The sequence below is a fragment of the Belnapia sp. AC561 genome (assembly GCF_979252845.1).
Genome location: NZ_CEEDBP010000016.1, coordinates 53,777 through 109,883, shown reverse-complemented (window position 1 = coordinate 109,883; position 56,107 = coordinate 53,777). Strand labels below are relative to the sequence as shown.

Sequence of the window (56,107 nt, the reverse complement as noted above, 5' to 3'; positions counted from 1 at the left end):
CGGTGCCACCCAGGTAGTCGCCGCGGCGCTCGGCCGCGATGACATCCGAGTAGATCCGACCCGTCGTCCAGTTGTCCGCCTTCGAGGCATGGACTCCCGTAAAACGTTCGTAATGCCCAAGATCGAGGTCGGTCTCGGCACCATCGTCGGTGACGAAAACTTCCCCATGCTGATAGGGCGACATGGTCCCCGGATCCACGTTCAGATAGGGATCGAGCTTGCGCAGACGGATTTTATATCCGCGCGCCTGCAACAGGGCACCCAGGGATGCCGCTGCGATGCCCTTGCCGAGGGAGGAGACCACGCCGCCGGTGATGAATACGAACCGCGCCATGGGCGCCCTTCTTAGCGACGGATCGGCGTCCCGGCTACCCGTGGCGTCACACAGCGGCCATGCAACAGTGTGACTTGCATGCTCATCAGGCGCGCTTGCGGCGGAGGAAGCCGATCAACCCCTGTGGGTGGCTGCGGCGCGTCGCCGGCACGCTGGGGGGCATGGCGGCGACTCGGATGGCCTCGGCCATCGACTCGGCATCGGCGAAGCGGTCCCCGGGGCGTTTCGCCAGGGCGCGGGCGATGACCGCATCGAAGCCGGGGAGCAGGCCGGGGCTGCGCAGCGAGGGCAGCGGCACCTTGTCCTCCAGGATGGCCTGCATGACGCTGACCGGCGCGCCCTCGAAAGGCTGGGTGCCGGTGAGGAGCTGATAGAGCACGATGCCGGCGCCCCAGAGGTCCACCCGGTGGTCCACGGGGGCGCCCCGCAATTGCTCCGGCGCCAGGCTGCCCGGGGTGGGCGGGGCCTGGCCATGGATGGCGAGGCCGGCTTCGGCGAGGCGGGCGGTGCCGAAATCGGTCAACCGGACGCGGCCGAGCCCGGGGCCGGGCCGCTCCAGCAGCAGGATGGTCTGGGTCTTCACGTCGCGGTGGACGATCCCACGGGCATGGGCGGCGGCCAGGGCCGTCAGCAGCTCGCCCATGATCCGCACGGCCTCCGGCAGGGCGGGTGCCCCGTCGCGCTCGATCGCGGCCTTCAGCGTCTCGCCGATGACGAGCTCATGCACGATCCAGGCGTAATCGGTGCATCGGCCGGCATCATGCACGGCCAGGATATTCGGATGGGAAAGCCGGCCGGCGAGCTGCGCCTCATGCAGGGCCCGCTGGAGCGCCTCGAGCGCTTCCGGCTGGTCGAGCCCGGGCCGCCGGATCAGCTTGAGGGCGACCAACCGGCGGAGCTGGCGGTCCATGGCGACGAGAACCGTACCACCGGCACCGCGACCGAGCAGTTCGCGGATTTCATAGCGACCGGCGATCAGGGTTTCGTCCATGCGAGGCATCCGGCGACTGTGCCGGGCCAGACTGGGGCGGAATAGTTAAGCCATCGCGACCAATGGCCGCGCCGGGTCACAAGCGCCGGAAGGGCTCAGTTCGTCGGGACGCTCGGCGCCACGGGGGCGGCCGGGGCGGTGGCGGCGGGGGGCGGCGGCGTGTCGAGGATCGAGCCGCGCAGGCCGGTGCCGCGGCCGAGCAGCGCCAGGGTCAGCGACAGCACGAAGAAGAGCGTGCCGAGGATGCCCGTGGTGCGGGTCAGCAGGTTGGCGGTGCCGCGCCCGCCCATGAAGGAGCCCATGCCCTGGGAGGAGCCGATGCCAAGCCCACCACCCTCACTGCGCTGGAGCAGGACCACGCCGATCAGGGCGAGGGTGACGAAGAGATGGATGATGAGGAGGACAGTGGCCATTGCGGTTCACTACCGGCAATCGGGGCGGGATTCCAGCCCCCCTCGCCCGCCTCAGGCCTCGACCACCACGTAGGAATCCTCGACCCGGACGGTGAAGGTCTCGGCCAGGTAGGGCCCCTCGACCAGGGCGGCGCCGGCTTCGACATGGGCGGGGAATTGGCGGAGCTGGACCCGCTTGGGGTCGAACCAGGATTTGCCAGTGCGGATGTCGAATTCCCAATAGTGCCAGGGGCAGCGGATCATCTCGCCGCGGCGGGCATAATGGTAGACCCCAGGCTCCGGGCTTTCGACATGGCCGGAGACCAGTCCGGCGCAAAGGCTGCCACCCTGGTGCGGGCAGCGGTCCGAAAGGGCGAAAAACTCGCCGCCAAGGTTGAAGACGGCGATGCGCTTGCCCTCGGCCTCGACCAGCTTGCGGCCGCCGGGGGGGATGTCGGCCACCGGGGCGACGATGATCTTGGCCAAGCCATACTCCCGAGAAAGAAAGGGCTGGCGAGGAAGAAAGGGCTGGGGCAGTGCCCCAGGCCCTGGACCACGCCGTTGGATCAGAAATTGTAGAGCTTCTTCGCATTGCCGCCGAAAATGGCGGCGCGCTTCTCGACCGGGATCAGGCCGGGCAAGGCCTCCCGCGGGTCGTCGAAATCCCAGTGCGGATAGTCGGAGGCGAAGAGGATGTGGTCCCAGCCGACCCATTCGCAGATATCGAGCAGGTGCTTGCCCCGCTCCGGATCCTCCATCGGCTGGGTCGAGACGTAGATGTGGTCCTTGATGGTGTCGGAGGGCAGCCGGGTCAGGTGCGGGACCTCCGACTTCAGATGCTTCCAGTGCTTGTCCAGCCGCCAGCCGACTGAGGGCAGCCAGGCGAAGCCGCACTCGATCAGCACGACCTTGAGGCCCGGGTATTGCTCGAAGACGCCCTCCGTCACCAGGGAGATGACCTGGTTCTGGCAGGAGGTGGCGTGCTCGCTGACCTCCTCGATGTAGAAGCTCGGCCAGCCGCCATTGGTCATGGCCCAGCCGGAATAGCCGAAGGCATGGAAAGCGACCGGCAGCCCGGCCTCCACCGCCGCCTCGTAGATCGGCCAGTAGCGCGGGTTGCCGGCCGGCTCCGCGGTGCGGGACATCATCAGCACCTGGGAGAAATTCGGGTCGCCGGCACGCTTGCGGATCTCGGCGGCGGAGGCGATCGGGTCCTCGTAGGGCACCACGATGCTGCCGCGAAGGCGCGGCTCCTTGCGCAGCCAGTGGTCCAGCTGCCACTCGTTGTTGGCATGGGCCATGGCGGCGGAGAAGCCGTTGTTCCGGTCCCCCTGCCCGCTGGGCTGCAGCGGATTCAGGATGCCGTAGTCAATCCCGTAATTGTCCAGCAGCTGGAAGCGCAGGAAGTCGAGGTCTGAGGCCGGGGTGCCGCCGGTCGGCGGCCAGGCGTCACGCCGGGCGGCCAGCGGCTGGGCCTTGGGAAATGGCGGCTGGCCACCGGTGAAGCCGTGCCGCGCGCGCATGCCCCAGGTCTGCAGATGCTCCCACCAGCGCTGGCTGAGATAGGGCTTGAAGACCTCGAGGCTGGTGGTGCGGGGATGGATGTCGACATCCACCAGGCCAAGCGTCGCGGCCTTCGGCTTTCCAGGCAATGCAATGGGTTGAACGACGTTCATGCCACGGCTCCTTGTCGCAGGCGCTGATAGGTCGCCAGCGCATTCTCCCGCATCAGCTTCGGCAGCAGGCTTTCGGGGATGCCGGGCGGGATGGCCGCGTCCCCGTCGAATTGCCAGTGGGGCCAGTCGGAGGCCCAGAGCAGCATGTCATCCGAACGGAAATGGTCGATGATCCGTTCCACGGTATTGCCCTCCTCCGGTGCATCCAGCGGCTGGACGGTGAGGCGGATTTGGTCGCGGATGATCTCGGTCGGCAGGCGATCGACCCAGGGGATCTCGAAGCGGACACCCTTCCAGGTCTTCTGCAGCCGCCAGAGGAAGCTCGGCAGCCAAGTGACGCCGGACTCGAGCAGGACCACCTTGAGCGTTGGAAACTTGGCGAAGACGCCCTCGGTCAGCAGGCTGGCGAGGGTGCTCTGGAAGCCCTGCTGGTTGGCGGCATATTCCTCGAGATACCAGGAGGTCCAGCCGACCGAGGTCTGCGGATGCCGGTAGGCACTGCCGGCATGGATGCCGAGCGGCAGGCCATGCTTCACGCAAGCCTCGTAGATCGGCCAATACTGCCTTCGTCCTAAAGGATTCTCGCCCATGACCAGGGCCAGGACCTGCACGAAGCGCGGGTCGCCGGCCAGACGTTCGATCTCGGCGACCGATTCCTCGACACTCTGCAGCGGCAGCACGATCGAGGCACGCAGGCGGTCGTCCTTGTCCAGCCATTCCGCCCGGGTCCAGTCGTTCAGGGCGCGGGTGAAGGCGACGGCCATGTCCTCGTTGAAGACGAGTTGCACGCCATAGAGCGGATTGAGGATGGCGCCGGCGGTGCCGAGGCGGTCGAGCGACTGGCTCTGCAACAGGGCAACGCTTTCGGCGCCGCGGCCATTCGCGCCGCGCCAGTCCTGGCGGATGGTCTTGGGTGAGCGGATCGGCCAGGACTGGCTGTCGAGGGTGGTGATGCCGCGCTCGGTCACCTGGTCGCGCCAGAACTCGTCCATATAAGGGGTGAGCGCGCGCATCCCCGGCACCATGGGATGGACGTCGCAGTCGATCGGGCGATAGGCGCTGAACATCGGCTTTTCGTTATCCTCCCCAGCCGGCGACCCCGAGGTAGGCGGCCGCCAGCCGCGCCTGGCCTTCGAACATGGCCCGGCCGGTGACCACATCACACCCCTTCGCGCGCGCCGCGTCCAGCAGCGGGGTGATCTCCGGGTTCGGAATCACGTCGGCGACGATCTGGAGCGGGCTCAACCGGCCGGGGTCGAAGGGCAGCGGATCACCCGGATGGAGGCCCATGGGCGTGGCATTCACCACGATCTCGTAGCCGGCCGGGTCGGTCAGGCCGGTGGCGGCGCGGCAGGCGGGAAAGGCAGCCGTGACCTCGGCCGCCAGGGCGCCGGCGCGGCCCGGGGCAGCATCGGCCAGGTCCAGCACCGCGGCGCCGGCCCGGGCGAGCGCAAAGGCGATGGCCCTTCCCGCCCCGCCGCAACCGACCTGGAGGATGCGCCGCCCGGCCGGGTCGTGCCCGGCGCCGAGCAGCCCGGCGACGAAGCCCTCGCCGTCGAACATGTCCCCTTCCCAGCCGCCTGCGGCCCGGCGACGGACGGTATTCACCACGCCCGTCAGCCGCGCCATGGGGCCGAGCGCATCGAGCAGCGGCACCACCACCTGCTTGTGCGGCATGGTCAGCACCAGCCCGTCGAGGTTGCGGATGCGGGTCAGGCCCGCCCAGGCTGCGGCGAAATCCTCGGCCGGGACCTCCAGCGGCACGAAGGCGGCATCGAGCCCGAGCCGGGCCAGCTCGGCATTCCACATCGCCGGCGAACGGACGACATGGATGGGGTCGCCGAGGATGGCGAAGACCCGCGCGGCGCCGGTGATCGGCATGGATGTCTCCCTATCCCTCTGGCCCCGCCCGCGGCCAATGGACGGCATGCGGCGCGGGCCGCATCCTGGCGCGGAACGGGTGGGGGAGGAAGCCATGGCAAGGAAGCGGCCGGTGGCGCTGGTGACGGGTGCGCGGCGCGGCATGGGGGCGACCATCTGCCTCGCCCTGGCCCGCCAGGGCTATGACATCCTCGGCGTGGACCGCGAGCTGGAGGGCGCGCGTGAGGTCGGCAAGGCGGTGGTGGCCGAAGGCCGCGACTTCGATTTCCGGCTCTGCGACCTGGCCGACCCCGCCAAGCTGGAGCCCCTGGCAGAGGCCGCCTGGGCCATCGGCGAGGGCATCGAGGCGGTGGTGAACAATGCCGGCGTCGGCTCCCTGGTGCGGGGCGACCTGCTGGAATTGTCGCCCGAGAGCTGGGAACGGGCCCTGGCGGTGAATACCCGGGCGCCCTTCTTCCTGACCCAGGCCCTGGCACGGCGCATGGTGGCCAAGGGCGCGCCGCAGCGGGGGCCGCGTGGCGTGGTCTTCATCTCCTCGGTCAATGCGGTGCTGGCGAGCGCCGACCGGGCGGATTACGCGACCAGCAAGGCGGCGGTCTCGATGGTGGCGCGTTGCTTCGCCCTGCGGCTGGCCGAGGAAGGCATCCCGGTCTTCGAGGTGCGGCCGGGGGTGATCCGCACCGACATGACCGCCCCGGTCGCCGAGCGCTATACCCAGCGGATCGCCGAGGGGTTGTCACCGATCCGCCGCTGGGGCGAGGCGGAGGATGTGGCGAAGGCGGTCTCCGGCCTGCTGAGCGGGGCCATCCCCTTCTCGACCGGCGATGCCTTCCATGTCGATGGCGGGTTGCATATCGGCCGGCTGTAGCGCCGGCTTCGGGCGGCGACAGGCGAGCGGCGCAGCAGTACGCCGGCATTGTCTCCGCCGCGCTCCGGACGATCTTCGCGGTCCGGAATGATCGGCGCCGCCGAGGTCGCGCGCGAGGGAGTGTGGTCACGAATGCGGGACGAGACTGCGCGCCAAGCGTGATGATCGACGCACGAGGCTGCCACCCCGTGGATCGTCTGGTTAAGATCCACAAATCAAGACGCCGGGCATCCTGCTGATATTGCATTATTTTCAGCTTTTCCTGGCGACCAGCCAATATCGCCTCGCCAGGCCGGACGAAATCACGCGCCGGGCAGGCGAGCCGGATGATGGTCGCGCGGCTTTCGGTGGACGCGACCGGAGCCCGGCGGCAAGCAGGCGCCCGGGCGGATTCGCGCAATGCCGCAGGCGCGCCGCCATGACCGCAGCGCCAAGGGCGCGACGATAGGGACCCGATTTCCACGATGCAGCGCTCCGAGCCGACCGCGTCCCCCGCCGCCGCATGGCCGGCGCTTGCCCTCCACCTCGCCATGCTGGCAGCGGCGCTGACCATGATCGGCCTCGCCGCGCTCTGGCTGCAGCGCAACCCGATGCTGAACACCTGGGACGAGGTGATGCACATGAACTTCTCCCTGTCGGATTCCGCATTGCTGCGGGCCGGCAGCCTCTCCGCCCTGCGGGATGCGCTGGTGCTGGAGAATCGCTGGCTGCCGCCAGGGCTGCGGCTGCTCGGCCTGCCGGTGGCGGCGATGGCGGAGGGCGAGCAGGCGGCGGTGGCGCTGCGGCTGGCAGCGGGGGCGCTGACCCTGGCGACGGGGGTGGTGATCTACCTCGGCCTGCTGCCGATCGCCGGGCTGGCCGGGGCGGCGGGCGGGGCGCTGCTGTTCCTGCTGTCGCCGCTGAACCTGGTCGGCGCCCAGGCCTTCATGACGGAGCTGGTACTGCACCTGACCTTCGCCCTGGCGCTGGTGCTGCTGCTGTGGGAGGCGCTGGGGAAGCGCTGGTCCTTCGGCCGCATGCTGCTGCTGGGGCCGGTGATGGGCCTCGGGGCCCTAGCCAAGCTGACCTTCCTGCCGATCATCGGCCTCGTCTGGGTGGTCTGCGCCGGCTGGCGCTGGTGGGTGGAGCGCGACGTGAAGCTGCTCGGCCTGCGGCTGGCGCTGCCGGCGGTCGGGCTCGCCCTGGTCGCCTGGCCGCATTACCTGATCAACGGGCCGCGCTATGCCGCCTATGCCAAGGCGACGGCGCTCGGCTATGCCTATGCCCCGGCCGAGGAGCGCGGGCTCGACTTCATCCTGCGGGCGCTGGGCTCCTTCACCTGGGACATGCTGGGACCGGGCGGCGCGGTGCTGCTGCTGGCGGCGCTGGGCCTCGCCGTGCTCGGCTGGCGGCGGCTCGGAACGAATGAGCGGGTGGCGGTGGGGCTGGCGGTGCTGGCCGCGGTGCCGCCGGTGCTGGCCTATCTACTCTCGCGCAACCAGACCGAGCGGTACCTCGGCCTCAGCGTGGTGGCGCTGGCCTTCCCGCTCGGCATCGCCATCGGCGCCGGGCTGCGGGGCGGCCACGCTGCGGCGCGGATGCTGGTGGCCGGGGCCGCGGCGATGACGCTGGTGCAGGTCGGCCTTTGCTGGTTCGTCGCGCTCAACGGGCCCGTCGGCGCAAGGGCCATGCGGCCGATCGACGATGCGGCCTGGAGGACCAATCCGATGTGCGACTTCCGGCCGGTGACGCAGATCCTGCCGCTGGGCGATCGGCCGCTGCGGATCGGTGTCTTCGGGCTGACGCTCGGCGTCCATGCCTTCGTGGTGGAGCAGGCCTTCCTGCTGCATCGCGGCGGGCCCTCGAAGCTGATCGAGCTGGTCGACAGCTCGACCCGCGACATCGACTGGCCGAAGGTGATGGCGGAAGTTGCGGCGCTCGACCTGGTGCTGGTGCCGGAGGAGCTCTGGGACGGGACCGGGGATACCGGTGGGCATGGGGTGAATGTGGCGGTGACCGAGTTGCGGCAGCGGCTGGCGGCGACCGGCACCGTTGAGGACCTGGGCGCGGTGGCGGGCGGGGCCAATCCCGTCTGCGCCATCCGGGCGCTGGCGGTGCGGCCGCATGCCGATCCCTCCCCGCCCCGTCCCCTGCTGCGGCCGGAAATCCGGTTGCCGGTCGGGGTGGCGGGCTGATGGCAAGCTTCTATCCGAGCCAGACCCGCGCCCAGGTCGAGGCCCAGGCGGACCGCCTGGAAGCCTCCCGCCAGGCGTTGCGCGGCGGCGACCTGGCCTGGGTGCCGGTGCTCGTCGTCTGGCTGCTGAGCACCGGCTATGTCCTGGCGCGGCTGCCGCGGCTGCCGGTGCTGACCCAGGATTCCGCCAGCTACCTCGCGCTGGGACCGACCAGGGCGCCGGGCTATGGCTGGTTCCTGCATGCGGTGCAGGCGATGAGCGGGCCGGAGCTGGCCTATCTGCCGCTGGTGCAGAGCCTGCTGATCGCGCTCGGGCTGCTGGCCTTCGGGCTGGCACTGGCGCGGCTGCTGCGCAGCGGGGTCGCCGCCGCCGTGGTGGTGCTGGCCTGGGCGCATACCGGGACCTTCGAGGCCTCCCGCTACGCGATGAGCGAGGGGCTGTTCTTCCCGGCACTGCTGCTGGGGCTGGCCTGCTCGCTGGCCTATGCGCGGCGGGGCGGCTGGGGTGCGCTGTTCGGGGCGACGCTCGCCTTCGGCTTGGCCCTGCTGACGCGCACCGCGGGCGCGGTGCTGCTGCTGGTGCCGCTGCTGCTGGTGGCGATGGACGGACGGCTCGGCCTCGGCGCCGTGCTGCGGCGCTGGGCCCTGGTGCTGGGCGTCACGGCGGCACTGGTGCTGGGCGGGATGGCGGCGAACAAGGCCCGCAACGGGGTCTTCGAGATCGGCTCGAATACCGGGACCTCCCTGCTCGGCAAGGCGATGCTGCTGCTGCATCCGGAGCCGAACCAGGACGAGCTGCTGCGGCGGATGCTGCCGCTGGCGGCGGAGGCCCGGGCCGCGGTCGCCGCGGCGCCGGGCTACGCAGCCTCGCTCCGCGCCCAGGACCAGGCCTATGAGGAATTGCGCTGGACGACCTTCTTCCCGGCAGCCGGGGCGGCGATGGCCACGGCGGATACCCGCGATTCGGCACAGCTCGCCGGCCGCGTGGCCAAGGCGGTGATCGCCACCGATCCCTCGGGCTATCTCCGGTTGGTGCTGCGGGACTGGTCCGGGCTGGTGCTCTACCCGCATTTCTGGCCGGTGGCGGCGAGCCCGGCGGGGTCGCCGCATCCCTTCTTCGCCCATTGCCCGGCCGATCCGCAGCGCTGCTGGACCTTCTTCCGGCTGGAGGTGCCGCGCTACTACGGCGCGGCGATGCTGGGGACGAGCCTGCTCGGCATGGCCACCGGCCTCGTGCTGGTGGTGGGCTGGGGCGGCCGGGCACTGCGGCGCCGCCTGGGCCCGGCCGAGCGGGCGATGCTGGCGATGGCCCTGGTGACCCAGGCCTCGCTGGCGGCGACCGCTTTGTTCGAGGCCGGGCTGTGGCGCTACACCATCGCCGCCCATGCGATGAACGCGGCGCTGATCTGCTGGGCCGCGGCGCGGCTGATCTATGGCCGGGAAATATGGGCGGCGGCTAGTCCGCGGTGATCCCGGCGCCCTCGATCAGCTCGCGGAACTGACGGCGATTGGTCTCCATCCGTGCCGCCAGCACCTCCGGCGGCTCGAAATTCGGCGTCAGGCCGTTGTCCAGCAGGCGCTTGCGCCATTCCGGGCGGTCCAGCCCGGCGCGGATCGCCTCGGCCCAGGCGGCGATCGCCTCCCGCGGCATGGTCCGCGGGGCGCAGGCCGCGAACCAGCCGGCGATGCTGAAGCCCGGGATGCTGGCGGAGATGCGGGGCGCCGGGAAATTCGGATGGCCGGTATCGTCGGCGACCGCCAGCAGCCGCAGCGAGCCGTCGCGCAGCTGGCCGGCCACGTCGCCGAGGTTGGTGATGAAGAAATCCACCCGGCCACCGATCATGTCGATGATCGCCGGCGCCCCGCCGCGATACGGCACGTGGACAATATCCACCTTGGCCATGCGCTTCAGCAATTCGGCGGCGAGATGCTGCGCGCTGCCGATGCCGGCGGAGGCAACGGTCAGCGAACCCGGCTTGGCGCGGGCCTCGGCCAGCAAGTCCGCCACCGACCGGAAGCGATGGCCGGCGGCGACCACCAGCCCATAGGTCGAGAGCGCGAGGTTGGCGACCGGCACCAGCTCCGTCACCACATCCACCGGCAGCCGCTGGCCCGGCAGGTTCGGCGCGATGGTCATGGTGCCCATCGGGCATTGCAGCACCGTCAGCCCATCGCTGCCGGACCGCGCGACGGCCTCCGCGGCGATGGCGCCATTGGCGCCGGTGCGATTCTCCACCACCGCATTCTGGCCGAAACGGGCGCCCGCCATCTCGGCGATGAGCCGGGCGGTGAGGTCGCCGGTGCCGCCGGCGGGGAAGCCGACCAGGACGCGCACCGGGCGGTGCGGTGACCAGGGCTCGGCCCCGGCGGGCGCCGCGAGCGGCAGGCTGAGCAAAGCGGCGAGCAGCAGCTTGCGCATGGCGGTCTCCTATTCGGCCCTGACGCCGACGCTGGCGATGACGCCGCGCCACAGGGCACGGTCGGCGGCGATCCGGCGGCCGAGGCTCGCCGCATCCTCGAACAGCGGAGTGAGCCCGCTATCGGTGAGCCGCTTCAGCAGCGCCGGCTCGCCCAGTGCCTGGCGCAGCGCGGCCTCCCAGCGGGACAGCACCTCGGGCGACATGCCGCGCGGGCCGCAGATCCCGAACCAGCCGGTCACGTCAAAGCCCGGCACCAGCGTCGCCAGCGCCGGCGCATCCGGAAACAGCGGCGACTTGCCGGCATCGCCGATGGCGAGCAGCCGCAGCGCCCCGTCCTGCACCTGGCGGGAAATATCGGCGAGGTTGGTGATCATGAAGTCGGTCCGGCCGCCGAGGATATCGACCACCGCCGGCGTTGCCCCGCGATAGGGCACATGGGTCATGGCAACGCCGGCCTTCTGCGCCAGCAGCTCGCCCGAGAGATGCTGGGCGGAGCCGACGCCGGCGCTGCCGAAGACCACGGTGCGCGTGCGGGCGGCGGCCAGCACATCCGGCACGCTCCGGTACGGGCCATTGCCGGCGACGACGAAGCCGTAGGAGGACAGCGCGACATTGCCGATCGGCGCCAGCGCCTCGCCGGGATCGAGCGGCAGGTTGGCGCCCTGGAGCTGCGGCGTGATCGCCATGGTGCTCATCGGGCATTGGTAGACGGTATTGCCGTCGGGCGCGCTGCGGGCGACCTCGGCGGCGCCGATGACGCCATTCACCCCGGTACGGTTCTCGACCACGGCGCGGGCACCGAGGATCGGCCCCACGGCCTCGGCGACCAGCCGGGTGACGAGGTCCGAGGCGCCGCCGGCGGCGAAGCCGCTGATGACCCGGATGGTGCGCTCCTGCGCCGCGGCTGGTTGGGCCAGGCAGAGCGCGGCCAGCAGCAGCGGCCAGCGTGTTCGGCGCATCGTCGTTGTCCTCCCGGTTGCGGGCAGCATCCGGCCCCCTGTGGCGCCACGTCAAGCACCAGCGGCGGGATGGACCCCGGACGGCTTCGGGTGGAGGATGCGTCCCGCCAGCAACGACAGATCCAAGGGGTGCGCCGCAAGGGGATGCGGCGGCCGGTTCGGGGAATGCGCGCCCATGCGTCGTCGCCACATGATCGCCGCCGGGCTCGGACTGGCCTCGCCCGCCCGGGCTCAATGGGTCCCGCGCCAGCCGATCCGCCTGCTGGTCGGCTTCGCTGCCGGCGGCACCGCCGATCAGGTGGCGCGCATCGCGGCAGAGGCGATGCAGCGCCGCGGCGGCCCACCCGTGGTGGTCGAGATCCGCACCGGGGCGCTGGGCTTCATCGCCCTGCAGGCGGTGGCGCGCGCCGCGCCCGATGGGCTGACGCTCGGCATCGGCATCATGGGGCAGCTGGCGGTGGCGCCGGTGGTACCGGGCTCGGTCATCCCGATCGACCTCGACCGGGAGCTGGCCCTGCTGTGCAACCTGGCGGGGACGCCGATGGCGATGGTGGTGCCGCCGGGCTCGCCCGCGGGGACCGTCGCGGAATTCGTCGCCCTGGCCCGCGCCCGGCCGGGCCAGATGACCTATGCCAGCACCGGCAATGGCTCGACCAACCAGCTCGGCGCCGAGGCCTTCGCCGCCGCGGCCGGCATCCGCATGACGCATGTGGCCTATCGCGGCGGGGTGCCGGCGGCGCTCGACGTGGCGGCGGGGCGGGTCGACATGCTCTTCGCCAATGTCGCCGAGGTGGCGGAGCAGGTGCGCGGCGGGCTGCTGAAGGCGCTCGCGCTGGCGGCCGATGCGCCGAGCCCGCTGCTGCCGGAGCTGCCGCTGCTGACCGCGGACTACCCGGCCCTGGCCATGGGCAACTGGTTCGGGCTGGTGGCACCGGCGGGGCTGCCAGCCGACGTGGCCAGCGAGCTCAGCCGGATGTTCCTGGCCGCGATGGCGGACTCGGCAACGGTGGCGCTGTTGGCCTCGCGCGGGATGGCGCCGATCGCCCAGGATGCGGCAGGCTTCGCCCAGCAGATCCACAAGGACCGGGAGCGGTGGGCGAAGGTGGTCGCGGCGGGGAATATCCGGGCCGACTGAGAAGCCAGAACCAAAGCGACGGTCGTCGCCCAGGGTCCCTCATCTATTTCTCACGGAAAGACAATTCATGAGTGCTTCGCTGTCACTGGGGATCGATATCGGCGGGACTTTCACCGACTTGGTGATCCTCGACCCAAGCGACGGGCGGGCGGTGATCTGGAAGGAGAGCACCACGCCGGACGACCCGGCCCGCGGCACGCTGGAGGGCAGCCGCCGCGTGCTGGAGAAGGCGGGCGTGGCACCGGGGCGGATCGGCCGCGTGGTGCATGCGACCACGCTCTTCACCAATGCGCTGATCGAGCGGAAGGGTGCGAAGACCGGGCTGCTGACGACGGCCGGCTTCGGCGACGTGCTGGAGATCGCACGGGAGCGGAAATACGAACTCTACGACCTCTTCATCGAGATGCCGAAGCCGCTGGTGCCGCGGCCCTGGCGGCGGGAGGCGCGGGAACGCCTGGGCCCCGACGGCCAGGTGGAAATTCCACTCGACCTCGAGGGCGCCATGGCGGAGGTGGCGGCGCTGGTCGCGGACGGCATCGAGAGCCTCGCCGTGGTCTTCCTGCATGCCTATGCCAACCCGGCGCATGAACGGGCGGTGGCGGCGGCGGTGGCGGAGCGGTTCCCGCGGCTCTCGGTCTCCCTCTCCTCGGAGATCGCGCCCGAGATCCGCGAATACCCGCGCGCCAGCACCACAGTCGCCAATGCCTATGTGCGGCCGCTGGCCGAGATCTACCTGGAACGGCTGGAGACGGCGCTGCGCGAGGCGGGCATCCCCGGCGGGCTGTTCCTGATGCTTTCGAACGGCGGGCTGACCCATGTGGCGGAGGCCAAGCGGGCACCCGTGCAGCTGCTGGAAAGCGGCCCGGCCGCGGGCGCCCTGGCCGGTGCCTGGTTCGGCCGCAATGCCGGGCTCGACCGGGTGCTGGCCTTCGACATGGGCGGCACCACCGCGAAGCTGGCGCTGGTCGATGGCGGCGAGCCGCTGGTCGGATGGGGCTTCGAGGCGGCGCGGGAGAAGCGCTTCCTGCGCGGCTCCGGCCTGCCGATCCAGATCGCCACGGTGGAGCTGATCGAGATCGGCGCCGGCGGTGGCAGCATCGCCCGGCGCAGCGACCTCGGCACCCTGAACGTCGGGCCGGAGAGCAGCGGGGCGCAGCCGGGGCCGGCCTGCTACGGCCGCGGCGGCACGGCGGCGACGGTGACGGATGCCGACCTCGCGCTGGGCTACCTCGATGCCGGTTTCTTCCTCGGCGGGGCGATGCGGATCGATGCCGGCGCGGCCGGGGCGGCGCTGGGGCATCTGGCGCAGCAGCTGGGCGTCGCCGCCGACCGCGCCGCCTATGGCGTGCACGACGTGGTCGCCGAGAACATGGCCGGCGCCGCCCGCGTCGCCATCGCCGAACGCGGCCGCATCCCGGCCGAATATGCGCTGCTCGCCACCGGGGGCGCCGGGCCGGTGCATGCCTGGCAGGTGGCGCGCAAGCTTGGCGTCTCCCGCGTGGTCTGCCCGCCGGGCGCCGGCGCGGGCAGCACCATCGGCATGCTGATGGCCCCGGCCCGCGTCGACCGGGTGGCGAGCTTCAACGCGGCGCTGGCCGGCGCCGATTACGCCGCGGCCGAGGCGATCTTCGCCGGCCTCGAGGCGGAGGCGCTGGTGGTGCTGTGCCAGACCGGCGCCGCGGAGGCCGGGCGCGTGGTCCGTCGGCTGGCCGACATGCGCTACATCGGCCAGGGCAGCGAGATCACCGTCGAGCTGCCCGAGGTGCTGGATGCCGCCGGCGTCGCCACCCGCTTCGAGGCGGCCTACCGGGCGCTCTTCGCCCGGACGCCGCCTGGCGCCGCCGCGCAATTCGTGGCCCTTCGGCTTTCCGTCACCGCGCCCATGCCGGGTGCCGGCAACCGGCTGGAGCTGCCGCGCCCGGCCGGCGGCGGCGCCGCGCTGAAGGGCGAACGCGCGGTCTTCTTCTCCGAGGCCGGCGCCATGCTGCCGACCCGGGTCTACGACCGTTACGCGCTGCGGCCCGGCGAGGACATTCCCGGCCCCGCGGTCTTCGAGGAAGACGAGAGCACCTTCATCATCGGCCCGGGCGCCGCGGCGCGCGTGCTGCCGGACGGCTCCATCCTGGCGGAGATTCTGTAATGGCCCGCAGCTTCGATGCGATCGAGCTGGAATTGCTCTGGCGCCGGCTGATCTCCCTGGTGGATGAGGCGGCGGCGGCGCTGGTCCGCACCAGCTTCTCGACCCTGGTGCGGGAGAGCTACGACTTCTCCTGCATCGTCACCGATGCCACCGGGCAGTCGCTCGTGCAGGCGACCGAGAGCATCCCGAGCTTCATCGGCACCCTGCCGGCGACGGTGAAGCATTTCCTCGCCGCCTTTCCGCCCGAGACGCTGGAACCCGGCGACGTGCTGATCACCAACGACCTCTGGCTCGGCACCGGGCATCTGCCGGATATCACCGTGGCCAAGCCGGTCTTCCGCGGCGGGCGGCTGGTCGCCTTCGCCGCCAGCACTGCGCATGCGCCCGATATCGGCGGCAAGATCCGCAGCCCGGAGCCGCGCGAGGTCTTCGAGGAGGGGCTGCAGATCCCGCCGCTGAAGCTGATGCGCCGCGGCGTGGCGGATGAGACGCTGGTGGCGATGATCCGCAAGAATGTCCGCACCCCGGACCAGACCATGGGCGACCTCTGGGCGCAGGTGGTGGCGCTGGACCTGATGGAGGATAGGCTCGGCGTGCTGATGGAAAGCTACGCGCTGCCGGATCTGTCCGATCTGGCGCGGGAGATCCAGGGGCGCTGCGAGGCGGCGATGCGCAGCGCCATCGCGCAGTTGCCGGATGGCGTCTACCACAGCGAATTGCAGACGGACGGGCTGCTGGATCAGCCCATCACCATCCGCATGGCGCTGACCATCGCCGGTGATGCCGTCACCATGGATTTCACCGGTACCGATGCCCAGGTGGACCGGGCGATCAACTGCGCCATGTGCTACACCTATGCCATGTGCATGTACGGGGTAAAGGTCTGCACCAACCCCAACCTGCCGAACAACGAGGGCGCCTGGCGGCCGATTTCGGTCAGCGCGCCGGAAGGCAGCATCGTCAATCCGCAGTTCCCGGCCTCGGGTGGCTCCCGCATGCTGATCGGGCATTACCTGCCGATGCTGGTCTTCGGCTGCCTCGGCCAGGTGGTGCCGGAGCGGGTGATGGCGGCCTGCGGCTCGCCGATGTGGGGCATGAACCAGTCCGGCATCCGCAACGGCAAGCCCTACGCCAACATGTTCTTCTACAACGGCGGGATGGGCGGCAATGTGCAGGGCGATGGCGTCACCTGCCTCTCCTGGCCGTCCAACGTCTCCTCGACCTCCATCGAGATCAGCGAGCACATCGCGCCGCTGCGCTTCCACCACAAGCGCCTGCGCCCGGACAGCGGCGGCGCCGGGCGGCATCGCGGCGGGCTGGGGCAGGAGATATTGATCGAGACCCGCAGCGAGACGCCGATCGCCGTCAGCTTCCTCGCCGAGCGCACCATCTTCCCGGCCTTCGGCATCGAGGGTGGCCAGGCGGGCGCAGCGGGCGAGTTGCGGATCAACGGTGAGAAGACCGACCCGAAGCGGCAATACGTTCTGAGGACCGGCGATACCGTGCTGCTGCGGACGCCGGGTGGTGGTGGGCATGGCGATCCGGCGGCGCGGGACGCGGGGGCGCAGCGGCATGACCGCGAGTTCGGCTATGTGACGGGGAGTTGTAAACCGGCCTCATGACTGCCCTTGTTGATGGCGCAGAGGTTGGTATCGGAGGCACGGCAGGGACATGATCCTCACAGCGGCATCTCGACGGCATCTCGCTGTAGTGGCTGCCATGCTGGGGATGTTCGGTGCCCCATGCGCAGGATTCGCGACACCTCCCGAGCGGTCCTTTTTGTTCTTCTTCGAACGGGATAGCGCAGCCATGGGCGCAAGAGCGGCTCAGACAGTGCAAGAAGCTGGCGCCCGGTATGCGTCCCCACGTTACAACGATGCCCATGCCTGCATCGAGGGCCATGCGGATGTAGCGGAGGCCCAGGCGAGTGAACTCAGCCTGGCCCGCGCCAAGGCCGTGGCTGATGGGCTGATTGCGCTTGGGCTGCATGCCGAGGACATGACCATTCGGGCTTTTGCCGCGACGCGCCCGGTCGACCCGAACGCCAGGGGCCTGGTGGCAGGCGTGAACCAGCGGGTCGAGGTATTGCTATGCCAGGAGCCCGATGACAGTCCGCGTAACGGTCATAAAGATGCTGCGGTGATCGCGCCGCTCAGGATGATGATGGCACCTCGGGTCGCCGCGGCGATGGGCTGCCAGGTGATGCCACCCAGCACGCCTCGGCAGATCGACTTCGATTGCGCGCAGCATCGCTTCGACGGACCGCAGCCAAGGTTGCGGTTGGGCCGCAATCAGATGGTGCCGACGGCGACGTTCCATTGGCTGGATACGCCTTTGGCCAGCATCGCAGACCGGGGACGCGTCGCCGCTGCCGGCTGGGCTGTGCTGGACGCGTTAGGCCAATCCGATCCCGATCGAACACTTGAGCAATTCATGGGTGCGGACCCGCATTCTCCCGGTACAAATTCGACAGGAACGCCCGCAACTCGGCTGCTCATGCCCTTCGACAGCCGGACCGGCCGTGGAAGCATGAACATTACCGTGGAGCCTAAAGGCGTTGTCAGGCAATTCACCGCGTTTCGGCAGGCCATCGCGGACGGATTGGGTGAAGGTCAGTCAGGTAATGCCTCCGACGGAGGGGCTGGATTACGATGAGTCTATCACACCCGGGAGCCCCATCCATGCCGCGCACGCTGATCCGCAATGCCGCCTGGGCCGTGGTCTGGAACGGCCGCCACGAATACCGCCGCGACGTCGACATCCTGCTCGATGGCGGCAAGGTCGCCGCCATCACCCCGCATGACCCCGATGTGCCACCACCCGCCGCGGAGGAGGTGATCGACGGCCGCGCCCTGCTGGTGCTGCCCGGCTTGGTCAATGTCCATACCCACCCCACCACCGAGCCCGGCCTCCGCGGCATCCGCGAGGACCACGGCGTGCCGGAACAGCAGATGACCGGCCTCTTCGAGCGGGCGCAGTCGCTGCGCCTCGACGAGGCCGGGCGGGAGGCGGCGCAGCGCCTCGCCTACGCCGAGTTGCTCTCGGCCGGCGTCACCAGCGTGGTCGATCTCTCGGCGCCGCATCCGGGCTGGCTCGGGGTGATGCGGCAATCGGGGCTGCGGGTCTGGGCCGGGCCGGGCTATGCCAGCGCGCATTGGGGCATGACGGCGCCGCAGACCGTCACCTGGCACTGGAACGAGCGGACCGGGCGCGATGGCTTCCGTCGCGCCCAGGCGATCATGGACGAAGCCGAGGCCGATGCCTCCGGCCTGCTCTCGGCCATCGTCTTCCCGGCCCAGATCGACACGGTGGAGGAGGAGCTTTTCCGCGACAGCATCGCGCTGGCCGAGGCGACAGGCCGGCCCTTCACCACCCATATCGCCCAGGCGGTGGTCGAGGTGCGGGAGATGATCGCCCGGCATGGCAAGACGCCGATCCAATGGGCGGCCGAGATCGGCCTGCTGACGCCGCGCAGCATCCTCGGCCATGCGATCTTCCTCGACGAGCACCCGAGCATCGGCTGGCCCTCCTTCGGGGGAGCGGGCGCCCGCGACCTCGGGATCATGGTCGAACGTGGCGTGGCAGTCGCCCATTGCCCCTCCCCCTTCGCCCGCTACGGCGAGCATCTCTGCGACTTCGGCCGCTACGCGCGGCGCGGCGTGCGGATGGCGATGGGGACGGATTGCGCGCCGCACAACCTCATTGAGGAAATGCGCCTCGCCATCCTGCTGGCGCGCAATGCCGGGCGGGACCTGGCCGGCGGCGATACCGCCCTGGTTTTCCATGCAGCGACGGCGGGCGGTGCCGATGCGCTGGGCCGGCAGGACCTCGGGCGGCTGATGGTGGGCGGCGCGGCCGATGTGGCGCTGATCGACCTGACGCATCCGCTGATGACCCCGCCGCGCGACCCGTTGCGCGCCCTGGTCTTCCATGCCGCCGACCGGGCGGTGCAGCGGGTGATCGTCGCCGGGGAGACGGTGCTGGCCAAGGGCCGGCCGACCAGGCTCGACGTGACCGATGCCGCCGGCATCCTGGCGGAAAGCCAGGCGAAGATGCTGCGCGATGCCGGAATGCTGGACTACCTTGGCCGCGATGGCGACAGCATCGCGCCGCTCAGCCTGGCATTCGCCCGGTGACCTTCTCCCTGATCGCCCGCTGCCCGCGCACCGGCCAGTTCGGCGCCGCGGTGACCACCTCCTCCATCGCCGTCGGCAGCCGGGTGCCCTTCGCCGCCGCCGGCGTGGGGGCGGTGCTGACCCAGCACCGGACCGACCCGGGGCTGGGGCCGAAGGGGCTGGCATTGCTGCGGACCGGGCTGACCGCGGCCGCGGTGGTCGAGGCGCTGGTCGCCGGCACGCCGCATCATGCCTGGCGCCAGCTCGCGGTGGTGGATGCCGCCGGGCGCACCGCGCATTTCCACGGCACGGCGGTGAAGCCGGAACGGGCCGCGGCGCATGGCCCGGCGGTGGTGGCGGTGGGGAATATCCTGGCCGCGGACCGTGTGCCGGCGGCGATGGTGGCGGGGTTCATGGCCTCGCCCGACGAGCCCCTGGCCGAACGCCTGCTGCGCGGCCTCGAGGCCGGCGAGGCGGCCGGCGGCGAGCATGGCGCGGTGACCTCGGCCAGCCTGCTGGTGGTCTGGCGGGAGGCTTTTCCCTACGTGGACCTGCGGGTAGACCTCTCGACGGCGCCGCTGCCGGCCTTGCGACGGCTGTGGGAGGCCTATGCGCCGCAGGCCGAGGGATTCGTCCAGCGGGCGACCGATCCGGGGGAGGCACCCATCTTCTGACCCGTGGGTGAACTTGCATGCCCCCGAACCGTTGGGCTGCGGTCCCGATGGAGAATCATGATGAGTATTTTCAGCCGCATCCTTGAGAAGCTTACCGGCCATGCCCAGGCCGCCCCGCCGACCGTGCCCTCCGCAGTGCCCTCCGCCTCCCCGGCCCCGGCCGATGCGCAGCCCGGCACCGGGACCGCCACCGCCGCCGCCGCGACCACCACGCCGGTCGATGTGACCGCCGTCATGAATGGGCTCGCCTCGCAGTCCAAGCAGCGCCTGGACTGGCAGCATTCCATCGTCGACATGATGAAGCTGCTGGAGATGGATAGCAGCCTCGATGCGCGGAAGTCGCTGGCGAAGGAGCTGAACTACACCGGCGATACCAACGACAGCGCCGCCATGAACATCTGGCTGCACAAGCAGGTCATGCAGAAGCTGGCCGAGAACGGCGGCAAGGTTCCGGCCGAACTGATGAACTGAGCGAAACCCGGCCCGGGGCGGCGACGTTCGCCGCCTTTCGGGAAGGGACAGCGACATGCCGCGCAATGCCAGCGAGATCGTCGTCGATACGTTGCATGCCTGGGGCGTGACCACGATTTTCGGTTATGCCGGTGATGGCATCAACGGCGTGGTCGAGGCACTGCGTCACCGGCAGGACAAGATCCGCTTCGTCACCGTCCGGCATGAGGAAAGCGCCGCCTTCATGGCCGCGGCCTATGCCAAATGGACCGGGCGGATCGGCTGCTGCTTCGCCACCACGGGGCCGGGCGGGCTGCATCTGCTGAACGGGCTGTACGACGCGAAGCTGGACATGGCGCCGGTGGTGGCGCTGACCGGCCTGCCCTATCACGATATCGCCGATACCTTCACCCAGCAGGACGTGCCGCTCGACCGCGTCTTCGCCGATGTCGCCGTCTACAACGCCCGCATCATGGGCGCGGCCCAGGCCGAGACGGTGACGAGCCTGGCCTGCCGCACCGCGCTGGCACGCCGGGGCGTGGCGCATCTGGCGCTTGCCGTGGACGTGCAGGAAGAAGCGGAGGACGAGCCCTCCCCGCGCGGCAAGGCACAGACCAGCGCGGCGAACTGGGTCGAAGGGCTGCGGCTGCCGGACCCCGCGGAGCTGGCCGCGGCGGCGGAGATCCTCAATGGCGCGCAACGGGTGGCGATCCTCGCCGGCCGCGGGGCGCTCGGCGCGAAGGCCGAGCTGGAGCAGGTGGCCGAGACCCTGGGCGCCCCGGTGATCAAGGCGCTGCTCGGCAAGGCGGTGCTGCCGGACGAGCATCCGCTGACCACTGGCGGCATCGGGCTCTACGGTACCTTCGGCACCCATGCGGTGGTGAAGGACTGCGACGCGCTGCTGATCGTCGGCTCCACCTTTCCTTATGTCGAATACTACCCGAAGCCGGGCCAGGCGCGGGTGGTGCAGATCGACCGCGACCCGCAGCGGATCGGGCTGCGCCAGGCGACCGAGGCCGGGCTGGTCGGCGACGCCAAGGCGGTGCTGGACCAGTTGCTGCCGCTGCTGCAGCGCAAGCAGGAGCGCGGCTTCCTCGAGATGGCGCAGGCGGAGACGCGGCGCTGGCATGAGACCCTGCGGGCCGCCGAGACCAGCCCCCGCCTGCCGATGAACCCGGCGGCGCCGGTCGCGGCGCTTGGCGCGCGGATGCCGGCCGATGCGGTGGTGGTGGCCGATAGCGGGCACCATACCGGGTTGGTGGCGCGGCACATGCGGCTGGGGCCGGAGCATGACTTCGGGGTTTCGGGCCTGTTGGCCTCCATGGGCTGCGCCATTCCCTATGCGGTGGCGGCCGGCTGCGCCTGGCCGGGGCGGCCGATCATCGGCATCATCGGCGATGGCGGGCTGGCGATGCAGCTCGGCGAATTCGCCACCGCGGTCGCCATGAAGCTGCCGTTGAAGCTGCTGGTCCTGCGCAACGGCACGCTCGGGCAGATCAAGTGGGAGCAGATCCTCTTCCTCGGCAATCCGGAGCATGGGTGCGAGGTGCCGGTGATCGACTTCGCCAAGGCAGCCGAAGCCATGGGCGGCCACGGCTTCACGGTCGAGGATCCGGCCAAGCTTGGCGCGGTGCTGGACGCGGCGCTGGCGGTCGAGGGGCCGGTGATCATCCAGGCGATCGTCGACCCGAACGAGCCGCTGCTGCCGGCGGTGGTGTCCGAGGCCTATGCCAAGCACCTGAAGCAGGCGCTCGGCGAAGGCACCAAGGATGCCACGGCGATCGAGGCGGCGCTGGAGCGGGAGCCGTCGCGCTCGATGATGGGCTAGGCATGGGTGCGGCTCGGCGCTGGACCGCCGGGCCACATCCCGCTTATCTGGCGCCCTGGATGACGGGGACGAAGCCATGAAGACGCGCGCGGCGGTGGCCTGGGCGGCGGGAAAGCCGCTGACGATCGAGACGATCGAGATCGGCGGCCCGAAGGCCGGCGAGGTGCTGGTCGAGGTGATGGCGACCGGTCTCTGCCACACCGACCAGTACACGCTCAGCGGGCGCGATCCGGAGGGGATGTTCCCGGCCATTCTCGGCCATGAGGGCGCCGGGGTGGTGCGGGAGGTCGGCGCCGGCGTCACCAGCCTGAAGCCGGGCGACCATGTCATCCCGCTCTACACGCCAGAATGCCGGCAGTGCAAAACCTGCCTCAGCCGGCGGTCCAACCTCTGCACCGCCATCCGTGCGACCCAGGGCAAGGGGGTGATGCCCGATGGCACGTCCCGCTTCTCCTGCGAGGGAACGCAGGTGATGCACTACATGGGCTGCAGCACCTTCGCGAACTTCACCGTGCTGCCGGAGATTGCCCTGGCGAAGATCCGGGAGGACGCGCCCTTCGACAAGATCTGCTACATCGGCTGCGGCGTGACGACCGGCGTCGGCGCCGTGATCAATACCGCCAAGGTCTGGCCGGGTGCGAATGTCGCGGTCTTCGGGCTCGGCGGCATCGGGCTGAACGTGCTGCAGGGCGCGCGGATGGTGGGTGCCGACAAGATCATCGGCGTCGACCTCAACCCCGAGCGGGAGACGATGGCGCGGCAGTTCGGCATGACGCATTTCATCAACCCGAATGTCGTCGGCCAGGACAAGGTGGTGGAAGCCATCGTCGATCTCACCGGCGGTGGCGCCGATTTCTCCTTCGAGTGCATCGGCAATACCAAGGTGATGCGCCAGGCGCTGGAATGCACCCACCGCGGCTGGGGCGAGAGCATCATCATCGGCGTCGCCGGCGCCGGCGAGGAGATCAGCACCCGCCCCTTCCAGCTCGTCACCGGCCGCAACTGGCGCGGCACCGCCTTCGGCGGCGCGCGCGGGCGGACCGACGTGCCGAAGATCGTCGACTGGTACATGGAGGGGAAGATCGACATCGACAGCCTGATCACCCACACCATGCCGCTCGAGCAGATCAACCATGGCTTTGAGCTGATGGAGAAGGGCGAGAGCATCCGCTCGGTGGTGATCTACTGATGCGCCGGCGCGCGCTGCTGGCGGGTGTCCTGGCCGCGCCGGCAGTGCATGCGCAAGGGACCTATCCGGACCGGCCGATCCGCCTGGTCATTCCCTGGCCGCCGGGCGGGACCAACGACATCATCGGCCGGCTGGTGACCGAGGGCATGGCGGCCAGGCTCGGCCAGCCCATGGTGATCGAGAACCGCGGCGGTGCCGGCGGCATGCTGGGCGCCGATATCGTCGCCAAGGCGCCGGCCGATGGCTATACGCTGGTGCTCGGCGGCAGCGGCAGCCTGACCATCACCAGCCTGGTGCAGGCTCGCGTGCCCTATGACGTGGCAACCGCCTTCGCGCCGATCGGCATGATGGGCCTCGGGCCGAACGTCATCGTGGTGCATCCCTCGGTCCCGGCGACGACCTTGAAGGAGCTGCAGGCGGTGGCGAAGGCGGCGCGGCCGGCGCTCTCCTATGCCTCGCCCGGGGTCGGCAGCACCGGCCATGCGGCGGGGGCGATGATCGCCCAGGCGTTGGAAGTGGAGATGGACCACATCCCTTATCGCGGCACCGGGCCGGCGCTGAACGACGTGCTGGCCGGGCGGGTGCCGGTCTTCACCAATGCCTTGGCGCCGATGCTGCCGCATGTGCAGGCCGGAAGCCTGCGGGCCCTGGCCATCGCCGGGGCGAAGCGCAGCGACGCTTTGCCCACGCTGCCGACAACCGGGGAAGCGGGCTTTCCGCAGATCGAGGCCAGTACCTGGTTCGCGCTGCTGGCAACCGGCGGAACGCCGCCGGAGCGGATTGCCCGGCTGCATGCCGCATTGAACGAGGTATTGGCCGAGCCGGAGCTGCGGCGGAAGCTGGCCGAAGGCGGCGTGGATGTCGAGCCGAGCGAGAGCCCGGCGGCCTTCGGCAATTATTTCGCTGCCGACCGCGCCCGCTGGGCGCCGGTGGTGCGGCGGGCCGGGATGCGGGTGGAGTAGCGCCCCTCCCCGGCTTGCGGCAGGATACCCGGAACAAAATCCCGGGGAGGTCAGGAATGATCGGACGTCGGGCGCTCGCGCCCTTGTTGCTGGCTGCTGCAGCCACGACGCAAGCCAGCGCCCAGGCGGCACCCTGGCCCTCCCGCACCTTGCGCATGGTCATTCCCTGGCCGCCCGGCCAGGCGACCGACATCATCGGCCGCATCATCGCCCAGCACCTGACGACCAGGCTCGGCCAGACCGTGGTGCCGGACAACCGGCCGGGCGCCGGCGGGATGATCGGCACCGATGCCGTCGCCAAGGCGGCGCCCGATGGCTATACCCTGCTCTCGGCCTCGATCGGGCCGATCACCTTCGGGCCGCTGGTGCAGCGCACGCCCTATGACGTGGCCCGCGAACTGGCGCCCGTCTGCAGCTTCGGCATCGCCCCCTACATGCTGCTGGTGAAGCCGGACTTTCCCGCTGCCGATGCGCGGGCCTTTGTCGCGCTGCTGAAGAAGAACCCGGGAAAGTACACCTTCGCGTCCTCCGGCATCGGCGGGGCGCAGCATTTGCTGACGGCACTGTTCAATGCCCGGGCCGGGGTGGATGCGCTGCACATCCCCTTCCAGGGCAGCGGCCCGGCGATGGCCGCCTTCCTCAGCGGCTCGGTGGATTATGCCATCGAGACCCCGGCGGCGGCGGGCGCGCTGGTGCGCCAGGGCAGCCTGCGGCCGCTCGGCATCAGCACCGCCAAGCCGAGCGCCCTGCTGCCCGGACTGGAGCCGCTTGCCAGCGCGGCCGACCTGCCGGGCTACGACATCGGTGGCTGGAACGGGCTGATGACCACCGCCGGCACGCCGCAGCCGATCATCGACCGGGTGCTGGCCGAGGTGAAGGAGGGGCTGGCGACGACCGAACTGAAGGACCGCTTCGGCAGCCTCGGGATGGAAGTCGGGGTGCTGGGGCCGGAGGCCTTCAACACCATGCTGCGGGCCCAATGGGAGTTGTTCGGCGGGCTCATCAAGCAGCTTGGCATCCGGGCGGAATGACGCCACATGGGCCGCACCATAATACGTCCGGGAACAGAACCAATGAAACGTCGCTCGCTGCTGCTCGCCACGCCTGCCCTGCTGCTGGCGCGGCCCGTCCTGGCCCAGGGCGCCTATCCGGCGCGGCCGGTGCGGATGGTGGTGCCCTGGCCGCCGGGACAGGCGACGGACCTCATGGCGCGGGTCGCGGGCCAGCAGGTCGCGGCGCAGTGGGGCCAGGCGGTCATCCCGGAGAACAAGGCCGGCGCCGGCGGGATGATCGGGACCGATGCCGTCGCCAAGGCACCGCCGGATGGCTATACCATCCTCGCCGCCTCGACCGGGCCCATCACCACCGCGCCGCTGGTGCAGCGCACGCCCTACGACCCGGAGAAGGATTTCGCCCCGGTCGCGATGATCGGCATCTCGCCCTATGTGCTGACGGTGACGAACAACTTCCCGGCCAGGACCGCGGAGGAGTTCATCAAGGTGGTGAAGGCCAGCCCCGGCAAGTTCACCTATGCCTCCTCCGGCACCGGGGCCGCGGCGCATCTGATCACCCTGATGTGGCTCAATCGGGCCGGGCTGATGGATACGGTGCACGTGCCCTTCCAGGGCAGCGGGCCGGCGCTGACGGCGGTGATGGCTGGGCAGGTGGATTTCGCCATCGATACCCTGGCGGCGACCGGGCCGCTGGTGCGCCAGGGCGGATTGCGGGCCATGGGCATCTCGCTCGCCGCCGGCAGCGAGCTGGCCCCCGACATCGCCCCGCTGGCGCGGCTGCCGGAGACCGCGGGCTTCGACGCCGGCGCCTTCGGCGGCTACATGATGCCGGCCGGGACCCCGGCGGCGATCGTCGAGCGGCTGGCGGCGGAGACCGAGAAGGCCATGGGCACCGCCGAGGTGAAGCAGCGCATGGCCGCCATCGGCTTCCAGGCGCAGCCGCGCGGCACGGCGGACTTCACCGCCTTCCTGAAGACCCACCGGGAGCAGTTTCGGCAGGTGATCGAAGAGAACAAGCTGCGGGTGGAATAGGGTAAGCCTGGGCAGGGCGGGGGAAACGCTCTCCCCGCCCTGTCAGCTCAGATAATGCCGAAGGAAAAGGCATTGCCGGTGACGCTGGCAGCCGAGAGATCGACGAGGCCGGTCAGCTCGACGATCATGTCGACGCCGTTGATGAACTCAGCGTTGTTGCCGCTGCCGTCGTGTCGGCTCTCGACCAGATAGGTGTCGCCGCCGAACTGGAACCAGCCGAAGGCGCCATTGACGCTGGCATTGCCGCCGGCGGTGACGACGGCATTGGCATAATCCTGGAAGACCGCGTGCCGGCCCAGCACCATCTTCGTGCTGTTGAAGGTCTCGGTTCCCAGGTCGGCGAAGACGATGGTGTCGCCTGCGTCGAGATCGGCGATGGTGGTGTATACGTTGAGGTTGGCGCCCGATGCAGTCAGAGAGACGACATCGCTGCCGGCACCGAGGGTGACGTGGTTCATGCCGCCGCCCAGGGTCACGATATCGCTGCCCGCGCCGCCGACATAGGTGTTGTTGCCGGACGTGGCAGTGAAGGCATTGGTGCCGTTGCCGAGCGAGACGGTATTGTTGCCGCTGGTGAGCACCACGGTGTCGGCGCCATCGCCCGCGGTGACGCTGACATGGCCGCTCCCGCCGACGAAGCTGTTGTTACCGCCGCCGAGGTCGATGACATGGGCCTGGCCGTTGGTGGCGGTAATCACGTCGTTGCCGCTGCCGCCGACATAGGTGACGGCCTGGTTCGCGGCGGTGACATTCACCGTATTGGTCCCGCTGGCGCTGCCATGCACGCTGGAGGCATTGGCCAGAGCGCCGGATGTCCAGGTGAAGCCGCCGAAGATGATGCCGCTGGCATCGACCGAGGTGAGCGCCGTGCTGGTCGCCGTCAGCGTCAGGCCGGCATTGCCGCCGATGGTGATGGAATGGGAGCTGTTGCCCAGCAGCGAGAGCGAGTCGTTGAAGGTGCCGGTCGGCGTCGCCTGCGTATCCAGGACCGTGACGTCGATATGCTCGACCCGGCTGGCGGTGATGCCGGTGGAAGCGAAGGCGACGCCGGCGCCGCTGCCATCCTGGAGGATGACATGGACCCTGTCGTCGGTACCGGCGGTGAAGGCCGTATTGCTGATGGTATAGGCGGTCCCGGCGCCGGTGAGGGCCAGCGTGCCGCCATTGGCCAGGTTGCTGAGGGTCAGGCCATTGCCTCCCGACGTGCTGACGTAATCGGGGATGCCGAGCATGGCCAGGTCGACGGTCTGGTTGGTGGCACCGTTCAGCACCAGCCGCTCGAAGCCGGTCACCACCTCGGCGAAGGCATTGCTGACCGAAGCGGTGGCAGCCAGGCTCGCCTGCATGATCAGGGTATCGGTGCCGACGCCTCCCGAGAGTGTGGCGCCCGGTGTGCTGGACAACGACCCGAGGTTCAGGCTGTCGTCACCCGCGCCGAGCGAGACCGCGTGGTCGATGATGCCGGAGGCGTGGGTCACCCTGTCGGCGCCGGCACCGCCGGTGAAGCTGGCCCGGCCGGCGTTGAGGGTGATGACGGAGGTGCCGGTGGTGGCGCTGGTATCGATGCTGGTGAGGCTGGTCTGGCTGCTGAGATCCGCGGTGAGCCCGGCGGCGCCCCTGACCGCGACGGTCTGCAGCATGGTCATGCCGGTGGTCGAGGTCAGGGTCAGGCGATGGGTGCCGTCGATGTTCAGGCTGGTCAGGGCGCCGAAGGTGATGTTGGCCAGGCTCGAGTTGTGGCCGGCGGTGGTCGCGTTCAGCGTGGTATAGATATCGGCGTCATCCATCGTGCCGCCGGTCAGGCCGTCGAGCGTGACAGCAAGGGCCCGATTGGTCGGCGTGGTGAGGCCGCTGTTGTCGATGATGACGTTGCCGGAGCCGCCCGTGAGGCTCAGCGTGGTCAGCGCATTGCCGCCGATGGCGAGGGTGCTGTAGTTCGCCACCGTGACCGAGGCAATGGTGCCGGACAGGCACGCGCTGGCATGATTGACGTCAGTTATGGCGACGCTGTTCGTGATCACCCCGGCGACGTCGGCCGAGGCGGTGGCCCGGGCGACGGCGGTCACGCTGACCGCGGTGGTCGCGGCGGTGCCAGTCACGGTCACCTCGCCCATGGTCGTCGTCGTGCCCACCGCGTTGGTGGCGGCCTGGACGATGCTGACGCTACTGCCGCCGGTCACCGCGATGGCGCCCATGGCGACCGCCCCATCCGAGGTATTGTTGACGCTGATCGCGCCACTGGGCGCGGTGACGCTGCCGATGGTGGCACCTCCGGTGGTGGACCCGGCCAGGATCAGGGTGACGCCCGTGCCGCCGTTGATCGTGGTACCGGCAGCACCGACATTCACGAAATCGGCGAGGACCCTGGTGCCTGCACCGACCGTGATCGCGTTGTTGCCGCCGTTGCCATGCACCTGCAGCCGCTCCAGCCCGGACCAGGCGGTGGTGTCGAGCTGGATGCTGCCAGCCGACGAGGCGATGACCGCCGCCTCGACATTGATGAGGATGGGCAGCGCGGCCAGGGAAAATCCAGCGGTATCGGTGACGTCGAGCGTGTCCAGGCCGTCGCCGCCATCGATGCGGTCGGTGCTGGCGAAGCCGCCGGCGACCGTCGCGGTGAAGGTGTCGTCGTAGATGGATCCGGCGATGCTATCGGTTGCGGCCGTGAGGAAGAATGCGGTCTCGGTCTGCGAGGTATCCGATATCACCACGCTGCCGAGGCGGCCGCCGATGCTGAGTTGCATCGTTTCCGTCCCCTCGGTCGTCGCATCCGCGGCCAGGGTGAAGGACACCGTGGCCCGACCCTCCGCATCCAGGGTCGCGGTGCCGGTGCGTGCCTCGAGCACGTCATCGGCCTGCACGCCATGGAGGACATAGCCGAACGGGGTACCGGCAGGCATGCCGGGCGCGGAGAAGGTATAGGTGACCACGGTACCTTCGTTGGCCACGAGGGTGCTCACGCTCAGGCTCGGCGCGACCGCCATGCGATGCTCGTGGATGCCGAACTGCAGGTAATGCCCGAGCGGGTTGACCCCGGCCGCGGCAACATCCGGATTCTGCTCCAGGTACCAGCTGGTGTCGAAATGCGGCGAGGGGTCGCGGCCCTCATGCCAGCCGAAGGTCAGGTAGTGCTGCAGCGGATTGACCCCGGCCGCGGCAACATCCGGATTCTGCTCCAGGTACCAGCTGGTGTCGAAATGCGGCGAGGGATCGCGGCCCTCGTGCCAGCCGAAGGTCAGGTAATGGGCATAGGGATCGGTACCGGAGGCGGCGACATCCGGATTGGTGGCGAGGTAGCCGCTGACGGAGAAGAAGGCGTTCGGATCACGCCCCTCATGCACGCCGTACTGCATGAAGTGCAGCAGCGGATTGCTGCCGGAGGCCGCCACATCCGGGTTGTGGGCGAGATAGAAGGACGAGTCGAAGAGGACCGAGGGGCTGCGGCCTTCCTGCGCGCCGCTGGTCGCGTAATGGAGTAGCGGATTGACCCCGGCCACAGCGACGTCCGGATTGGCGGCGAGGTAGCCTGCAGTGGAAAAATAGGGGCTCGGGTCGTAGCCCAGCGCCCAGCCGCTTCGCAGATAATGCTCGGTAGCGCCGAGGCCGGAGCTCGCAGCATCCGGATGAGCGTTCAAATAGTAGGTCGCGTCGATGAGCATTGCGAAGAGGCTGGCTGGATTCTGCGCCATGAAGGTTCCCGTTTCCCGCTGCGTGGTCTGCAACGAGTACCGGGAACCGTTTAATATAGGGTTAGGCGCCCCTCCCCCGCGGGTTCCGTGCGGGGCTCAGTAGCTCTTCGGCAGACCAAGCACCCGCTCGGCGATGTAGCAGCAAATCAGATTGGGGCTGACCGGGGCGATCCAGGGGATCATCGCTTCGCGCAGGAAGCGCTCAACGTGGTATTCCTTGGCGTAGCCGAAGCCACCATGCGTCATGACGGCATTCTGGCAGGCCTTCATCGCCGCTTCCGCCGCCAGATACTTGGCGGCATTGGCGGCGGCGCCGGCATCCTGCTTCTGGTCGTACTTCCATGCTGCCTGCAAGGTCATCAGCCAGGCGGCCTCGAGCGCCATCCAGTCCTGCGCCAGGGGGTGCTGCACCGCCTGGTTCTGGCCGATCGGGCGACCGAAGACCACACGCTCGCGGGCGTAGTCGCTCGCGCGCTTGAGGGCGACGCGGCCGATGCCGACGGCTTCGGCGGCGATCAGCACGCGTTCCGGGTTCAGCCCGTGCAGGATGTAGCGGAAGCCGCGCCCTTCCTCGCCGATGCGGTCCTCAAGCGGGATGGGCATGTCCTCGAAGAAGATCTCGTTGGAATCGACCGCCTTGCGGCCGGCCTTGTCGATCTCCCGGACGCTGGCGTAGCGGCGGTCGAGCTTCGTGTAGAACAGGCTGATGCCATCGGCCGGGCTGGCGCATTGCTCGATGGGCGTGGTGCGGGCCAGAAGCAGGATGTTGTCGGCGACCTGGGCGGAGCTGATCCAGACCTTCTGCCCATTGGCGTAATAGGTATCGCCGCGGCGCTCGGCTCGGCACTTGAGCCGGGTGGTATCGAGGCCGGTGGTCGGCTCGGTCACGCCGAAGCAGGCCTTCACCTCGCCGCGGGCGATCGGCGGCAGCATCCGCGCCTTCTGCTCCGGCGTGCCATGCACCACCACGGGATGCAGGCCGAAGATGTTGAGATGGACCGCGGTCGCGCCCGACATGCCGGCGCCGGATGCGGCGATCGCTTCCATCAGCAGCGCCGCCTCGGTGATGCCGAGGCCGGAGCCGCCGTATTCCTCGGGGATGCAGATGCCGAGCCAGCCGGCCTCGGCCAGCGCCCGGTGGAAGTCGTGCGGGAAGCCGCCTTCCTTGTCCTTCTTCAGCCAATAGGCATCGTCGAAACGGGCGCAGATGGCGGTGACCGCCTCGCGGATGGAATCCTGTTCCGGGGTCAGCGCGAAATCCATCTGGGGTATCCTCCTGGGGCCGCAGGCTTGCCCTCCGGGGGTGGGATGGTCAACCGTGTCGGCGGATTGTGGGGGATATGGGTGGATGCTGCCGCTGATCGGGTATCTGGATCGTTTCTCGGGCCGGCCGGGGGAGAGCCTCGCGGTGAAGGTCTCGGCGGCGATGCCCTATGCGGCGGATATCGTCCGCATCCGGCATGCGGACCCCAATCCGGCGGGGCCGGGGATGAAGCTGATCCCGGTGCCCTCCGCCTGCGCGGGGGACTACCCGGCGCGGGTCCAGGCGGTGCCGCTGGGGTCCTCCGGACGGGCGAGTGGCGCCTTGGACCTGGGCGGTGCCTTCACCGTGCTGCTGCGGCTGCAGCCCTGGCTGCTGCGCGGGCAGGTGCTGGCGCTGGAGGTCGGTGGGCAGTCGCTGGTGCTGGCCCTGGGTGCGGCGGGGCTGGTGGCGACGGCGGATGGCCTGGATTGCACCCTGGCGGCGGCCCCCCTGCCCCGGCGCTGGTACGAGGTCTCGGTGACGCTGGGCAACGGCACGCTGCGGCTGGCGCAGCGGGCGCTGCAGCCGGTCGCCGGGCGGCCGGACGAGGGCGAGGCCGCCATGGCTCTGCCGGCTGCCGACTGGGCCGGGCCAGCGACCATCACCTTCGGCACCGGCTTCAACGGCCGGATCGAGGACCCGATGCTGCTGGCGGGCACGGACCCGGCCACGCTGGATGACCCGGAGGCGCTGCTTGCGGCTGGGCGGTTACGGGCCTGGTGGGATTTCTCCATCGGCATGGACGGCGACAGCATCACCGACCGCGGCCCGGCGGCGTTGCACGGCACGCTGGTGAACATCCCCAACCGGGCCATGCGGGGCAGCCGCTGGACCGGGGCCGAGCACGCCTGGCGCCACGCGCCACGGCACTATGCCGCCATCCATTTCCACGAGGACGACCTGGCCGATTGCGGCTGGGAGACCGCCTTCAGCCTACCCATCCCGGCCGATATGCCGAGCGGCGTCTATGGCGTGCGGCTGCGGGGCGAGGGTGCGGAGGATATCATCCCCTTCTACGTGCTGCCGCCCAAGGGCAGGGTGCGGGCGCCGCTCGCCTTCCTCGCCAGCACCTTCACCTACCAAGTCTATGCCAATCACCAGCGCGGCAATCTGGACGAGGCCTTCCGCCGGCGCATTGCCAACTGGGGTGCCTATCCGCACAGCCCGGACGAGCATTCCGAATTCGCCCATAGCACCTACAACACCCACCCCGACGGCAGCGGCATCGGCTTCAGCACGCGGCTGCGGCCGATCCTGACCATGCGGCCAGGCTTCCTCACCTTCGACGACGCCCGCGGCTCGGGCCTCCGCCACTTCCCGGCCGATAGCCACATCACCGACTGGCTGGAGGAGAAGGACCTCGCCTTCGACGTCATCACCGACGAGGACCTCGATGCCGAAGGCCTGTCGCTGCTCTCGGGCTACAAGGGCATCGTCACCGGGGCGCATCCGGAATACCACAGCCAGGTGATGCTGGACGCGCTGCAGGACTACGTGAACGGCGGCGGCCGGCTGGCCTATCTCGGCGGCAACGGCTTCTACTGGAAGGTGGCGCGGCGGGCCGACCTGCCGGGGGTAATCGAGCTGCGCCGGGCCGAGGGCGGCATCCGCGCCTGGGCGGCTGACCCGGGCGAATACTACCACCAGTTCGACGGCACCATGGGCGGGCTGTGGCGCCGCAACGGGCGGGCGCCGCAACTGCTCTGCGGTGTCGGCTTCTCCGGCCAGGGCGCCTTCGAAGGCTCGCATTATCGGCGGCTGCCGGCTGCGGATGATCCCAAGGTCGCCTGGATCATGGCGGGCGTGGAAGGCGATATCCTCGGCGACTTCGGGCTTTCGGGCGGCGGCGCGGCGGGCTTCGAGCTGGACCGGGCGGACTCGCTGCTGGGCACGCCGCCAGGGGCGGTGATCCTGGCGCGGTCGGAGCAGCACCAGTCGCATTTCGTGACGGTACCGGAGGAATTGCTCGGCCGCGTCACCACCATCCCCGGCGAGGATGCGGAGGCGCTGATCCGCGCCGAGATCGTCACCTTCGACACGCCGGGCGGCGGCACGGTCTTCTCCACCGGGTCGATCACCTTTGCCGGGAGCCTGTCGCATAACGGCTACGCCAACCCGATCTCCCGGATGCTCGAGAATGTGCTGCGCCGGTTCGGCGCCTGAGGATGGAACCTGGAATGGATACGCAGCAGGAATTGGCACCGCGCAGCATCCAGCGCGGCGACTACCGGCCGCCGGCCTATGCGATCGACAGCGTGGAACTGGACTTCCAACTCGATGCCGCGGCGACCGTCGTCACTGCGAAGCTGGTGCTGCACCGTGCGGCGGAGGGACCGCTGCGCCTCGATGGCGACGGGCTGACCCTGGTCGAGGCGCGCTGGGATGGCGTGCCGATCCCGCCGGAACGGCTGAGCTTCGGCACCGACGGGGTGCTAACGATCCTGGCGGCACCCGACGCCGGGCTGCTCGAGACGGTCGTGCGCATCGCGCCGGAGAAGAATACCGAACTCTCCGGCCTCTATACCTCGGGCGGCAATTTCTACACCCAATGCGAGGCGGAGGGCTTCCGCCGCATCACCTTCTTCCCCGACCGCCCCGATGTCATGACTCGCTTCACCGTGACGCTCACCGCCGACAAGGCGCGCGTGCCGGTGCTGCTCTCGAACGGCAATCCGGATGGGGCCGGCGACCTGCCGGACGGCCGCCACTGGGCCCGCTGGGTCGATCCGCATCCGAAGCCGAGCTACCTCTTTGCCCTGGTCGCCGGCGACCTCGTCGCGGTCAGCGACCGCTTCACCACCGCCGGCGGCCGCGACGTCGCGCTGAACATCTGGGTGCGGCGCGGCGACGAGGATCGCTGCGCCCATGCGATGGACAGCCTGATCCGCAGCATGCGCTGGGACGAGGAGGTCTTCGGCCTCGAGTACGACCTCGACGTCTTCAACATCGCCGCCGTGTCGGATTTCAACATGGGGGCGATGGAGAACAAGGGCCTCAACGTCTTCAACACCAAGTATGTCCTGGCCAAGCCGGAGACAGCGACGGACGGCGACTACCAGGGCATCGAGACCGTCATCGCGCATGAATACTTCCACAACTGGACCGGCAACCGCGTCACCTGCCGGGACTGGTTCCAGCTATCGCTGAAGGAAGGGCTGACGGTCTTCCGCGACCAGGAATTCAGCGCCGACCAGGGCAGCCGCGCGGTGAAGCGCATCCGCGACGTGCGCGGGCTGCGGGCGGCGCAATTCCCCGAGGATGCCGGGCCGATGGCGCATCCGGTGCGTCCGGACAGCTACATCGAGATCGACAATTTCTACACGCCGACCGTCTACCAGAAGGGCGCCGAGGTGGTGCGGCTGATCCATACCCGGATCGGTGCCAGCGCCTTCCGGCGCGGCATGGACCTCTACATCGCCCGCAACGACAACCGTGCGGTGACGATCGAGGAATTCGTCGGCGCGATGCAGGAGGCCTCCGGCATCGACCTCTCCGCCTTCATGGGCTGGTACGACCAAGCCGGCACGCCGGAGCTGGTCGCCGAGGACAGCTATGACGCCAAGGCCCGCCGCTGGACCCTGACACTGCGGCAGTCCATCCCGCCGACCCCGGGCCAGGAGGCCAAGCGCCCGGTGCCGATCCCGGTGGCGATGGGCCTGCTGGACGCGGCCGGCGCCGCGCAGCCGACGCGCCTCGCCGGCGAGAATGCGGCGCAGCCCGGCACCCGCCTGCTGCTGCTGGAGCAGGCCGAACAGCGCTTCATCTTCGAGGATGTCGCGGCGCCGCCCACGCCCTCCCTGCTGCGCGGCTTTTCCGCCCCGGTACGGCTGAAGGGCATTTCGCGGGAGCGGCTGCGCTTCCTCGCCGTGCATGACAGCGACCCCTTCGTGCGTTGGGAAAGCGGGCTGCAATATGCCGCGGCGCTGATGCTCGACATGGTCGCGGCACAACAGCGCGGCGAGGCATTGGGCTTCGATCCGGCGCTGGCCGAGGCGGTGCTGAACACCTTGCGCGGCGCCGAGGCCGACCCGGCCTTCGCCGCCGAAGCCCTGGCCCTGCCCGGCGAAGGTTTCCTTGCCGACCAGATGGAGATCGCCGATCCGCAGGCGATCCATCAAGTGCGCCAGCACCTGCGCCGGGAGATCGGGCAGCGCTGTGGCGCCGAGTTGCGGGCCTGCTACGACAGTCTGGCCGAGGCCGGCGCCTATCAGGTCGATGGCCGCAGCATCGGCCGCAGGGCGCTGCGCAATTCCTGCCTCGCCTATCTGGTGGCGGCCGGCGACGCCGATCTGGCGGCCGCGCAATACGACACCGCGACCAACATGACGGATACGCTGGCGGCGCTGTCGCTGCTGGTGGATACCACGCATCCGGCCCGCGACCCGGCCCTGGCCGCCTTTCACGGGCGCTGGCGCGCGGATGAGCTGGTGCTGGATAAGTGGTTCTCCATCCAGGCGATGTCGGCCAGGCCGGATGCCATGGCCGCGGTCCGCGCGCTGCAGGCGCATCCGGATTTCGACCTGCGCAACCCGAACCGGGCACGCTCGCTGATTGGCGCCTTCGCCAGTGGCAATCCGCAGCATTTCCATGCCGCCGATGGCACCGGCTACCGCTTCCTGGCCGATGCGGTGATCGCGCTCGATCCGATCAATGCCTCGATGGCGGCGCGGCTGATCTCGCCGCTCGGGTTGTGGCGGCGGCAGGCGCCGGCGCGGGCGGCACTGATGCGGCGGGAGCTGCAGCGCATCCTCGACGTGCCGAAGCTGAGCAAGGGGACCTTCGAGAAAGCCTCGAAGGGCCTGCTGTAGTCAGCTCTTCGCGGCGGTGATGGCATCCAGCACGCCGTCCATGGCGCGCTGGAAGGCCGGGCCGTCGAGGTAGCCATCGGTATCGCCGGCACGTTCGAGGAAGGCCTGCCAGCCCGGCCGGGCCATCGCCTGGCGGAAGCGGTCATGGAAATAGGCGATGGCCGCATCGGGCGTCGCCGCGGGCATGACCCAGCCCTTCATGTTCTCGATGTCGACGTTCCAGCCGAGCTCCTTCAGGGTCGGCACCGCCGGGTAGCTTTCGGCCCGGTCGGCCGAGCAGCAGACGAGGATGCGCAGCAGCCCGCCATCGGTCAGGCCCTTGAACTCCTCCGGGCTGGCGACCATCAGGTCCACCTGCCCGGCGGCGACGGCCTGCAACCCCGGCGCCCCGCCGGTATAGGGGACATGCAGCAGCTCCACCCCCGCTCGCTTCTCCAGCACCACGAAAACCGAGTGGTAGATGGAGCCGATGCCGGAGGAGCCATGGCTGACCGCCTGCGGCTTCACCTTCGCCGCGGCGATGACATCCGCCATGCTGCGCCAGGGGCTATCCGCCTTGACCAGGATGAACATGCGCTGCCGCATCAGCCGCAGCACGGCGCGGAAGCTGGTCTTCGGGTTGTAGGGCAGCTGCCGGTAGGCGGGGATGCTGGTGCTCTCGCTGCCGCCGCCCATCAGCAGGGTATGGCCATCGGCGCCGAGCGCCGCGACCTGCTGCGCGGCGATGGTGCCGCCGGCGCCGGGGCGGTTCACCACCACCAGCGGCTGCGGGATCAGCGGCTGCGCCGCCTCGATGATGGCGCGGGCGATGAGGTCGGCGCCGCCGCCGGGGGCGAAGCCGATGATGCATTGCACGGGATGGCTGGGCTGCCAGGCGGCATCCTGCGCCTTGGCGGGTGTGGCGCCCAGCCCGAGCAGCCCGGCCAGCAGGGGCCTTCTTTGCGGCATCGTCGTATCCTCCCGGCATTCCTGTCGCCGGTTGGCCCGGCTTCAGCCAGAGTGCCGCAGCAGCCCGAGGCTGACCAGTTCCTGGCGCAGCGCCGGCGGGCCGGTGAAGTGGATGCCATGCATCCCGAGCGCGGTGGCGGCCGCGGCATTCCGGACATTGTCGTCGATATAGACGATGTCCTCAGGCCGCAGGCCGTGGCGCTCGACCAGCAGCCGATAGATGCGCGGATCCGGCTTGATCAGCTTCTCCTGGCCGGAGACGACGACGCCCCGGAACCACTCCATGAAGGGGAAACGCTCCAGCGCCACCGGATAGGTCTCGGCGGACCAATTGGTCAGGGCATAGAGCGGCGTCCCGGCGGCCCTCAGCTCGGCCAGGATATCGACGGTGCCGGCGATCGGGCCGGCGATCATCTCGGGCCAGCGCCGGTGGAAGGCATCGATCAGCGCGGCCTGGGCCGGGTACTCGGCCTTGAGCGCGGCAGTGGCCTCGGCCCAGGGGCGGCCGGCATCCTGCTGCAGGTTCCAGGCGCCGGTGCAGACCTCGGCAAGGAAGCGTTCCATGCCGGCGGCGTCGCCGGGAAACAGCTTGCGGTAGAGGTGGCGGGGGTCCCAATCGATCAACACGCCGCCGAGGTCGAAGACGACGGTGCCACGGAGGCTGGCCGGGGCTGGGGATGGGGTCAAGCGGCCTCTCCTCGGGTCACGGAGGGCAAGCCTGCCGCAGCGGGAGCGCCGAGGCCAGCGGTGGATGGACAGCCAGGGTCCATGCGCCTTCACTGATCGGCAGAAGGAGCCCAGCCGATGCCCGCGAGGCCGAAACTGCCCGTACCCCCCGGGGCCTGCGATACGCATATGCATATCTATGGGCCGGCCTATCCGCTGGCGCCGACCAATGGCGGCCGGCCCACGCCGGTCGGGGCCGATGTGCCGGCCTACAGGGCGCTGATGGCCCGGCTGGGCCTGCAGCGGGTGGTGGTGGTGCAGCCAACGAGCTATGGCGCCGACAATCGCTGCACACTTGATGCCGTCGCGGCACTGGGCGATGCGGCGCGGGCGGTGGTGGTGGTGACGCCGGAGACCACGCCGGCCGAACTGGCCGCATTCCACGCGGCCGGAGCCCGTGGCGCACGCTTCCACATGCTCGGCGGGGCGCCGCAGGGATGGGATGCGCTGGGGCCGGTGGCGGCGAAGGTGGCGCCGCTCGGCTGGCATGTGCAGCTGCAGTTCGATGGCAGTGCATTGCCGGGCCGGGAGGCGATGCTGCGCGCCCTGCCCTGCCCCGTGGTACTGGACCATATCGGCCGCTTTCATCCGCCAGGCGCTCCGTCCAGCCAGCCGGTACGGGCGCTGCTTCGGCTGCTGGAAACGGGGCGGGTCTGGCTGAAGGTCAGTGCGCCGTACAACTCCTCCCTCAGTGGGCCGCCGGACTACCGGGACGTCACCGAGATTGCCCGGGCGGCAATCGGCACGGCCCCGGACCGGGTGCTCTGGGCGAGCAACTGGCCGCATCCGAACCCGCCGGCCTATCCGATCGACGAGGCGGAACTGCTGGATCTGCTGGGCCACTGGGTTCCCGACGACGCCACCCGCCGGCGCATCCTCGTGGAGAATCCGGCTGCCCTCTACGGCTGGCCGGATGCAAAGGAATAGCGGCATGCGCCGGGAAATACCTTCCCCCGCCTTGCTTCCTTTGTGTCCTGGCCAGCGCTAGCCTCCATCACGGAGGAAACAACCCATGCCGCAATTCGGACGCCGCAGCCTCATGGCCACCGGCCTCGCTGCAGCACCCATGGCGGCCGGCGCGCAGGCCTGGCCCGGTGACCGGCCGATCGGCTTCATCATCCCCTTTCCGCCCGGCGGCGGCACCGATGTGATGGTGCGCGCCATGATCCCCTATCTGGAGAAGCATCTGCCGGGCGCGCGCTTCGTCGCGCTGAACCGGCCGGGGGCCGGGGCGGAGGTGGGCTATACCGCGCTCGCCATGGCACCGCCCGACGGGCTGACCATCGGCGTGGTGATCGTCCCCAGCCTGCAGACCATCACCATCGAACGCTCGCCGCGCTACCGGCTGGAGGATCTCGCCTTCCTCGGCAGCGTGGTCGATGACCCGGGCGGCTTCTTCGTCGCGCCCGACAGCCCCTTGAGGACAGCGGCCGATCTGGCGGCGCATGTGCGGGCCAATCCGGACAAGGTGGCGGTGGGCACGGCGGGGATCGGCTCGGACGACCATCTGCTGATGATGGCATTCGAGCGGCTGGCCGGGGCGCCGATGGTGCATGTGCCCTTTGCCGGCCAAGCGCCGACCATCACCGCCTTGCTGGGCCGGCATATCACCGTGGCCGCGATGAACATCGGGGAGAGCCTGGAGCTGGTGAAGCAGGGCCAGGTGCGGGCGGTGGCGCAGGCGGCCCCGGCGCGCAGCAGCCTGGCACCCGATATCCCGACCTTCCGCGAGCAGGGCTTCGACCTGATTGGCGGCGTGGTGCGCGGCCTGGCCCTGCCCGCGGCGACGCCGGCATCGATCCGGGCCCGGCTGGCGGCGACGCTGCTGGCGGTGATGGATGATCCCGCCTGGCAGGCGGAGGCGGCGCGGCTCTACCAGCCGCTGCGGCGGATGGATGCGGCGGGCTTCACCACGCTGGTGCAGGCCGAGGCCGCGGAGCTGCGGCGGCTGTGGCAGGAACGACCCTGGAAGGACCAATGATGACGCGCCGGATCGTCGATCTCTCCGCCACCGTCACCACCGGGCATTTCCGTTGGCCGGTGGACCGGAAGCTGCTGAAGCGGCACGAGGATGGTGCGGGCCAGGGCACCTGGGCCGGCTGGAATCTGCATGGCTTCACCCATATGGACAGCCCCCGCCACGTGGACCCGGAAGGCTTCACGACCGATGCCATCACGCCGGAGATGACGGTCGGCGATTGCGCGGTGCTCGACCTCTCCGACGTGCCGGAGAATACCGCGATCACCGGGGACCGGATCGCCGCCGCGGGCGCGCATCTTCGGCGCGGCGACATCGCCCTGCTGAAGACCCGCTGGGACGAGCGGGCCGATATCGATACCCCCGGCTTCTGGTCCCGTGCCCCCTGGATGACGGCGGAGGCCGCGATCTGGCTGCGCGAGGCGGGCATCAAGGCGATCGGCTTCGACTTCCCTCAGGATTATTGCATCCGCTTCTTCCTGACCGGCGAGGCGCGGCCGCCCTTGCCCGAACACGTCACGCATTTCCACCTGCTGAAGCAGGGGGTCATCATGTTCGAATACCTGCGCAATACCGGCGCGCTGCGGGCGCCACGGTGTCTCTTCGTCGGCCTGCCGGTGAAGCTGCCGGACAGCGACGGCGCGCCGGCGCGGGTGATCGCCATCGAGGAGGATGCGGCGTGAGATTCGCCGGGCAGGTCGCCCTCGTCACCGGCGGCGGCGCCGGGCTGGGCGAGGCGATGGCGGAGCGGCTGGCCGCCGAGGGCGCCGCCGTGCTGGTCGCCGATATCGTCGCGGCGCGGGCCGAGGCGGTGGCGGCGCGGCTGACCGCAGCCGGGCAGCGGGCGCAGGGCTTCGCCCTGGACGTGGCGGAGGAGGAGCAGGCGGCGGCGGCCGTCGCCGCGGCGGAGCAGGCCTTCGGCCCGCTGACCATCGCCGTCTGCAATGCCGGTATCACCGATCGCGTCCCGGCGCTGGAGATGACCCGCGCCGCCTTCGAGCGCATCCTTCGCACCAATCTGACCGGCTGCTTCGTCACTGCCCAGGCGGCGGCGCGGGCCATGGTGCGAGGCGGCAGGGGCGGGCGGATCGTCACCACCTCCTCCGTCTCCGGCCAGCGCGGCGGCACCGGGCGGGCGGCCTATGGGGCGAGCAAGGCGGGCATCATCAGCCTGACCCAGGTGCTGGCGATGGAGCTGGCCCCGCATGGCATCCTGGTGAATTGCGTGGCACCGGGCCCGACCCAGGTGGCGCGCACCGCACATGGACCGAAGCAGAAGGCCGCCTTCCTCTCGCGCATGGCCTTGCAGCGCTATGCGGTGCCGGCGGATATCGCGGCGGCCGTTGCCTTCCTCTGCTCGGCCGATGCGGGATTCATCACCGGCCATGTGCTGAACGTGGATGGCGGCTTCGCCGCCTCCGGCGTGTTGTACGACCCGGCGGAAGGAGCCTGAGACGATGATGATGCGCGTGATGCTGGCCTGCGGGCTGGTCCTTGGGCTCGCGGGTGCGGCGACGGCGCCGGCGCGGGCGGAGCTGGACCCGAAGGCGATCGCCTTCCGCCTGCCGGACCAGATCCCCTGGGGCCCGGTCACCGCCGGCGGCAACCAGCAGGCGGTGCTGGTCGGCGACCCCTCCAAGCCCGGCTTCTACGCGGTGATGGTGCGCTGGCTGCCCGGCCACATGAGCCGGCCGCATTTCCACGCCAACGACCGCTTCATCACCGTGCTCTCGGGCACCTGGTGGATGGGCACCGGCCCCCGCTTCAGCCCGGAGACGACGGTGCCGGTGCCGGCCGGCGGCTTCGTCACCCACTACGGCCGTGGCGTGCATTACGACGGCGCCAAGGACGAACCCGCGGTGCTGCTGATCGTCGGCGAAGGCCCCGGTACCTCCACCCCGGCCGAGGCCCGCTGAGCGGATAGCGGCGATCGCGGCGCGGTTCCGTGGCCCGCCGGGCGTCGGCAACGGCGGCTATGTCGCCGGGCGGATGGCGGCGCTGCTCGGCCGGCAGCCGGTGGAGGTGACGCTGCGGCGGGGCTGGCCGCTGGACGTGCGGCTGGAGGTGGTGCGTGGCGAGGATCGGGTCGAGGCGCGCGATGCCGCCGGCCAAGTGGTCGCCGAGGCACGGCCGGTGGACTTCACCCTGGACGTACCGGCGCCGCCCTCCCCGGCCGAGGCGGCGGAGGCGACGCGCTGGTTCCTCGATGGACCATTCAGCCATAGCGAGGGCCAGTGCTTCGTCTGCGGCTCCGCCCTGGCGGAAGGGGTGGGGCTGCGCGTCTTCACCGGGCGGGTGCCGGGGCGGCCGGCACTCTCGGCGGCACGGTGGCGGCCGGCCGCCAGCTTCGCCGGGGCCGATGGCGCGGTGGACCCGGTCTATCTGTGGTCGGCCCTGGATTGCGCCGGGCATTTCGCCTTCACCGTGAACGTGGCACCGGGCCGGATGCTGCTCGGACGGATCGCCGGCGAGTTGCGTGGCCCCGTCGCGGTCGGCGAGGACTGCATCGTCATCGGCTGGCAGATCGGACAGGAAGGCCGCAAGCGCCATGCCGGCACCGCGATCTTCGGCGCCGATGGCGGGCTGCGCGGGCTGGCGCGGGCCTTGTGGGTGGTGCCGGCGCCCGCTGCGGCCTGAGCCGGCTTCAGGCCAGCACCGGCGAGGCGACGGAGACGGCCATCAGCACCAGGGCGATCGCCGCGGTGAGGCGGATGGGCCGGTGCCAGGCCAGCGCCGCGCCGCGGAAGGCCGGGCGGGCGAAGAGCCCGGCCACAGCGAGGAAGAAAACCAGCGCGGCCGTCGCCACGGAGACGGGAACCATGACACGCAGGCTGCCGCCGGCCGAGAGCGGGCCGAGGAACTGCGCGGCGAAGAAGGCGGCGGTCAGCGGATTGGTCGCGGCGGTGCAGAAGGCGGCACCGAATTCGGCGGTGCGGGCGGCGCGGTCCCGCAGCGTGGCCGGGTCAGGCGGGCGGGACCGCGCCACCGACCAGGCGACCCAGAGCAGCAGCCCTGCCCCCAGCAGCCGGCAACCGGCATTCCAGGCGGCGCTGCCGCCGCCGGCCCCGATGGTGGCGGCGATCGCCGCGCTCAACGCCCCGGCCCCGAGCGCCACCCCGAGGCAGAGCGGCAAGGCGCCGCGCATCCCGCGCATCGCCGCGACGCCGCCGATGACGAGCAGATTGGGCCCCGGGGTGGCCAGCACGACCAGATAGCCCAGCAGGAAGTCCCAGAGCCGCGCGCTGGACTCCAGCCCCGGCAAGGTCACGCCGCTCAGCGCCGCGCATCACAGGCATAGCCTGCAACGACCATGCCCTGGGTCTGCTTCTCCGGATCGGCCGTCGGCGGGCCCACCTGCTGGATGCCGGAGGCATAAAGCGGGCGGCATTCGGGCATCGGGACATCGACGAAGCCGATGCTCGATTTTTCCGCAGCCTCCGGCGGCAGGCCGAGGCTGATCGGCTGCGCGGGGGGGCGGGATTGCGCCAGGGCTGGCAACCCAGGAATGAGCAGGATGGCCAGGCATGGCATAAGCGGCAATGGGTTGCGCATCGGGTCGGTCTCCATCCACCGGACAAGTCCCGGGGGCGGCCGGATGCTGCGCGTATACGAACAATAGCCTCAACTTATATTTCGCCAAATTCGAATAGTTGACTTTTTGTACTTCTAAAGCTCAGTATTGATGAATGGCGTCATGTGCCATCCTGCGGGACTGCTGCACGTTCTGTCCCGTGTGGCGTGACATCTCCCGCGCGTTGCGCCGCAGCATGCAGATGGCGCCGCGCTGCGCACCGGGCCTATGATCGCGCCGCAGCATGGAGGCCGTGGGATGGGCAAGGTTCTCGATGAACATTCCGTCGCCCGCTATCGCCGGGATGGCTACGTGACGCCGCTGACCGCCTGTTCCGCCGCCCAGGCCGAGGCCTGGCATCAGGACGTGCGCCGCTGCTGCGGCCAGGCGGAACGGGCGGAGTCCGAAGCCGGCATCCGCCAGCCCTCGACCCGGGTGAAGCCCTACTTGCTGTTCCCTTGGGCGGCGGCGCTGGTGCGGCATCCCGCCATCCTCGATGCGGTGGAGGATGTGATCGGGCCGGATATCCTGGTTTTCCACACCACGCTCTGGTGGAAGCCGGCGGGGACGGAAGGCTTCGTGCCCTGGCACCAGGACGCGACCTATTTCGGCCTGGCGCCGCATGAGCATGTGACGGCCTGGGTAGCACTGACGCCGAGCAACAAGCAGAGCGGCTGCGTCACCGTCCTGCCCGGCTCGCACAAGCACGGGCAGCTGCCGCATGCCGATCGCAAGGATCCGCGCGTCATGCTGTCCCGTGGGCAGACCGTGGCGGCCCCGGTCGAGGAGCGTGCGGCGGTGCCGATCATCCTCAAGCCCGGCGAGTTCTCCCTGCATGACACGCTGGCGCTACATGCCTCGGCGCCCAACCGCTCCGGCCAGGACCGGATCGGCCTCGGCATCAGTTATATCCCGGCGCGGGTGAAGCATGTCGGGCCGACGCGGCTGTCGGCGACCCTGGTGCGCGGTGAGAACCGCTACGACCACTTCGACCTGGAAGCCTCGCCCCGGGCCGAGGCGGATGCCGCGGCGCGTGCCGTCCATGCCGATAGCATCAGCCGCTTCTGGGTCGCCAGCGAGTCCATCCCGGAGATGAAGCTGGTCCATTGAAGCCCGTTCCGCTGGCCGGGGGGAAAAGTCTAGCATCCGCCCCCAAAGCGATGGGAGCAGTGCCATGTCCATCCAGGCCTTGGGCTATGTCGGGATCGAGGCCACCAGCCCGGAGGATTGGGCCGGCTTCGGCACCCGCCTGCTCGGACTGCAACTGGCCGAGCGCAGCGCCGCCCAACTCGTCTTCCGCATGGACGACCGCAGGCAGCGCCTGGTGGTGACGCCGGGCGCGCGGGACGGGGCAGGATTCTTCGGCTGGGAAGTCGCGGATGCGGCGGCCCTGCAATCCCTGGCGGCACGGCTGGAGGAGGCCGGCGTCGGGGTCGCCTGGGGCAATGCTGGGCTGGCGGCGCAGCGCCGCGTGGCGGATTTGATTGTAACCCAGGACCGGGCCGGCAACCGGCTGGAGATCGTGCATGGCGCCGAGCGTACCGACGCGCCCTTCGCACCCGGCCGCTGCCTCAGCGGCTTCCGCACTGGCGCGCTGGGCCTGGGCCATGCCGTGCTGATGGTCGAGCAAGTCGCGCCGATGCTGGCCTTCTACCGCGATCTGCTGGGCTTCCGGGTTTCCGATTACGTCACCAACCCATTCACCGGCTATTTCCTGCACGTGAATGCACGGCACCACTCGCTGGCCCTGATCGAGACCGGCACGGCCGGGCTGCACCATCTGATGGTCGAGCTGTTCAACCTCGACGACGTCGGCCAGGGCTACGACCTGGCGCAGCTGGAGGAAGGCCGCGTCGCCACCACGCTGGGGCGGCATACGAACGACTTCATGACCAGCTTCTACGCCCGCACCCCGGGCGGCTTCATGGTCGAATACGGCTGGGGCGGCCGCACCGTGGATGTCGGCCGCTGGCAGCCGGTGGAGATGACCTCGGGCCCGAGCCTCTGGGGGCATGAGCGCAATTGGGGCCCGCCGGAGATGCGGGCCGAGGCACAGCGGCTGAAGCTGCAGGCGGCGGCGCATGGGGAACGCGCCCCGGTGCAGGTGCTGCCGGGCAACCATACCCTCATGCAGGGCGAATGCGCCTGGTGGGACCGGCTCCGGGCGGCGGAGTGATGCCCAGGCGAATGAGCGAGACCGGGCTTGGCGGGGGCGGTCTCACGGGAAGTCGTGCATCACGCGAAGAAGCAACAGCCTAGTCCGGGCGTGTGAAGGCCAGCCGGGTCCAGGTGATGCCGGGTCGGGTCTCGGCCTGATCCTCCAGCAGCAGGGTCAGGCCGAGGCCGGCCGCGGCGGCGAGATCCATCGTCTCCGGCGCGCGGACGTCGAACATACGGCGGCCGGGCGGGACTGGTCCATGCCGCAGGGTCATCGCCAGGCTGCCGCCAGGGGCGACCAGCGCAGCGACGCGGGGCATGGCCCTGGCGCGCTGGATGGCGTCCAGATGCATCCAGACGGCGGTGAGCAGCACCAGGGCGAAGCTGCCGGTGACGGCGGCAAGCTCCGGCAGGCTGTCGTCCAGCCAGGTGATGGCCGGGGATGGGTGCAGCAGCGCCGCCTGGATCCGCAGCTCGGCGGTCGGCTCCACCGCGACGACGCTATGGCCGAGCGCCGCCAGGGCGGCGGCGTCCCGGCCGGTGCCGGCGCCGATATCCAGCACGCGGGCAGGCACGGCGGGCACCAAGTGCAGGATACGGCGATGCACTGTGGCGAAGTCCAGCGCCTCATACTGCCGGAGCAGCGCCGGCGCCTCGTTCGCATAGCCTTCGGTACCGCTCATGCCTGGCCTCGGCTGTCAGGTCGTCGGGCCATTGGCGCCGGGGTCGAGCGGGTAGATCGGCCGCCGCACGTTCCGGAACTTCAGCTGGCTGTAGTCCGATGTGCAGACACCGATGCCGGCGCATTCGACGATCTCGCGCGCCAGCGGACCGAGCGCGGCTCGCCAATGTACCCGGCTCTTGATCGCCAGGTAGCGCTTGTCGCGCGGCTCGATGCCGAGGATGCGGAACATGTCGGGCGAGACGGGCTCGATCTGCCGGGTCACCAGCACGATCTCGACGGCGCCGGTATCGAGCACGACGGTCGGGCCCATGTAGACCTTGAGCCCCGGCGAGAGCCCCGTCTTGGTGACGAAGGTTCCGGCCGAGATGGTCTTCACCAGGCCGGTCACGCTCAGCGGCTTCGAGGATTGCGGCAGCGCCGGCATCGGCAGCTTGCCGCCGAGCGCCAGGGTGACGGTGGCGCCGATGCCCGCGGCTTGGCAGGCGGCGACCGCCTCCGGGTCGCAGATGCCGAAGAAGGCGACATCGGTCAGGCCCTGGCGGAGGATCTCGGCCAGGGTCTCGGTCGTGTCCATGGTGCCGCCGGAGGCGCAGTTGTCGTAGTGGTCGAGCAGGACCACCGGCAGTTCCGCCCTGGTTGCGCCGGCCGCCTTGGCCCGGGCGACGCTGTCGGCCAGCGGTTCCGGCATGAAGGTGAAGTCCTGCCGGGCCTTCCAGGCGAAGTCGATCAACTCGGCCACCATCGCCTGGGCCGCGGCCGGGTCGTCGTCGGTGGTGACAACGGCGGAGAGGCCGGCGTATTCGATGTCGGCATGCGGGAAGCCGACATAGAGGCTTGCGGCCAGCGCCCGGCCGCTGGCTTCCCAGCCGGCGCATAGTGCCTGCAGCTCGCGGTTCGGGAAGGCATGGGTGCCCTGGGCCATGACATGCGGCAGCATCGGCGCCCGGGCCCAGGCAGTGGCGGGCTTCACCTCCCCGGCCAAGACCCGCAGCAGGATGCGGGCGGCGCGCTCGCCGGTCTCGGCCTGATCGATATGGGGATAGGTGTGGTAGCCGCAGGTGACGACCGGGCCTTCGACCATGGCCGCATGGACATTGGCGTGCATGTCATAGGCGATGGCGATGGGCGTGGTGCCGTCGATGGCGCGGATGCGGCGGACCAGCTCGCCCTCGCCGTCGTCGAAGCCTTCGGCGACCATGGCGCCATGCAGGTCGAGCAGGATGCCGTCGTAGCCGCCGGCGGCAACCGCCGCGCAGATGCTGTCGCAGAAGCCTTCATAGGCCGTGGCCTCGACCTTGCCGCTGGGCGGGGCATGGGCGGCGATGGACATGGTGACCTCGGCGCCGGCTTCCTCCGCCACCTTCAGGAAGCCGCCCAGGCAGGTGCCGGTATTGCGGTAGAAGTCGATCGCCGCCTGGCCTTCCAACAGCGTGCCGCCGGTACGGCAGAAGCGCTCCCGCGGGGTCGGCACCGGGGAGAATGTATTGGTCTCATGCGAGAGGGCGGCAAGCAGCAGGCGCATGATGGACTCTCCCGGGGGTATTGCGGGCGGCATGGTGCCGGCGCGAAGCTGCCTCGCCAAGAGGAGACGCGCCCATGCCCCGCCCCGCCCGCCGCCTGCCCGTCCCGCGCGCCATGATCGTCGCCCCGCAGCCCGAGGCGGTGGAGGCCGGGGCGGCGATGCTGGCGGCCGGCGGCAATGCGCTGGATGCCACGCTGGCCTGCGCCCTGACCCAGGGCGTGGTGGATCCGATGATGTGCGGCATCGGCGGCATCGCAACCCTGCAGGTCTTCGATCCGGCGACGGGCACGCATCTCGTCCTCAATGGGCTCGGCACCTGCCCCGGCGCGGCGCGGGAGGAGATGTGGGCCGCGGATTTCGAGGGCGAATGTGCCGATGGCTTCGGCTATCGGGTGAAGGGCTACGTGAACGAGCGCGGCCCGCTGGCGGTGACGGTGCCGGGGGCGCTGCGGGTCTTCGCCGATGCGCATGCGCGGCTCGGGCGGAAGCCTTGGGCAGCACTATTCGATGCGGCCATCGGTTTCGCCGAGGAGGGCTGGATCATCCGGCCGCATGTGAACGCCATGTTCACCATGGATGAGCGGCCCTACGGTCGGCTCAGCTATGTCGAGAAGCTGGGATATACCGAGGAAGGCCGGGCGCTCTACCTGCGGCCGGACGGCACGCCGAAGCGCCTCGGCGAGATGGTGCGCAACCCGGCGCTCGCGGCCACCCTGCGCGGCCTGGGCCGCGACGGGGCCGAGGATTTCTACACCGGCGGGCTGGCGCGGCGGATCGTCGCGGACATGGAAGCCAAGGGCGGGTTGCTGTCGCTGGCTGACCTCGCCGGCTTCCGCGCGGTGGCGAGCGCGCCGCTGCAGGTTCCCTATCGCGGCTTCACCGTGGCACTGCCGGAACCGCCGGCCGGCGGCGTGGTGGTGGGCGAGATGCTGCGGATCCTGGAGCGTTTCGACCTGGTCGCGCTGGGCCACAACACGCCCGCCTATATCGCGGTGGTGGCAGAGGCGATGAAGCTGGCCGGACTCGACAAAGAGGCGCATGTCGGCGACCCCGCCTTCCGCAAGGTGCCGGTCGGGATGCTGCTCTCGGATGCCTATGCCGATGCGCTGGCGGCGCGCATCCGGGCCGGCGAGCGCGCTTCCCTGGTGCGGGCCGTCAGCGATGCGCCGAATACCACGCATATCTCCTGCACCGATGCGGATGGGATGGTCGTCTCGATGACGCATACGCTGGCGGTGCCCTCCGGCGTCATCCCGCCGGGGACCGGCTTCATGCTGAACGGGGCGATGAACTGGATGGATCCGCGGCCGGGCCGGGCGGGCTCCATCGCCCCGGGCAAACGGCGCTACTCCTCGATGAGCCCCACCATCGTGCTGGAAGGGACGCGGCCGGTCGCGACGCTCGGCGCACCGGGCGGGGCCTGGATCACCGTCGCGGTCATGCAGGTGCTGCTGAACCTGCTGGATTGGGGGATGGGTATGCAGGAAGCGGTGAGCGCGCCGCGCTTCTCGGCAACGAGCGAGACGGTGGATCTTTCGAACCGTATCCCCCGTGAGGTGGAGAAGGCACTGCAGGCGGAGGGCCATGCGACGAAGCGCAGCTACCAGAGCTACGCCTTCGCCGGCGTGCATGGGATTTCGCTGTGGGACGGCGTGCCGGAGGGCGGCGCCGATCCGCAGCGGGATGGGTATGCGGCGGGGGTATAAGAGGGGTTGGGGGAAGGTACTCCCCCAACCTTGCCTTCACCGATACCCGGGATCGCTTAGATTGGTCAGCGGGAAGCTGCTGTGCACATGCGGCTGGACCACCGGCGCGACCGGGTGCAGGTAGCTGCCATCCAGCTGCCCGAAGCTGGTGACGCCGAGCAGGCCCAGCACCTCATGCACCTCGGTCTCCAGCAGCTTGAACATCTGCGCCACGCCGGCCTCGCCGGCTGCGGCCAGGGCATAGCAGTACATGCGGCCCAATCCGACCAGTTCGGCGCCGAGGATGACCGCCTTGACGATGTCCGAGCCACGGACGAAGCCGCCATCGACCCAGACCTTGGCGCGGCCCTCGACCGCCTTCACCACCTCCGGCAGCACCGCGATGGAGCCGCGTCCGTGGTCGAGCTGCCGCCCGCCATGGTTCGAAACATAGACGATCTCGACGCCATGCTCGACCGCCATCGCCGCGTCCTCCGCGGTGGCGATGCCCTTGAGCGCGACGGGGATGTCGTACTTGTCCTTGAAGCGCTTGATCTCGTCCCAGTTCAGCGCCGCCTGGAAATGCTGGCCGGTGGCGCGGGCGCGCCAGGGCTTGACGAAGCGCTTGGCGATGTCGCGCTCGCGCCGGCTGTAGATGGCGGTATCGACGGTGAAGCAGAAGGCGTCGTAGCCGTTGTCGATCGCGCGCTTGGCGACCTCGTCGATCCAGGCGCTGTCGCCGCGGACATAGAGCTGGAAGACCTTGGGCCCCTTCCCTGCTGCGGCCATCGGCTCGAGCCCCGGCATGGAGACGGACGAGACCATGATCGGCACGCCGAACTCGGCCGCGGCCCGCGCGGCGGGGGCGCCACCCTCGGGATCGAAATTCTCGAGCCCGCCCACGGGGGCGAGCATGATCGGTAGGGTGATTGGCTTGCCGAGGAAGCGGCCGGACAGGTCGATGTTCGAGACGTCGCGCAACACGCGCGGCCGGAAGGCGAGGCTGTCGATGGCGGCGCGGTTGCGCATCATCGTCGTCTCGGTCTCGGTCGCGCCGACCAGGTAGTCCCAGTTGCCCGGGCTCAGGCGGCCTTTCGCTTCCTTGACGAATTCATGCAGCGTCTGGAAGGGGCTTTCGGCTTCGTTGGACATGGCTTCACTTCCCTTCGAGGTAGTCTTTGGTCCAGCGCTTATAGTCGCCTTCGCGGGTGATGCGGCCCATCAGCCCACCGGTCGGCAGACCAGGCAGCCCCGATGGCTGCACCCCGTCGCGCAGCGCCTTCAAGGTGGCATAGACCGCCGCCTGCGCCGCCATGATCGGCTGATGGCCCTGCAGCGCGACGCGGACGCCACGGGCGGCGAGGTAGGTCTTGTCGTTGATCTCGGTACCCTCAACACCGCCGACGATGATCGGCAGGGTGGCGACCGCCGAGACGGCATCCAGCTCGGCGCGGGTCTTGATGCCGGTGTAGAATAGCGCATCGGCGCCGCTGGCGGTATAGGCTCGGGTGCGGGCGACCGCATCCTCGATGCCATTCACCGAGACGACGCCGCTGCGGGCAACGATGCAGAAGGAGGGATCGTCGCGCGCGGCCAGCGCGGCGCGGACCTTGCCCATGCCTTCCTCAATCGAGATCAGCGTCACCTTGCCATCGCCATGGGGCCGCGGCAGCACGGTGTCCTCCAGGGTCATGGCGGCGACACCGGAATTCTCCATCTCCTCGCAGGTGCGCATGGCGTTCAGCGCATTGCCGTAGCCGTGGTCGGCATCGACCAGCACCGGCAGGGTCTTTACCGCGCGGCAGATGCGCCGCGCCTGCTCGGCGAATTCGGACAGGGTCAGGACGATGAGATCCGGTGCGCCGAGCACGGTGAGCGAGGCGGTGGACCCCGCATACATGCCGACTTCGAAGCCGATCTCCTCGGCGATGCGGGCCGACATCGGATCGAAGACCGAGCCGGGATGGACGCAGACGGGGCCTTCGAGGACCTTGCGGAACCGCAGCCGGCGGTCGGTGACGCTATTCACGGGATCATCCCTCCAGGGCGGGCAGGTCGACCCAGCGCCGCGCGTTATGGCTTTCGTGGCAGGCCTCGATGAGTTGCAGCCCGCGTGCCGCCTGCGCCAGCGAGGCCGTATTCGGCGCATCCTCGACGATATGGCGCAGGTACAGCTCCCAGGCTTGGCGGTAGCTGTTCTTGAAGGGGACCATGTCGGGCACCTCCGCCCATTGGCTGCGGAATTCCATGGTCTGCGGCGCCTGCACCGGGAAGACCGGCTTCGGCGTATTGGCGAGCGACTGCGTCCAGCACTGCTGCAGGGTGGCGACGGCGGAGCCCTGGGTGCCCTCGGCGGTCACCACCAGCATGTCGTCGCGGCGGATGCGCGTCGCCCAGCTGGAGAAGATCTCCCCGACCACGCCGCCGGGGAATTCGAGGATGGCGCGCGCCTCGTCCTCGACATCCACGTCATAGGGCCGGTGCTGCTCGTCCCAGCGCTTCGGCTGCGCGGTGCGCATGTGGCAGGTGAGCGCGGTCGGCGCGCCGAACAGGTGGTCGATGACGTAGCGCCAGTGCGGGAACATATCGAGCACCAGCCCGCCACCCGTCGATTTCTTATAGTTCCAGGAGGTGCGCTGCGCCGGGATATGCTCCCCGTCGAAGACCCACCAGCCGAATTCCAGCTTCATCGACAGCAGCTTGCCGAGGCTGCCGAGGTTCAGCACGGTCTTCAGCTTGGCCAGGCCCGGCAGGTGGATCTTGTCCTGCATGACGGCGTGCTTGCGGCCGGCCGCCTCGGCATCGGCGCGCAGGGTGACCACTTCGGCCAGTGTCTCGGCGACCGGCTTTTCCAGATAGATATGCTTGCCGGCGGCCAGCGCCCGGCGCGCCAGCTCGGGCCGCCCGCCGCCGAAGGCACATTCGAAGAAGAGCTCGTCCTCCGGGTTGGCTAGCGCCGCATCGAGGTCCGTCGTCCAGCGGGTAACGCCGAGGCGCTTGGCCAGCGCCTCCAGCTTGTCCGCGGTGCGGCCGACCAGGATGGGGTCGGGCATCAGCCGGTCGCCATTGGCCAGCGGCAGCCCGCCCTCCGCGCGGATGGGCAGCAGGCTGTTCATCAGGTGCTGCGTGGTGCCGATGCGGCTGGTGGCACCATGCATGATGATGCCGATGCGGCGCGTGGCCATGTTCTTGCGAGTCCCCTGCCCTATTGCGGCCTGTGTAGCACCACCGGCGTCCGCGTGAAGGTCCGGCGGCCGCGCTTGAAGCCCATCAGCGTCGGCGCGATTTCGCGGATGGCCGCCACCGGATCGGGCGCATCGACCACGATCAGGTCGGCCGGATTGCCGACTGCGATGCCGTAGTCGGACTTGCGCAGCAACTTGGCGGAGTTGCTGGTGAACATGCCCCAGGTATCGCGCAGCGCATCCGGCATCGCCTGCTGCACCACATTGGCATAGAGATTGGCCATGCGGATGAGCTGGCCGTCACCCATCGGGGTGAAGGCATTGAGGATATTGTTCGAGGAGATCGAGCAGGTGACGCCCAGCCGGTGCAGCCGATTGGCATCGGCGACGCTGCGCTCCACCCGATGGTCCTTGTCGCGGCCGCCGAGGTAGAGGTCGGTCGAGGGCAGCACCGTCAGCGCCACGCCAGTATCGGCCATGCGCTTGGCCATCGCGTCCAGCTCCAGCAGCGGCATGACCGAAAGCTTGGTCAGATGCCCGCAGGCAACGCGGCCGCCCCAGCCGTATTGCTCCGTCAGGTCGCAGACCAGGCGCGTGTCGAGATGCGCGGCCGAGGAGCCGCTGTCGACATGCATGTCGATGTCAGCGTCGTATTCCCGCGCCAGCTCGAAGACCCGACGGATCTGCCCGGCCGGATCGCTGTCGTAGCTCGGCGCGGCGCCAACGACGCGGGCGCCATTGCGGAGGGCCACCACCATCAGCTCATCGGTGCCCGGGTTGTTCAACAGGCCTTCCTGCGGCATCACGCAGATCTCGATGTCGATGGCCCATTTGTAGGCCTCGACCAGTGCCTTGACCCCCTCGAAGCCGCGGAGGCCGACCAGCGGGTCCACCTCGACATGGGTCCGCATGGTGGTGGCGCCGTGGCTGATGCATTTCTGCAGGGTGCGGCTGGCGCGGTCGGTCACGTCCTCGACCGAGAAGGTGGACTTGATGGCGCTGGTCCGCTCCATCGCCCGGTGCGGGAAGCGGCCGGTTTCGCAGGCGCAGCGGTCGATGGTGCAGGTCTTGTCGAGGTGGATATGCGTCTCGACGAAACCGGGGGAGACCAGCCGGCCGCCGCAATCCACCACCTCGGCGGCCTCGCCCTCGAGGTTCGGCACCAGTGCCGCGATCAGCCCGCCGGCGATGCCGATATCGGTCGCCATGCCATCCGGCAGCCGCGCGTTGCGGAGGATAAGGTCGAAGCTCATCGGATCTTCTCCGCCGCCGTCGCATAGGGGATGTTGCGGCCACCGTAGCGGCGCACCCGGACATTGGCCTGCTCGGCATGACCGGCGAAGCCTTCCAGCATGCAGAGGCGGGAGCAGACCTCGCCGATGCCGGCACTGGCCGCATCCGTCAGCACCCGCTGGTAGGTCACGGTCTTGAGGAACTTGCCGACCCAGAGCCCGCCTGTGTAGCGCGCCGCACCCTGGGTCGGCAGGGTGTGGTTGGTGCCGATGACCTTGTCGCCGAAGGAGACATTGGTGCGCGGGCCGAGGAAGAGCGCGCCGTAATTGGTCATCTTCTGCAGGAAGAGGTCATCGTTCCGCGTCATCACCTGCACATGCTCCGAGGCGATGCGGTCGGCCTCGGCCACCATCTCCTCCAGGCTGTCGCAGACGATCACCTCGCCGTAGTCGTGCCAGGACTGGCGCGCGACCTCGGCGGTGGGGAGGATGGTCAGCAGCCGCTCGATCTCGGCCATGGTCTCCCGCGCCAGCTTCTCCGAATCCGTCAGCAGGATGGCGGGCGAGGTCGGGCCGTGCTCCGCCTGGCCGAGCAGGTCGGTCGCGCAGATCTCGGCATCCACCGTCTCGTCGGCGATGACCAGGGTCTCGGTCGGCCCGGCAAACAGGTCGATGCCGACCCGGCCATAGAGCTGCCGCTTGGCCTCGGCGACGAAGGCATTGCCGGGGCCGACCAGCATGTCCACGCTGGCGATGCTCTCGGTCCCGAGCGCCATGGCACCCACCGCCTGCACGCCGCCGAGGCAGTAGATCACGTCCGCGCCCGCGAGGTGCTGCGCTGCGACGATCGCCGGCGCCGGCTTGCCGTGGTAGGGCGGCGCGCAGGTGACGATGCGTGGCACGCCGGCGACCTTGGCCGTCACCACCGACATATGCGCCGAAGCCAGCAGCGGATACTTGCCGCCCGGCACGTAGCAGCCGACCGAGTTGACGGGGATGTTCTTGTGCCCGAGCACCACGCCGGGCAGCGTCTCGACCTCGATATCCTTCAGCGCCGCGCGCTGATGCTCGGCGAAATTGCGGACCTGCGCCTGGGCGAAGCGGATGTCCTCGAGGTCCTGGCCGGTCAGTTCATCGAGGCAGGCTTTGATCTCGGCATCGGTCAGCCGGTAGTCGGCGCGGTCCCAGCCATCGAACTTCACCGAATACTCGCGTACCGCCGCATCGCCGCGCTTGGCGATATCCGCCAGCAGGCCCTCGACGATGCCGCGGACCTTGGTATCCGCATCGGCCTTGTCGGCGGCGGAGATGCTTGTCTTCAACCAGCGTGCCATGGAATCGCAGTCCTTTATTCGGCGGTCCAGCCGCCGTCGACGAGCAGGGCGGAGCCCGTCATCAGGGAAGAGGCATCGGAAGCGAGGAAGACCACCGGGCCCATCAGCTCCTCCACCTGGCCGACGCGGCCGAGCTTGAGCTTGGAGAGGACCCAGTCGCGGAATTCCGGCTTCTCGAAGAAGGGCCGGGTCAGCGGCGTCTCGATGAAGGTCGGGCCGATGGTATTGGCACGGATGCCCAAGGGGGCGAGCTCGATCGCCATCACCTTGGTCCAGCCTTCCATGGCGAATTTGCTGGCGCAGTAGACGCTGCGGTTCGGCCCGCCGACATGGCCCATCTGGGAGGAGATGTTGATGATGGAGCCGCGCACGCCTTCTGCGGCCATGCGCCGGGCGACGGCCTGGGCGGCGAAGAAGCAGCCGCGCAGGTTCAGTCCCAGCACCGCGTCGAAATCATCCTCGGCCACGTCGAGGAACGGGGCATGCCGGGCTGAGCCGGCATTGTTGACGAAGGCGTGGTAGGCCGGGCGGGCCTCGATGGCGGCGCGCACCCCGGCGACATCGGCGATATCCAGCACCAGCGTATCCGCCGCCCCGCCGGCGGCGCGGATCGCCTCGGCCGCCGCCTCGATCTCGGCGGCGGTGCGGGACAGCAGGGTGACGGCGGCGCCCGCCCCCGCCAGGGCAGTCGCGGCCGCCAGGCCGATGCCCCGGCCGGCGCCGCTGACCAGGGCACGGCGGCCATCGAGGCGGAAGCTGGGGGCGCTGGGTAGGGTCAGGGACATGGGCGGCAGACTACAAGCCCGGGCGCTGCGGTCCAGGGGGTTGCCACCCGCCGGTCCGGGCCAGAAGATGCCGTAACGACCGCGGGACGGCACCGCGGCGACCGGAGGGGACCCCATGAATCGCCTGCTCACCGCGCTGACCGGCGCGGCCTTCGCCATGCTCGCCTCCGGTGCCGAAGCCCAGACCCGGTGGGTGATGGCCACGCCCTATGCCGAGCAGAACTACCACACCCGCAATGTCCGAACTTTCCTGGCTGAGGTGGAGCA

The 56,107-nt window shown here is 69.9% G+C and carries 50 protein-coding genes (2 of these 50 cut by a window edge); 27 read left to right on the top strand and 23 right to left on the bottom strand.

The genetic code is table 11. The features are described 5' to 3' along the window. The 7 genes from AC0IW9_RS15110 to AC0IW9_RS15080 form a co-directional block, all read right to left on the bottom strand. Positions 1-334: the 5' portion of a CTP synthase gene (locus tag AC0IW9_RS15110; RefSeq protein WP_471649098.1), read on the bottom strand. 1,313 nt of this gene lie to the left of the window's left edge; only the first 334 of its 1,647 coding nucleotides appear in the window; its start codon is at positions 332-334; its stop codon lies beyond the left edge, outside the window. Positions 335-419: 85 nt separating this feature from the next. Next, entirely contained in the window at positions 420-1,325 is a 906-nt protein-coding gene (locus AC0IW9_RS15105; RefSeq protein ID WP_471649097.1) for a serine/threonine-protein kinase, read from the bottom strand. Between the two features lie 95 nt (positions 1,326-1,420). Beyond that, entirely contained in the window at positions 1,421-1,738 is a 318-nt protein-coding gene (secG, locus tag AC0IW9_RS15100) for a preprotein translocase subunit SecG (RefSeq protein ID WP_471649096.1), read from the bottom strand. Positions 1,739-1,789: 51 nt separating this feature from the next. Then, on the bottom strand, positions 1,790-2,203 hold the full coding sequence (locus AC0IW9_RS15095) for a Rieske (2Fe-2S) protein (RefSeq protein WP_471649095.1): 414 nt from the start codon (positions 2,201-2,203) through the stop codon (positions 1,790-1,792). An 80-nt stretch (positions 2,204-2,283) separates the two neighbouring features. Further along, on the bottom strand, positions 2,284-3,393 hold the full coding sequence (locus AC0IW9_RS15090) for an amidohydrolase family protein (protein WP_471649094.1): 1,110 nt from the start codon (positions 3,391-3,393) through the stop codon (positions 2,284-2,286). Then, positions 3,390-4,460: an amidohydrolase family protein gene (locus tag AC0IW9_RS15085; RefSeq protein ID WP_471649093.1), complete on the bottom strand. Its 1,071-nt coding sequence runs from the start codon at positions 4,458-4,460 to the stop codon at positions 3,390-3,392. The genes AC0IW9_RS15090 and AC0IW9_RS15085 overlap by 4 nt, the downstream gene beginning before the upstream one ends. A 10-nt stretch (positions 4,461-4,470) precedes the next feature. Beyond that, positions 4,471-5,274 carry a shikimate dehydrogenase family protein gene (locus AC0IW9_RS15080; RefSeq protein WP_471649092.1) on the bottom strand — a complete coding sequence of 268 codons (804 nt, stop codon included), beginning with the start codon at positions 5,272-5,274 and terminating at the stop codon, positions 4,471-4,473. Between AC0IW9_RS15080 and AC0IW9_RS15075 the strand changes: the two genes are divergently transcribed. The 3 genes from AC0IW9_RS15075 to AC0IW9_RS15065 all read left to right on the top strand — a co-directional run bounded on the left by AC0IW9_RS15075 (position 5,240) and on the right by AC0IW9_RS15065 (position 9,785). After that, the gene (locus AC0IW9_RS15075) at positions 5,240-6,142 is read left to right on the top strand and encodes a 3-ketoacyl-ACP reductase (RefSeq protein WP_471649091.1); all 903 of its coding nucleotides are present in this window, start codon (positions 5,240-5,242) and stop codon (positions 6,140-6,142) included. The two genes, AC0IW9_RS15080 and AC0IW9_RS15075, sit on opposite strands and share 35 nt — an antisense overlap. 464 nt (positions 6,143-6,606) lie before the next feature. Then, positions 6,607-8,316 (top strand): hypothetical protein, encoded by a 1,710-nt coding sequence (locus AC0IW9_RS15070; protein ID WP_471649090.1) that lies wholly within the window; start codon positions 6,607-6,609, stop codon positions 8,314-8,316. Then, positions 8,316-9,785, top strand: a complete 1,470-nt coding sequence (locus AC0IW9_RS15065; RefSeq protein WP_471649089.1) for a hypothetical protein — start codon at positions 8,316-8,318, stop codon at positions 9,783-9,785. The genes AC0IW9_RS15070 and AC0IW9_RS15065 overlap by 1 nt, the downstream gene beginning before the upstream one ends. Here AC0IW9_RS15065 and AC0IW9_RS15060 read toward each other — a convergent pair. Beyond that, positions 9,772-10,734, bottom strand: a complete 963-nt coding sequence (locus tag AC0IW9_RS15060) for a Bug family tripartite tricarboxylate transporter substrate binding protein (RefSeq protein ID WP_471649088.1) — start codon at positions 10,732-10,734, stop codon at positions 9,772-9,774. The two genes, AC0IW9_RS15065 and AC0IW9_RS15060, sit on opposite strands and share 14 nt — an antisense overlap. Positions 10,735-10,743: 9 nt before the next feature. Then, positions 10,744-11,694 carry a Bug family tripartite tricarboxylate transporter substrate binding protein gene (locus AC0IW9_RS15055; protein WP_471649087.1) on the bottom strand — a complete coding sequence of 317 codons (951 nt, stop codon included), beginning with the start codon at positions 11,692-11,694 and terminating at the stop codon, positions 10,744-10,746. A 175-nt stretch (positions 11,695-11,869) separates the two neighbouring features. Between AC0IW9_RS15055 and AC0IW9_RS15050 the strand changes: the two genes are divergently transcribed. The 12 genes from AC0IW9_RS15050 to AC0IW9_RS14995 all read left to right on the top strand — a co-directional run bounded on the left by AC0IW9_RS15050 (position 11,870) and on the right by AC0IW9_RS14995 (position 26,232). Continuing rightward, positions 11,870-12,829 carry a Bug family tripartite tricarboxylate transporter substrate binding protein gene (locus AC0IW9_RS15050; RefSeq protein WP_471649086.1) on the top strand — a complete coding sequence of 320 codons (960 nt, stop codon included), beginning with the start codon at positions 11,870-11,872 and terminating at the stop codon, positions 12,827-12,829. Between the two features lie 67 nt (positions 12,830-12,896). Beyond that, entirely contained in the window at positions 12,897-14,969 is a 2,073-nt protein-coding gene (locus tag AC0IW9_RS15045) for a hydantoinase/oxoprolinase family protein (RefSeq protein ID WP_471649085.1), read from the top strand. Further along, the gene (locus tag AC0IW9_RS15040; protein ID WP_471649084.1) at positions 14,969-16,591 is read left to right on the top strand and encodes a hydantoinase B/oxoprolinase family protein; all 1,623 of its coding nucleotides are present in this window, start codon (positions 14,969-14,971) and stop codon (positions 16,589-16,591) included. Before AC0IW9_RS15045 ends, AC0IW9_RS15040 begins: the two co-directional genes overlap by 1 nt. A 49-nt stretch (positions 16,592-16,640) precedes the next feature. Beyond that, positions 16,641-17,624: an OmpA family protein gene (locus AC0IW9_RS15035; RefSeq protein WP_471649083.1), complete on the top strand. Its 984-nt coding sequence runs from the start codon at positions 16,641-16,643 to the stop codon at positions 17,622-17,624. Between the two features lie 26 nt (positions 17,625-17,650). Continuing rightward, positions 17,651-19,105, top strand: coding sequence for an amidohydrolase family protein (locus tag AC0IW9_RS15030; RefSeq protein WP_471649082.1), 1,455 nt, complete (start codon positions 17,651-17,653; stop codon positions 19,103-19,105). Beyond that, entirely contained in the window at positions 19,102-19,758 is a 657-nt protein-coding gene (locus tag AC0IW9_RS15025; protein ID WP_471649081.1) for a DUF1028 domain-containing protein, read from the top strand. The genes AC0IW9_RS15030 and AC0IW9_RS15025 overlap by 4 nt, the downstream gene beginning before the upstream one ends. A gap of 57 nt (positions 19,759-19,815) precedes the next feature. Next, positions 19,816-20,229 (top strand): DUF3597 domain-containing protein, encoded by a 414-nt coding sequence (locus AC0IW9_RS15020; protein ID WP_471649080.1) that lies wholly within the window; start codon positions 19,816-19,818, stop codon positions 20,227-20,229. A gap of 55 nt (positions 20,230-20,284) precedes the next feature. Further along, entirely contained in the window at positions 20,285-22,036 is a 1,752-nt protein-coding gene (locus AC0IW9_RS15015; RefSeq protein ID WP_471649079.1) for a thiamine pyrophosphate-dependent enzyme, read from the top strand. 76 nt (positions 22,037-22,112) lie between these two features. Beyond that, positions 22,113-23,225, top strand: a complete 1,113-nt coding sequence (locus AC0IW9_RS15010; RefSeq protein ID WP_471649078.1) for an S-(hydroxymethyl)glutathione dehydrogenase/class III alcohol dehydrogenase — start codon at positions 22,113-22,115, stop codon at positions 23,223-23,225. Beyond that, the gene (locus AC0IW9_RS15005; RefSeq protein WP_471649077.1) at positions 23,225-24,187 is read left to right on the top strand and encodes a Bug family tripartite tricarboxylate transporter substrate binding protein; all 963 of its coding nucleotides are present in this window, start codon (positions 23,225-23,227) and stop codon (positions 24,185-24,187) included. The genes AC0IW9_RS15010 and AC0IW9_RS15005 overlap by 1 nt, the downstream gene beginning before the upstream one ends. Positions 24,188-24,243: 56 nt before the next feature. Further along, the gene (locus tag AC0IW9_RS15000) at positions 24,244-25,218 is read left to right on the top strand and encodes a Bug family tripartite tricarboxylate transporter substrate binding protein (protein ID WP_471649076.1); all 975 of its coding nucleotides are present in this window, start codon (positions 24,244-24,246) and stop codon (positions 25,216-25,218) included. A gap of 42 nt (positions 25,219-25,260) precedes the next feature. Further along, positions 25,261-26,232: a Bug family tripartite tricarboxylate transporter substrate binding protein gene (locus tag AC0IW9_RS14995; protein WP_471649075.1), complete on the top strand. Its 972-nt coding sequence runs from the start codon at positions 25,261-25,263 to the stop codon at positions 26,230-26,232. Between the two features lie 47 nt (positions 26,233-26,279). Here the strand turns inward: AC0IW9_RS14995 and AC0IW9_RS14990 are convergent, their stop codons facing one another. Next, the gene (locus tag AC0IW9_RS14990) at positions 26,280-29,921 is read right to left on the bottom strand and encodes a beta strand repeat-containing protein (protein WP_471649074.1); all 3,642 of its coding nucleotides are present in this window, start codon (positions 29,919-29,921) and stop codon (positions 26,280-26,282) included. 96 nt (positions 29,922-30,017) lie between these two features. Beyond that, the gene (locus AC0IW9_RS14985) at positions 30,018-31,184 is read right to left on the bottom strand and encodes an acyl-CoA dehydrogenase family protein (protein ID WP_471649073.1); all 1,167 of its coding nucleotides are present in this window, start codon (positions 31,182-31,184) and stop codon (positions 30,018-30,020) included. Between the two features lie 85 nt (positions 31,185-31,269). On the opposite strand from AC0IW9_RS14985, the gene AC0IW9_RS14980 reads away from it, so the two are divergent. After that, on the top strand, positions 31,270-33,387 hold the full coding sequence (locus AC0IW9_RS14980) for a N,N-dimethylformamidase beta subunit family domain-containing protein (RefSeq protein WP_471649072.1): 2,118 nt from the start codon (positions 31,270-31,272) through the stop codon (positions 33,385-33,387). Between the two features lie 14 nt (positions 33,388-33,401). Continuing rightward, positions 33,402-36,032, top strand: coding sequence for an aminopeptidase N (gene pepN / locus AC0IW9_RS14975; protein ID WP_471649071.1), 2,631 nt, complete (start codon positions 33,402-33,404; stop codon positions 36,030-36,032). Here the strand turns inward: pepN and AC0IW9_RS14970 are convergent, their stop codons facing one another. Further along, positions 36,033-36,980, bottom strand: coding sequence for a tripartite tricarboxylate transporter substrate binding protein (locus tag AC0IW9_RS14970; RefSeq protein ID WP_471649070.1), 948 nt, complete (start codon positions 36,978-36,980; stop codon positions 36,033-36,035). It abuts the gene before it with no gap. 42 nt (positions 36,981-37,022) lie between these two features. Beyond that, a complete protein-coding gene (locus tag AC0IW9_RS14965; protein WP_471649069.1) occupies positions 37,023-37,667 on the bottom strand; it encodes an HAD family hydrolase in 645 nt (214 codons plus the stop codon). Between the two features lie 168 nt (positions 37,668-37,835). Between AC0IW9_RS14965 and AC0IW9_RS14960 the strand changes: the two genes are divergently transcribed. The 6 genes from AC0IW9_RS14960 to AC0IW9_RS14935 all read left to right on the top strand — a co-directional run bounded on the left by AC0IW9_RS14960 (position 37,836) and on the right by AC0IW9_RS14935 (position 42,321). Next, on the top strand, positions 37,836-38,633 hold the full coding sequence (locus AC0IW9_RS14960) for an amidohydrolase family protein (RefSeq protein WP_471649068.1): 798 nt from the start codon (positions 37,836-37,838) through the stop codon (positions 38,631-38,633). 85 nt (positions 38,634-38,718) lie between these two features. Continuing rightward, a complete protein-coding gene (locus tag AC0IW9_RS14955; RefSeq protein ID WP_471649067.1) occupies positions 38,719-39,687 on the top strand; it encodes a tripartite tricarboxylate transporter substrate binding protein in 969 nt (322 codons plus the stop codon). Further along, positions 39,684-40,367: a cyclase family protein gene (locus AC0IW9_RS14950; RefSeq protein ID WP_471649066.1), complete on the top strand. Its 684-nt coding sequence runs from the start codon at positions 39,684-39,686 to the stop codon at positions 40,365-40,367. The genes AC0IW9_RS14955 and AC0IW9_RS14950 overlap by 4 nt, the downstream gene beginning before the upstream one ends. Further along, entirely contained in the window at positions 40,364-41,137 is a 774-nt protein-coding gene (locus tag AC0IW9_RS14945; RefSeq protein ID WP_471649065.1) for an SDR family NAD(P)-dependent oxidoreductase, read from the top strand. The genes AC0IW9_RS14950 and AC0IW9_RS14945 overlap by 4 nt, the downstream gene beginning before the upstream one ends. Before the next feature lie 4 nt (positions 41,138-41,141). Continuing rightward, the gene (locus AC0IW9_RS14940; protein WP_471649064.1) at positions 41,142-41,600 is read left to right on the top strand and encodes a cupin domain-containing protein; all 459 of its coding nucleotides are present in this window, start codon (positions 41,142-41,144) and stop codon (positions 41,598-41,600) included. 73 nt (positions 41,601-41,673) lie between these two features. Further along, positions 41,674-42,321, top strand: a complete 648-nt coding sequence (locus AC0IW9_RS14935) for a hypothetical protein (RefSeq protein ID WP_471649063.1) — start codon at positions 41,674-41,676, stop codon at positions 42,319-42,321. 7 nt (positions 42,322-42,328) lie between these two features. On the opposite strand, the gene AC0IW9_RS14930 is transcribed toward AC0IW9_RS14935, so the two are convergent. Both AC0IW9_RS14930 and AC0IW9_RS14925 read right to left on the bottom strand, forming a co-directional pair. Next, complete coding sequence (locus AC0IW9_RS14930; protein ID WP_471649062.1) at positions 42,329-42,952, bottom strand: LysE family translocator; 624 nt, start codon at positions 42,950-42,952, stop codon at positions 42,329-42,331. Between the two features lie 5 nt (positions 42,953-42,957). After that, on the bottom strand, positions 42,958-43,236 hold the full coding sequence (locus AC0IW9_RS14925; RefSeq protein WP_471649061.1) for a hypothetical protein: 279 nt from the start codon (positions 43,234-43,236) through the stop codon (positions 42,958-42,960). 277 nt (positions 43,237-43,513) lie between these two features. Here AC0IW9_RS14925 and AC0IW9_RS14920 point away from each other — a divergent pair, with 277 nt between their 5' ends. Both AC0IW9_RS14920 and AC0IW9_RS14915 read left to right on the top strand, forming a co-directional pair. Continuing rightward, a complete protein-coding gene (locus tag AC0IW9_RS14920) occupies positions 43,514-44,365 on the top strand; it encodes a phytanoyl-CoA dioxygenase family protein (protein ID WP_471649060.1) in 852 nt (283 codons plus the stop codon). A 64-nt stretch (positions 44,366-44,429) separates the two neighbouring features. Then, a complete protein-coding gene (locus tag AC0IW9_RS14915; RefSeq protein ID WP_471649059.1) occupies positions 44,430-45,431 on the top strand; it encodes a VOC family protein in 1,002 nt (333 codons plus the stop codon). A 79-nt stretch (positions 45,432-45,510) separates the two neighbouring features. Here AC0IW9_RS14915 and AC0IW9_RS14910 read toward each other — a convergent pair whose 3' ends face one another. Beyond that, on the bottom strand, positions 45,511-46,095 hold the full coding sequence (locus AC0IW9_RS14910) for a class I SAM-dependent methyltransferase (RefSeq protein ID WP_471649058.1): 585 nt from the start codon (positions 46,093-46,095) through the stop codon (positions 45,511-45,513). A 15-nt stretch (positions 46,096-46,110) separates the two neighbouring features. Next, positions 46,111-47,619: a M81 family metallopeptidase gene (locus AC0IW9_RS14905; RefSeq protein WP_471649057.1), complete on the bottom strand. Its 1,509-nt coding sequence runs from the start codon at positions 47,617-47,619 to the stop codon at positions 46,111-46,113. A 74-nt stretch (positions 47,620-47,693) separates the two neighbouring features. Between AC0IW9_RS14905 and AC0IW9_RS14900 the strand changes: the two genes are divergently transcribed. Then, positions 47,694-49,325, top strand: coding sequence for a gamma-glutamyltransferase family protein (locus tag AC0IW9_RS14900; protein WP_471649056.1), 1,632 nt, complete (start codon positions 47,694-47,696; stop codon positions 49,323-49,325). Positions 49,326-49,361: 36 nt separating this feature from the next. Here the strand turns inward: AC0IW9_RS14900 and AC0IW9_RS14895 are convergent, their stop codons facing one another. Genes AC0IW9_RS14895 through AC0IW9_RS14870 form a run of 6 tightly spaced genes read right to left on the bottom strand, consistent with a single transcriptional unit; the run spans position 49,362 to position 55,957 of the window. After that, complete coding sequence (locus AC0IW9_RS14895; protein ID WP_471649055.1) at positions 49,362-50,456, bottom strand: alpha-hydroxy acid oxidase; 1,095 nt, start codon at positions 50,454-50,456, stop codon at positions 49,362-49,364. A gap of 4 nt (positions 50,457-50,460) precedes the next feature. Further along, positions 50,461-51,333 carry an isocitrate lyase/PEP mutase family protein gene (locus tag AC0IW9_RS14890; protein ID WP_471649054.1) on the bottom strand — a complete coding sequence of 291 codons (873 nt, stop codon included), beginning with the start codon at positions 51,331-51,333 and terminating at the stop codon, positions 50,461-50,463. A 4-nt stretch (positions 51,334-51,337) separates the two neighbouring features. After that, complete coding sequence (locus tag AC0IW9_RS14885; protein ID WP_471649053.1) at positions 51,338-52,489, bottom strand: Gfo/Idh/MocA family protein; 1,152 nt, start codon at positions 52,487-52,489, stop codon at positions 51,338-51,340. A 20-nt stretch (positions 52,490-52,509) separates the two neighbouring features. Beyond that, on the bottom strand, positions 52,510-53,742 hold the full coding sequence (locus AC0IW9_RS14880) for an amidohydrolase family protein (protein WP_471649052.1): 1,233 nt from the start codon (positions 53,740-53,742) through the stop codon (positions 52,510-52,512). Further along, a complete protein-coding gene (gene hisD, locus AC0IW9_RS14875; protein WP_471649051.1) occupies positions 53,739-55,055 on the bottom strand; it encodes a histidinol dehydrogenase in 1,317 nt (438 codons plus the stop codon). Before hisD ends, AC0IW9_RS14880 begins: the two co-directional genes overlap by 4 nt. A gap of 14 nt (positions 55,056-55,069) precedes the next feature. Next, complete coding sequence (locus AC0IW9_RS14870; RefSeq protein WP_471649050.1) at positions 55,070-55,957, bottom strand: SDR family NAD(P)-dependent oxidoreductase; 888 nt, start codon at positions 55,955-55,957, stop codon at positions 55,070-55,072. Here AC0IW9_RS14870 and AC0IW9_RS14865 point away from each other — a divergent pair. Next, positions 55,956-56,107, top strand: the 5' end (the start) of a protein-coding gene (locus AC0IW9_RS14865) for a TRAP transporter substrate-binding protein (RefSeq protein ID WP_471649049.1). The gene runs 832 nt beyond the window's last position; only the first 152 of its 984 coding nucleotides appear in the window; the start codon lies at positions 55,956-55,958; the stop codon falls past the right edge of the window. The two genes, AC0IW9_RS14870 and AC0IW9_RS14865, sit on opposite strands and share 2 nt — an antisense overlap.

Excerpts from the sequence above, each read along its gene's own strand:
- AC0IW9_RS15050 (WP_471649086.1), top strand. The coding sequence starts at position 11,870 with ATGCGTCGTCGCCACATGATCGCCGCCGGGCTCGGACTGGCCTCGCCC.
- AC0IW9_RS15010 (WP_471649078.1), top strand. The coding sequence starts at position 22,113 with ATGAAGACGCGCGCGGCGGTGGCCTGGGCGGCGGGAAAGCCGCTGACG.
- AC0IW9_RS14885 (WP_471649053.1), bottom strand. The coding sequence starts at position 52,489 with ATGGCCACGCGCCGCATCGGCATCATCATGCATGGTGCCACCAGCCGC.
- AC0IW9_RS14955 (WP_471649067.1), top strand. The coding sequence starts at position 38,719 with ATGCCGCAATTCGGACGCCGCAGCCTCATGGCCACCGGCCTCGCTGCA.
- AC0IW9_RS15085 (WP_471649093.1), bottom strand. The coding sequence starts at position 4,460 with ATGTTCAGCGCCTATCGCCCGATCGACTGCGACGTCCATCCCATGGTG.
- pepN (WP_471649071.1), top strand. The coding sequence starts at position 33,402 with ATGGATACGCAGCAGGAATTGGCACCGCGCAGCATCCAGCGCGGCGAC.
- AC0IW9_RS15030 (WP_471649082.1), top strand. The coding sequence starts at position 17,651 with ATGCCGCGCACGCTGATCCGCAATGCCGCCTGGGCCGTGGTCTGGAAC.
- AC0IW9_RS14995 (WP_471649075.1), top strand. The coding sequence starts at position 25,261 with ATGAAACGTCGCTCGCTGCTGCTCGCCACGCCTGCCCTGCTGCTGGCG.
- AC0IW9_RS14925 (WP_471649061.1), bottom strand. The coding sequence starts at position 43,236 with ATGCGCAACCCATTGCCGCTTATGCCATGCCTGGCCATCCTGCTCATT.
- secG (WP_471649096.1), bottom strand. The coding sequence starts at position 1,738 with ATGGCCACTGTCCTCCTCATCATCCATCTCTTCGTCACCCTCGCCCTG.
- AC0IW9_RS15065 (WP_471649089.1), top strand. The coding sequence starts at position 8,316 with ATGGCAAGCTTCTATCCGAGCCAGACCCGCGCCCAGGTCGAGGCCCAG.
- AC0IW9_RS14980 (WP_471649072.1), top strand. The coding sequence starts at position 31,270 with ATGCTGCCGCTGATCGGGTATCTGGATCGTTTCTCGGGCCGGCCGGGG.
- AC0IW9_RS15040 (WP_471649084.1), top strand. The coding sequence starts at position 14,969 with ATGGCCCGCAGCTTCGATGCGATCGAGCTGGAATTGCTCTGGCGCCGG.
- AC0IW9_RS15005 (WP_471649077.1), top strand. The coding sequence starts at position 23,225 with ATGCGCCGGCGCGCGCTGCTGGCGGGTGTCCTGGCCGCGCCGGCAGTG.
- AC0IW9_RS15055 (WP_471649087.1), bottom strand. The coding sequence starts at position 11,694 with ATGCGCCGAACACGCTGGCCGCTGCTGCTGGCCGCGCTCTGCCTGGCC.
- AC0IW9_RS14900 (WP_471649056.1), top strand. The coding sequence starts at position 47,694 with ATGCCCCGCCCCGCCCGCCGCCTGCCCGTCCCGCGCGCCATGATCGTC.
- AC0IW9_RS14970 (WP_471649070.1), bottom strand. The coding sequence starts at position 36,980 with ATGCCGCAAAGAAGGCCCCTGCTGGCCGGGCTGCTCGGGCTGGGCGCC.
- AC0IW9_RS15000 (WP_471649076.1), top strand. The coding sequence starts at position 24,244 with ATGATCGGACGTCGGGCGCTCGCGCCCTTGTTGCTGGCTGCTGCAGCC.
- AC0IW9_RS15090 (WP_471649094.1), bottom strand. The coding sequence starts at position 3,393 with ATGAACGTCGTTCAACCCATTGCATTGCCTGGAAAGCCGAAGGCCGCG.
- AC0IW9_RS15075 (WP_471649091.1), top strand. The coding sequence starts at position 5,240 with ATGGCGAAGACCCGCGCGGCGCCGGTGATCGGCATGGATGTCTCCCTA.
- AC0IW9_RS14940 (WP_471649064.1), top strand. The coding sequence starts at position 41,142 with ATGATGATGCGCGTGATGCTGGCCTGCGGGCTGGTCCTTGGGCTCGCG.
- AC0IW9_RS14990 (WP_471649074.1), bottom strand. The coding sequence starts at position 29,921 with ATGGCGCAGAATCCAGCCAGCCTCTTCGCAATGCTCATCGACGCGACC.
- AC0IW9_RS14880 (WP_471649052.1), bottom strand. The coding sequence starts at position 53,742 with ATGAGCTTCGACCTTATCCTCCGCAACGCGCGGCTGCCGGATGGCATG.
- AC0IW9_RS14920 (WP_471649060.1), top strand. The coding sequence starts at position 43,514 with ATGGGCAAGGTTCTCGATGAACATTCCGTCGCCCGCTATCGCCGGGAT.
- AC0IW9_RS15105 (WP_471649097.1), bottom strand. The coding sequence starts at position 1,325 with ATGGACGAAACCCTGATCGCCGGTCGCTATGAAATCCGCGAACTGCTC.
- AC0IW9_RS15045 (WP_471649085.1), top strand. The coding sequence starts at position 12,897 with ATGAGTGCTTCGCTGTCACTGGGGATCGATATCGGCGGGACTTTCACC.
- AC0IW9_RS14895 (WP_471649055.1), bottom strand. The coding sequence starts at position 50,456 with ATGTCCAACGAAGCCGAAAGCCCCTTCCAGACGCTGCATGAATTCGTC.
- AC0IW9_RS14870 (WP_471649050.1), bottom strand. The coding sequence starts at position 55,957 with ATGGGGTCCCCTCCGGTCGCCGCGGTGCCGTCCCGCGGTCGTTACGGC.
- AC0IW9_RS14985 (WP_471649073.1), bottom strand. The coding sequence starts at position 31,184 with ATGGATTTCGCGCTGACCCCGGAACAGGATTCCATCCGCGAGGCGGTC.
- AC0IW9_RS14950 (WP_471649066.1), top strand. The coding sequence starts at position 39,684 with ATGATGACGCGCCGGATCGTCGATCTCTCCGCCACCGTCACCACCGGG.
- AC0IW9_RS15060 (WP_471649088.1), bottom strand. The coding sequence starts at position 10,734 with ATGCGCAAGCTGCTGCTCGCCGCTTTGCTCAGCCTGCCGCTCGCGGCG.
- AC0IW9_RS14935 (WP_471649063.1), top strand. The coding sequence starts at position 41,674 with ATGGCGGCGCTGCTCGGCCGGCAGCCGGTGGAGGTGACGCTGCGGCGG.
- AC0IW9_RS15020 (WP_471649080.1), top strand. The coding sequence starts at position 19,816 with ATGATGAGTATTTTCAGCCGCATCCTTGAGAAGCTTACCGGCCATGCC.
- AC0IW9_RS14915 (WP_471649059.1), top strand. The coding sequence starts at position 44,430 with ATGTCCATCCAGGCCTTGGGCTATGTCGGGATCGAGGCCACCAGCCCG.
- hisD (WP_471649051.1), bottom strand. The coding sequence starts at position 55,055 with ATGGCACGCTGGTTGAAGACAAGCATCTCCGCCGCCGACAAGGCCGAT.
- AC0IW9_RS15015 (WP_471649079.1), top strand. The coding sequence starts at position 20,285 with ATGCCGCGCAATGCCAGCGAGATCGTCGTCGATACGTTGCATGCCTGG.
- AC0IW9_RS15080 (WP_471649092.1), bottom strand. The coding sequence starts at position 5,274 with ATGCCGATCACCGGCGCCGCGCGGGTCTTCGCCATCCTCGGCGACCCC.
- AC0IW9_RS15035 (WP_471649083.1), top strand. The coding sequence starts at position 16,641 with ATGATCCTCACAGCGGCATCTCGACGGCATCTCGCTGTAGTGGCTGCC.
- AC0IW9_RS15070 (WP_471649090.1), top strand. The coding sequence starts at position 6,607 with ATGCAGCGCTCCGAGCCGACCGCGTCCCCCGCCGCCGCATGGCCGGCG.
- AC0IW9_RS14910 (WP_471649058.1), bottom strand. The coding sequence starts at position 46,095 with ATGAGCGGTACCGAAGGCTATGCGAACGAGGCGCCGGCGCTGCTCCGG.
- AC0IW9_RS14905 (WP_471649057.1), bottom strand. The coding sequence starts at position 47,619 with ATGCGCCTGCTGCTTGCCGCCCTCTCGCATGAGACCAATACATTCTCC.
- AC0IW9_RS14960 (WP_471649068.1), top strand. The coding sequence starts at position 37,836 with ATGCATATCTATGGGCCGGCCTATCCGCTGGCGCCGACCAATGGCGGC.